54 protein-coding genes (2 of these 54 only partly in view) are annotated in these 56,325 nt (G+C 62.2%); 38 read left to right on the top strand and 16 right to left on the bottom strand.

The features are described from left to right. The 16 genes from ILFOPFJJ_RS15705 to deoA form a co-directional block, all read left to right on the top strand. Positions 1-195, top strand: partial view of a GNAT family N-acetyltransferase gene (locus tag ILFOPFJJ_RS15705; protein WP_246299662.1) — the final stretch only. 876 nt of this gene lie to the left of the window's left edge; the window shows 195 of its 1,071 coding nt (coding positions 877-1,071); its start codon lies beyond the left edge, outside the window; the stop codon is at positions 193-195. Between the two features lie 194 nt (positions 196-389). Further along, complete coding sequence (locus ILFOPFJJ_RS15700; protein ID WP_173511432.1) at positions 390-1,985, top strand: GumC family protein; 1,596 nt, start codon at positions 390-392, stop codon at positions 1,983-1,985. Positions 1,986-1,999: 14 nt separating this feature from the next. Then, on the top strand, positions 2,000-3,331 hold the full coding sequence (locus ILFOPFJJ_RS15695) for an O-antigen ligase family protein (protein ID WP_173511431.1): 1,332 nt from the start codon (positions 2,000-2,002) through the stop codon (positions 3,329-3,331). After that, complete coding sequence (locus tag ILFOPFJJ_RS15690) at positions 3,324-4,085, top strand: polysaccharide deacetylase family protein (RefSeq protein WP_173511430.1); 762 nt, start codon at positions 3,324-3,326, stop codon at positions 4,083-4,085. Before ILFOPFJJ_RS15695 ends, ILFOPFJJ_RS15690 begins: the two co-directional genes overlap by 8 nt. Before the next feature lie 7 nt (positions 4,086-4,092). Further along, positions 4,093-5,337, top strand: a complete 1,245-nt coding sequence (locus ILFOPFJJ_RS15685) for a glycosyltransferase family 4 protein (RefSeq protein WP_173511429.1) — start codon at positions 4,093-4,095, stop codon at positions 5,335-5,337. Positions 5,338-5,721: 384 nt separating this feature from the next. After that, positions 5,722-6,822 (top strand): glycosyltransferase family 4 protein, encoded by a 1,101-nt coding sequence (locus tag ILFOPFJJ_RS15680; RefSeq protein ID WP_246299661.1) that lies wholly within the window; start codon positions 5,722-5,724, stop codon positions 6,820-6,822. A gap of 114 nt (positions 6,823-6,936) precedes the next feature. Beyond that, entirely contained in the window at positions 6,937-7,326 is a 390-nt protein-coding gene (locus ILFOPFJJ_RS15675) for a VanZ family protein (protein WP_173511427.1), read from the top strand. Positions 7,327-7,386: 60 nt separating this feature from the next. Further along, complete coding sequence (locus tag ILFOPFJJ_RS15670; RefSeq protein ID WP_173511426.1) at positions 7,387-8,385, top strand: glycosyltransferase family 2 protein; 999 nt, start codon at positions 7,387-7,389, stop codon at positions 8,383-8,385. Beyond that, the gene (locus ILFOPFJJ_RS15665) at positions 8,382-10,553 is read left to right on the top strand and encodes a glycoside hydrolase (RefSeq protein ID WP_173511425.1); all 2,172 of its coding nucleotides are present in this window, start codon (positions 8,382-8,384) and stop codon (positions 10,551-10,553) included. The genes ILFOPFJJ_RS15670 and ILFOPFJJ_RS15665 overlap by 4 nt, the downstream gene beginning before the upstream one ends. 103 nt (positions 10,554-10,656) lie before the next feature. Beyond that, complete coding sequence (locus ILFOPFJJ_RS15660; RefSeq protein ID WP_173511424.1) at positions 10,657-12,912, top strand: heavy metal translocating P-type ATPase; 2,256 nt, start codon at positions 10,657-10,659, stop codon at positions 12,910-12,912. Between the two features lie 224 nt (positions 12,913-13,136). Then, a complete protein-coding gene (locus tag ILFOPFJJ_RS15655) occupies positions 13,137-14,672 on the top strand; it encodes an ABC transporter ATP-binding protein (RefSeq protein ID WP_173511423.1) in 1,536 nt (511 codons plus the stop codon). Then, positions 14,669-15,802 carry an ABC transporter permease gene (locus ILFOPFJJ_RS15650; protein WP_173511422.1) on the top strand — a complete coding sequence of 378 codons (1,134 nt, stop codon included), beginning with the start codon at positions 14,669-14,671 and terminating at the stop codon, positions 15,800-15,802. Before ILFOPFJJ_RS15655 ends, ILFOPFJJ_RS15650 begins: the two co-directional genes overlap by 4 nt. A 4-nt stretch (positions 15,803-15,806) precedes the next feature. Continuing rightward, positions 15,807-16,778, top strand: coding sequence for an ABC transporter permease (locus ILFOPFJJ_RS15645; protein WP_173511421.1), 972 nt, complete (start codon positions 15,807-15,809; stop codon positions 16,776-16,778). 5 nt (positions 16,779-16,783) lie between these two features. After that, on the top strand, positions 16,784-17,176 hold the full coding sequence (locus tag ILFOPFJJ_RS15640) for a cytidine deaminase (protein WP_173511420.1): 393 nt from the start codon (positions 16,784-16,786) through the stop codon (positions 17,174-17,176). Next, the gene (locus ILFOPFJJ_RS15635; protein ID WP_173511419.1) at positions 17,173-17,970 is read left to right on the top strand and encodes a purine-nucleoside phosphorylase; all 798 of its coding nucleotides are present in this window, start codon (positions 17,173-17,175) and stop codon (positions 17,968-17,970) included. The genes ILFOPFJJ_RS15640 and ILFOPFJJ_RS15635 overlap by 4 nt, the downstream gene beginning before the upstream one ends. Before the next feature lie 8 nt (positions 17,971-17,978). Then, positions 17,979-19,295, top strand: coding sequence for a thymidine phosphorylase (gene deoA, locus ILFOPFJJ_RS15630; protein ID WP_173511539.1), 1,317 nt, complete (start codon positions 17,979-17,981; stop codon positions 19,293-19,295). On the opposite strand, the gene ILFOPFJJ_RS15625 is transcribed toward deoA, so the two are convergent. The 7 genes from ILFOPFJJ_RS15625 to ILFOPFJJ_RS15595 form a co-directional block, all read right to left on the bottom strand. After that, positions 19,288-19,812 carry a retropepsin-like aspartic protease family protein gene (locus tag ILFOPFJJ_RS15625; RefSeq protein ID WP_173511418.1) on the bottom strand — a complete coding sequence of 175 codons (525 nt, stop codon included), beginning with the start codon at positions 19,810-19,812 and terminating at the stop codon, positions 19,288-19,290. The two genes, deoA and ILFOPFJJ_RS15625, sit on opposite strands and share 8 nt — an antisense overlap. A gap of 157 nt (positions 19,813-19,969) precedes the next feature. Continuing rightward, positions 19,970-20,599, bottom strand: coding sequence for a uracil phosphoribosyltransferase (upp, locus tag ILFOPFJJ_RS15620; protein WP_173511417.1), 630 nt, complete (start codon positions 20,597-20,599; stop codon positions 19,970-19,972). A gap of 107 nt (positions 20,600-20,706) precedes the next feature. Continuing rightward, positions 20,707-21,675: an adenosine deaminase gene (locus tag ILFOPFJJ_RS15615; RefSeq protein ID WP_173511416.1), complete on the bottom strand. Its 969-nt coding sequence runs from the start codon at positions 21,673-21,675 to the stop codon at positions 20,707-20,709. Continuing rightward, complete coding sequence (locus ILFOPFJJ_RS15610) at positions 21,672-22,892, bottom strand: phosphopentomutase (RefSeq protein WP_173511415.1); 1,221 nt, start codon at positions 22,890-22,892, stop codon at positions 21,672-21,674. The genes ILFOPFJJ_RS15615 and ILFOPFJJ_RS15610 overlap by 4 nt, the downstream gene beginning before the upstream one ends. A gap of 134 nt (positions 22,893-23,026) precedes the next feature. Continuing rightward, a complete protein-coding gene (locus tag ILFOPFJJ_RS15605) occupies positions 23,027-23,614 on the bottom strand; it encodes a TadE/TadG family type IV pilus assembly protein (RefSeq protein WP_173511414.1) in 588 nt (195 codons plus the stop codon). 7 nt (positions 23,615-23,621) lie between these two features. Continuing rightward, complete coding sequence (locus tag ILFOPFJJ_RS15600; RefSeq protein ID WP_173511413.1) at positions 23,622-24,245, bottom strand: TadE/TadG family type IV pilus assembly protein; 624 nt, start codon at positions 24,243-24,245, stop codon at positions 23,622-23,624. 112 nt (positions 24,246-24,357) lie between these two features. Then, the gene (locus tag ILFOPFJJ_RS15595) at positions 24,358-24,783 is read right to left on the bottom strand and encodes a pilus assembly protein N-terminal domain-containing protein (RefSeq protein WP_376741416.1); all 426 of its coding nucleotides are present in this window, start codon (positions 24,781-24,783) and stop codon (positions 24,358-24,360) included. A 253-nt stretch (positions 24,784-25,036) separates the two neighbouring features. On the opposite strand from ILFOPFJJ_RS15595, the gene ILFOPFJJ_RS15590 reads away from it, so the two are divergent. The 10 genes from ILFOPFJJ_RS15590 to ILFOPFJJ_RS15545 all read left to right on the top strand — a co-directional run bounded on the left by ILFOPFJJ_RS15590 (position 25,037) and on the right by ILFOPFJJ_RS15545 (position 34,350). Continuing rightward, positions 25,037-25,222: a Flp family type IVb pilin gene (locus tag ILFOPFJJ_RS15590; RefSeq protein WP_173511412.1), complete on the top strand. Its 186-nt coding sequence runs from the start codon at positions 25,037-25,039 to the stop codon at positions 25,220-25,222. Positions 25,223-25,255: 33 nt separating this feature from the next. Continuing rightward, positions 25,256-25,441: a Flp family type IVb pilin gene (locus ILFOPFJJ_RS15585; protein WP_173511411.1), complete on the top strand. Its 186-nt coding sequence runs from the start codon at positions 25,256-25,258 to the stop codon at positions 25,439-25,441. A 128-nt stretch (positions 25,442-25,569) separates the two neighbouring features. Next, a complete protein-coding gene (locus ILFOPFJJ_RS15580) occupies positions 25,570-26,103 on the top strand; it encodes an A24 family peptidase (RefSeq protein ID WP_173511410.1) in 534 nt (177 codons plus the stop codon). A gap of 136 nt (positions 26,104-26,239) precedes the next feature. Beyond that, positions 26,240-27,052: a Flp pilus assembly protein CpaB gene (gene cpaB, locus ILFOPFJJ_RS15575; RefSeq protein WP_173511409.1), complete on the top strand. Its 813-nt coding sequence runs from the start codon at positions 26,240-26,242 to the stop codon at positions 27,050-27,052. 19 nt (positions 27,053-27,071) lie between these two features. Continuing rightward, on the top strand, positions 27,072-28,619 hold the full coding sequence (locus ILFOPFJJ_RS15570; protein WP_376741415.1) for a type II and III secretion system protein family protein: 1,548 nt from the start codon (positions 27,072-27,074) through the stop codon (positions 28,617-28,619). A gap of 57 nt (positions 28,620-28,676) precedes the next feature. Next, positions 28,677-29,372, top strand: a complete 696-nt coding sequence (locus tag ILFOPFJJ_RS15565; RefSeq protein WP_246299659.1) for a CpaD family pilus assembly protein — start codon at positions 28,677-28,679, stop codon at positions 29,370-29,372. A gap of 20 nt (positions 29,373-29,392) precedes the next feature. Beyond that, complete coding sequence (locus ILFOPFJJ_RS15560; protein ID WP_173511406.1) at positions 29,393-30,679, top strand: CpaE/TadZ family protein; 1,287 nt, start codon at positions 29,393-29,395, stop codon at positions 30,677-30,679. Between the two features lie 32 nt (positions 30,680-30,711). Then, positions 30,712-32,175 (top strand): TadA family conjugal transfer-associated ATPase, encoded by a 1,464-nt coding sequence (locus ILFOPFJJ_RS15555; RefSeq protein ID WP_173511405.1) that lies wholly within the window; start codon positions 30,712-30,714, stop codon positions 32,173-32,175. Between the two features lie 164 nt (positions 32,176-32,339). Beyond that, positions 32,340-33,350 (top strand): type II secretion system F family protein, encoded by a 1,011-nt coding sequence (locus tag ILFOPFJJ_RS15550; protein ID WP_173511404.1) that lies wholly within the window; start codon positions 32,340-32,342, stop codon positions 33,348-33,350. A gap of 76 nt (positions 33,351-33,426) precedes the next feature. After that, the gene (locus ILFOPFJJ_RS15545; protein WP_210267425.1) at positions 33,427-34,350 is read left to right on the top strand and encodes a type II secretion system F family protein; all 924 of its coding nucleotides are present in this window, start codon (positions 33,427-33,429) and stop codon (positions 34,348-34,350) included. Between the two features lie 216 nt (positions 34,351-34,566). Here the strand turns inward: ILFOPFJJ_RS15545 and ILFOPFJJ_RS15540 are convergent, their stop codons facing one another. Continuing rightward, the gene (locus tag ILFOPFJJ_RS15540; protein WP_173511402.1) at positions 34,567-35,388 is read right to left on the bottom strand and encodes a tetratricopeptide repeat protein; all 822 of its coding nucleotides are present in this window, start codon (positions 35,386-35,388) and stop codon (positions 34,567-34,569) included. Positions 35,389-35,519: 131 nt separating this feature from the next. Between ILFOPFJJ_RS15540 and ILFOPFJJ_RS15535 the strand changes: the two genes are divergently transcribed. The 3 genes from ILFOPFJJ_RS15535 to ILFOPFJJ_RS15525 all read left to right on the top strand — a co-directional run bounded on the left by ILFOPFJJ_RS15535 (position 35,520) and on the right by ILFOPFJJ_RS15525 (position 38,226). Next, positions 35,520-36,911 (top strand): leucyl aminopeptidase family protein, encoded by a 1,392-nt coding sequence (locus tag ILFOPFJJ_RS15535; RefSeq protein ID WP_173511401.1) that lies wholly within the window; start codon positions 35,520-35,522, stop codon positions 36,909-36,911. A gap of 87 nt (positions 36,912-36,998) precedes the next feature. Further along, on the top strand, positions 36,999-37,349 hold the full coding sequence (locus tag ILFOPFJJ_RS15530; protein ID WP_173511400.1) for a MarR family transcriptional regulator: 351 nt from the start codon (positions 36,999-37,001) through the stop codon (positions 37,347-37,349). Positions 37,350-37,371: 22 nt separating this feature from the next. Beyond that, on the top strand, positions 37,372-38,226 hold the full coding sequence (locus tag ILFOPFJJ_RS15525; protein WP_173511399.1) for a C40 family peptidase: 855 nt from the start codon (positions 37,372-37,374) through the stop codon (positions 38,224-38,226). 189 nt (positions 38,227-38,415) lie between these two features. On the opposite strand, the gene ILFOPFJJ_RS15520 is transcribed toward ILFOPFJJ_RS15525, so the two are convergent. From ILFOPFJJ_RS15520 to ILFOPFJJ_RS15500, 5 genes are all read right to left on the bottom strand, one after another. Next, the gene (locus ILFOPFJJ_RS15520; protein ID WP_173511398.1) at positions 38,416-39,375 is read right to left on the bottom strand and encodes a 2-hydroxyacid dehydrogenase; all 960 of its coding nucleotides are present in this window, start codon (positions 39,373-39,375) and stop codon (positions 38,416-38,418) included. Positions 39,376-39,385: 10 nt separating this feature from the next. Beyond that, the gene (locus tag ILFOPFJJ_RS15515; protein ID WP_173511397.1) at positions 39,386-41,014 is read right to left on the bottom strand and encodes an ABC transporter ATP-binding protein; all 1,629 of its coding nucleotides are present in this window, start codon (positions 41,012-41,014) and stop codon (positions 39,386-39,388) included. Positions 41,015-41,022: 8 nt separating this feature from the next. Then, the gene (locus tag ILFOPFJJ_RS15510; RefSeq protein WP_173511396.1) at positions 41,023-42,156 is read right to left on the bottom strand and encodes an ABC transporter permease; all 1,134 of its coding nucleotides are present in this window, start codon (positions 42,154-42,156) and stop codon (positions 41,023-41,025) included. Then, positions 42,156-43,238, bottom strand: a complete 1,083-nt coding sequence (locus ILFOPFJJ_RS15505; protein WP_173511395.1) for a microcin C ABC transporter permease YejB — start codon at positions 43,236-43,238, stop codon at positions 42,156-42,158. The genes ILFOPFJJ_RS15510 and ILFOPFJJ_RS15505 overlap by 1 nt, the downstream gene beginning before the upstream one ends. A 178-nt stretch (positions 43,239-43,416) precedes the next feature. Then, the gene (locus tag ILFOPFJJ_RS15500; RefSeq protein ID WP_173511394.1) at positions 43,417-45,264 is read right to left on the bottom strand and encodes an extracellular solute-binding protein; all 1,848 of its coding nucleotides are present in this window, start codon (positions 45,262-45,264) and stop codon (positions 43,417-43,419) included. Between the two features lie 186 nt (positions 45,265-45,450). Between ILFOPFJJ_RS15500 and mepA the strand changes: the two genes are divergently transcribed. The 6 genes from mepA (at position 45,451) to ILFOPFJJ_RS15470 (ending at position 51,518) form a co-directional block, all read left to right on the top strand. Next, on the top strand, positions 45,451-46,536 hold the full coding sequence (gene mepA / locus ILFOPFJJ_RS15495) for a penicillin-insensitive murein endopeptidase (protein WP_173511393.1): 1,086 nt from the start codon (positions 45,451-45,453) through the stop codon (positions 46,534-46,536). A 115-nt stretch (positions 46,537-46,651) separates the two neighbouring features. Next, positions 46,652-47,032 (top strand): methylglyoxal synthase, encoded by a 381-nt coding sequence (locus ILFOPFJJ_RS15490; protein WP_173511392.1) that lies wholly within the window; start codon positions 46,652-46,654, stop codon positions 47,030-47,032. A gap of 47 nt (positions 47,033-47,079) precedes the next feature. After that, positions 47,080-48,099 (top strand): glucokinase, encoded by a 1,020-nt coding sequence (locus tag ILFOPFJJ_RS15485; RefSeq protein WP_173511391.1) that lies wholly within the window; start codon positions 47,080-47,082, stop codon positions 48,097-48,099. Between the two features lie 112 nt (positions 48,100-48,211). Then, complete coding sequence (locus tag ILFOPFJJ_RS15480; protein WP_173511390.1) at positions 48,212-50,017, top strand: ABC transporter ATP-binding protein; 1,806 nt, start codon at positions 48,212-48,214, stop codon at positions 50,015-50,017. A 19-nt stretch (positions 50,018-50,036) separates the two neighbouring features. Continuing rightward, the gene (gene dapB / locus ILFOPFJJ_RS15475; protein WP_173511389.1) at positions 50,037-50,855 is read left to right on the top strand and encodes a 4-hydroxy-tetrahydrodipicolinate reductase; all 819 of its coding nucleotides are present in this window, start codon (positions 50,037-50,039) and stop codon (positions 50,853-50,855) included. Positions 50,856-50,882: 27 nt separating this feature from the next. Continuing rightward, positions 50,883-51,518 (top strand): 2,3-bisphosphoglycerate-dependent phosphoglycerate mutase, encoded by a 636-nt coding sequence (locus ILFOPFJJ_RS15470; protein WP_173511388.1) that lies wholly within the window; start codon positions 50,883-50,885, stop codon positions 51,516-51,518. Between the two features lie 161 nt (positions 51,519-51,679). On the opposite strand, the gene ILFOPFJJ_RS15465 is transcribed toward ILFOPFJJ_RS15470, so the two are convergent. Both ILFOPFJJ_RS15465 and ILFOPFJJ_RS15460 read right to left on the bottom strand, forming a co-directional pair. After that, positions 51,680-52,552, bottom strand: coding sequence for a methylated-DNA--[protein]-cysteine S-methyltransferase (locus ILFOPFJJ_RS15465; RefSeq protein WP_173511387.1), 873 nt, complete (start codon positions 52,550-52,552; stop codon positions 51,680-51,682). A 132-nt stretch (positions 52,553-52,684) separates the two neighbouring features. After that, positions 52,685-53,182 carry a DUF2244 domain-containing protein gene (locus tag ILFOPFJJ_RS15460; RefSeq protein ID WP_173511386.1) on the bottom strand — a complete coding sequence of 166 codons (498 nt, stop codon included), beginning with the start codon at positions 53,180-53,182 and terminating at the stop codon, positions 52,685-52,687. A gap of 22 nt (positions 53,183-53,204) precedes the next feature. Here ILFOPFJJ_RS15460 and nth point away from each other — a divergent pair, with 22 nt between their 5' ends. Next, on the top strand, positions 53,205-53,981 hold the full coding sequence (gene nth / locus ILFOPFJJ_RS15455) for an endonuclease III (protein WP_173511385.1): 777 nt from the start codon (positions 53,205-53,207) through the stop codon (positions 53,979-53,981). 187 nt (positions 53,982-54,168) lie between these two features. After that, on the top strand, positions 54,169-55,161 hold the full coding sequence (locus ILFOPFJJ_RS15450; RefSeq protein ID WP_173511384.1) for an adenosine kinase: 993 nt from the start codon (positions 54,169-54,171) through the stop codon (positions 55,159-55,161). Between the two features lie 77 nt (positions 55,162-55,238). Here ILFOPFJJ_RS15450 and ILFOPFJJ_RS15445 read toward each other — a convergent pair whose 3' ends face one another. Continuing rightward, complete coding sequence (locus ILFOPFJJ_RS15445) at positions 55,239-55,748, bottom strand: SH3 domain-containing protein (RefSeq protein ID WP_246299657.1); 510 nt, start codon at positions 55,746-55,748, stop codon at positions 55,239-55,241. Positions 55,749-55,974: 226 nt separating this feature from the next. Between ILFOPFJJ_RS15445 and ILFOPFJJ_RS15440 the strand changes: the two genes are divergently transcribed. Next, positions 55,975-56,325, top strand: partial view of a 2-hydroxyacid dehydrogenase gene (locus ILFOPFJJ_RS15440; RefSeq protein WP_173511382.1) — the beginning only. Its footprint extends 654 nt past the window's final position; only the first 351 of its 1,005 coding nucleotides appear in the window; the start codon lies at positions 55,975-55,977; its stop codon lies beyond the right edge, outside the window.

The following is a 56,325-nucleotide window of genomic DNA, read 5'->3' as shown; positions in this document are numbered from 1 at the left end:
GCCGCTGCCGTCGGCATGGCACAGCCCTTCCTGATGAACGCCATATCGCGCCAGCGGTGGCTATCCTTCCGCCATAGGGGCTATTTCTGCATGGTCACGCGTCACGCCGATCTCAAGGAGGCGGTATTGCGCAATGACATCTATATCGGCGGCCTTGCGTCGGAGAGCTGGAGCAGGCTGCTAACGGATTTCTGAAGCAATCCAGGAAAGGTGCGCAGCGGCTTTCCGTCCGGAACTGCGTGGTTTCAAGCTCGAGGAGCCGTGGAAGGTTACCGACCACAAGTAGCACTTAACGGAATATTCACCGTGCGGGCCTAATTCTTAACAATCGATGCGGGGTACGCAGGACGCTCTTTGGTGGCTCCAAGGGCACGCGTGGGGAAAAACGGATGTATCGGCGGAGCGAGCCCGAAGAACAAGGATTACGCCTTGAGACACGCTATCGGCGGCTTCGCTCTGGCGGAGGCTCGCTGCTTGATCTCGTTCCAACACCGGAGGAAGAAGAGGCGACGGTTCTCGAAGAACGCAGGACTTCTTCCCGCGCAGCGGATCTTCCACCGTCGCCGCCGGTCTCGCAGCCGCGCCCGGCGACCGTTGGCGAATGGCTCCCCCGTCTTCAGCTGCTCGGCGAGATCGGCGTCGATGATGTCATCCTGTGGCTGCGTGACGGCGTGCGGTGGATCGTCATCGCCGTGGTCCTTTGCGTCGCTGCCGCTCTTGCCTATGCGCTGACGGCGTCGCCGCGATACACCGTCTATACCGATATCGTCGTCGACCCGTCCAACCTCAACGTCGTCAGCGACGACGTCTTCACGTCGAATCCGCAGCGCGACGCGCAGTTGCTGGAAGTCGAAAGCAAGCTCAGGGTTCTCACGTCGCGGAACGTTTTGGCGCGCGTCATCGACAAGCTGCAGCTGACGAAAGATGCTGAGTTCGTCAGACCGTCCCCGCTGGATTTTCTGAAGAACCTGTTCCTGTCGGATGCCGACCAAGACGCCGACAAGCACCTGGCAGTGATGCGCGCCCTTACGGAGCGGGTCGAGGCACGGCGGGAGGAGCGCTCCTTCGTTGTTGTCATGAAGGTTTGGAGCGAAGAACCGGAGAAGGCCGTCGTCCTCTCGGATGCGATCGTCGACGCCTTTGAAACCGAGCTTTTCCAATCGGCTGCGGAAAGCGCCGGCCGTGTCGCCCAGAACCTGAACGCCCGCCTCGACGAACTGCGCCGCAACGTGACGGCGGCCGAGAAGAAGGTTGAGGATTTCCGGCGCTCGAGTGGATTGCAGTCCAGCAACGGCGAGCTCGTCAGCAACCAGCTTTCCAGCGAGCTCAATACCCAGGTTTTGGCCGCCCAGCAGGGCTTCATCCAGGCGGAAACGCGCTATAAGCAGATGCGCTTGGCCATCGCCCAAAAGCAGACCGCGAGCGCCTCGGTTTTCGAATCCGCCAACATGACCAGCCTGCGGCAGCAGCACAATGCGCTCCAGCAGCAGGTCGGTTCAATGCGGCTCATCTATGGCGACAGGCACCCGCGCCTCGTTTCCGCGCGGTCCGAACAAACCACGCTCGAAGCCGCCATGAACGAGGAAGCCCGCCGCATACTGGAGCGCGCGAAGGCCGACTTCGACCGGGAGCAAGCGGCGCTCGACGCGTTGCGTAACAAGGCACGCGCCGAGAAGTCGAACGTCTTCACCGATAATGAGGCCCAGGTCGAACTGCGAGATCTCGAGCGCGACGCCCGCGCAAAGGCGGCGATTTACGAGACGCATCTGACCCGCGCGCAACAGGTCGCCGAGCGCCAGCAGATCGATGCGACCAATGTCCGTGTCATCTCGCGCGCTATGCCTCCGAACTCCCGAACCTGGCCGCCCCGGACGTTCATCCTCCTGATTGCCGGCGGGATCTTGGGGCTCTTTGTGGGTGTGGCCGCCGCGCTGACCCTTGGCGCATGGAAGTATGTTCGCGGCCCGCGGCCGGCGGCCGGATAAAGGGAGCCGCAGGCATGAGCAGTGCCAGCTACAGCGAGGCCCGGTCTACGGAGAGCCTGATGGCGCCCGCCGGAACCTTTCTGTTTATGGCGATGTTCCTGTTCCTGTGGATCTCCATCGACCCGTTTGTCGACCTCACGGGCGAGGCGATCCTGGACCCTTCGGCTGGCAATTCCAGTCGGCTGAACCAGATTATATCCCTGGCTCTCTTCGCCGGCACGCTTTGCTACGGCGTGCTTCATCCGATGCGGAATACGATCCTGCAGCCGCGCGTCCTTTTGGCTGTCCTGTTCACCTGGTTTCTTCTCGTCTCGGTCATTTCCGCCCATCCGACCCTCGGCATCAAGGGCGTCGTTCTCAGCGTGATGATGGCGGTAAACGCCGGCATCTATCTATTGATGCCGGCCTCGGAACGGCATTTCGCCAAGATGCTCGGGATTGGCACACTTATCATGCTGGCGGTTGCCTATTACGGCATCCTCTTTAAGCCGCTGCTTGCCATCCACCAGGCGTCAGAACTGCGCGAACCGATGAACGCCGGATTGTGGCGGGGTCACTTTCCGCACAAGAACAGCGCCGCCGCCGCGATGGTGATTGGTGCGTTCTTCGGTTTCTTCGTCATGAACACCTGGTCGCGCATCGCCGGCATCGCGATCATTGCACTGTGCTGCGTCTTTCTCGTCCACACCGGTGGAAAGACCTCGACAGCGATGCTTCCCGCGATATTGATCCTCGCGTGGCTTTTCGAGCATGCACCTTTCCTGCGCATTCCGATTGCCGTCGGCGGTGTCGGGCTCTTCAATCTCTTCGCCGTCGGCTCGGCTGTCTTCATCCCGCTCGGTGAGTTCATTAGCGGGCTTGGGATCGATGCGACATTCACGAACCGAGCCGATATATGGCGTTTCGCCTTCTCGGCGCTGGCGGAGCATCCGTTGCTTGGCTATGGCTTCAGGGCCTTCTGGCAGACGGAAGAATTGGTCTACAGCGGCGGTTCGGTGGAGACGTGGGCCGTCGCCGCGGCCAATGGGCACAATTCCTACCTGGACGTCGCATTGATGACCGGATTTCCAGGGCTGATCCTGACCTTGATCTGGGTCATTCTGCTACCGCTTCGCGACATCTCGCGGATCGCTCCGGATCGCGAGCACTCACATCTCACGCGGCTGTTCATTCGCATCTGGCTTTACACGATCTTCCATGCCGGCCTCGAGACGTTGTTCTTCGAAGGCGGAAACCTGATCTGGTTCACGTTCATGTTCGCGCTCTACGGTCTGCATCTGCAATCCTCGGCCGTGTTGACGGTCGATCGGCAACCGGTGAAAAGGAGCACGGTGGCGCATGCCTGAGATCGCACGCAAGATCGACGGGCTGGTCGATCGCTTGGCAAACCGAGTGATCTGGCGCTTCGCCCGGCAACGGCGCAGCCTGGCAACCGAGACACCGCTCGTCTCCTTCACCTTCGACGACGTCCCCGACAGTGCGCTCGATCATGGTGCGGCCATTCTCGAACGGCACGGCGCGCGCGGCACTTTCTACATCGCCGGCGGGCTTGCCGGTCAGGTGGAGCCGGACCGAACGTTGATTTCGCCGGCCGGCTGCGGAGAGCTACTGGGTCGAGGGCACGAAATCGGCTGCCATACCTTTTCGCATCGGAGGATACGCGACATGTCCATGGCCGCTCTCGGTCGGGACCTCGATCGCAACGCGGACTATCTCCAAAATGTCGGCGTCACGCCGGCAGCGGCAAACTTCGCCTTTCCGTACAACGCCGCCTGGCCTTTGGCGCGTACGGAGCTTCGCAGGCGCTATCGCACGTGCCGCGGCGGCGGCGAGGCCATCAATCGTGGACCGGTCGATCCGTTGATGCTCAAGGCGGTCGAGATCCGTCAGCCCGAGCAGCATGCGCGCGCGCTGACCCGGTGGATAGACGACGTTGTCGAACGCCCCGGCTGGCTCGTCTTTTTTACCCATGACATAGCGCCATCTCCGACACCCTACGGCTGCAGCCCCGAAGCCTTCGATCATCTGGTCCGCTACGCGGTCGACAAGGGATGCCAAGTGCTTCCGGTCGATCGGGTGCTGAACCGGATCAACTGGTGAGGCACGCATGAAGGCGTTCGAAAGCACCGGAAAGAGGCTGCTGGCGATCAACAATTACTTCTACCGTCGCGGTGGCGCGGAGACGGTCTTTTTCGACCACATGGCAATGTTCGGAGAGATAGGCTGGGATGTCGTGCCGTTCGCGATGCAGCACGACAGCAACGAAGCGTCGCCGTGGTCGGAATATTTCGTATCCGAGATCGAATACGGCCGGAAAACGGGCTTGCTGCGGAAAGTCTCCCAGGCGGCGAGCGTCATCTATTCCGTCGAGGCTCAACGCAATATCGCCCGGCTGATCGAGCGCGTGCGTCCGTCTGTCGCCCACGCACACAATGTCTATCACCACCTGTCGCCGGCAATCTTCTCGACGCTCAAATCCGCGTGCATTCCGGTGGTGATGACCGTTCACGATCTCAAGCTCGCCTGTCCGTCCTACAAGATGCTCCGTGACGGAAAAGTATGCGAGGATTGCCGCGGCGGGCGAATCTACAACGTCCTGCGCCACCGTTGCGTAAAGGATTCCGCGTCGCTTAGCGCCGTCGTCCTCGCCGAAACCATGCTGCATCGGCTGCTCGGGCTCTATCGCGAAAAGGTGGACCGGCTCGTCGTGCCGAGCCGGTTTTACCTGGAAAAGCTGGTCGAATGGAACTGGCCGCGCGAAAAGATGATCCACATCCCGAACTTCGTCGATGTCGAGGACTATCGCAGCGATTGGCAGGAGGGTGGTTACTTTGTTTTTGCCGGCCGGCTCGCTCCGGAAAAGGGGCTTGCGACACTGATCCGGGCCGTCGCCCGTTCGAAACAACGGCTGATCGTCGCCGGTACCGGGCCCGAAGAAGCGGCTCTGAGGCGGCTTGCGGACGAACTGAATGCGGATGTGACCTTCGCCGGCTATCTTTCAGGGCAGGATCTGCATCGGCTCATCGGCGAGTCCCTCGCGCTCGTGCTCCCCTCCGAATGGTACGAGAACGCTCCGGTCAGCATTCTCGAGACCTACGCGCTGCAGCGTCCGGTCATCGGCGCGGCCATCGGCGGTATTCCGGAGATGGTGAAGGAAGGCGAAACCGGCCTGATGGCGACGTCCGGCGAGGTCGAAGACCTCGCGAGAGTCTTGAACGCCATGGCCGGTCTGACACCTGCCGTTCGCGCGCAAATGGGTGCCGCGGGCCGGGCCTGGATCGCCAGCGAGTTCTCCGCGGCCGCCTATCGCGCCAGGACGCTCGACCTTTACGCAACAGTCGGGGCTGCCTGAAAACCTGGAACAGCTTCCGCGATATCAGAAAGCGGCTGGCTCCGTCTGGGAATCCGTCCTCTGCGTCGCGCAGGCGTTTGATTTTCGAGCATTTCCTTCGGAGTTTACCGAATTTCTTACCGGGATAGTAAGCGCTTGGGATGCATAAGCCGCCGAGGGAAATCCCTGGGGCCGACAACCATGAGCAGAAACTCCGAAGTCTCGCGAAATCGGCTGACGCCGCCGAGCATCCTGCCGCGCCCGCAGGCCGTGGCCGCTGACCAATTTTCGCCGAGCTCGGTGGATGAATTGAGCGTGTCCGGTGGTGGTCTGCGCGGCGCCGCTGTCCCTGAAGAAATCGCCACCAGCCGGCCTCCGAGCAGCGAACGTACGCGCCGGCGCGTGATGATGCTCGGCTTGCGCGGCATCCCGAACGTCCAGGGCGGCGTCGAGAAGCATGTCGAAATGCTCGCGGGCAAGCTCGTGGAGCATGGTTGGGATGCGGAGGTCATCGGACGCCGCCATTATCTTCAGAGGCCGTCGTCGTTTTCCTGGAACGGGATTCGGGTGTTTGCGCTCTGGGCCCCGCGACGGATGGCGTTGGAAGCCTTCGTTCATACATTCGTCGGTGTCTGTTTCGCGGCTTTGCGCCGGCCCGATATCCTGCATATTCACGCCATTGGACCGGCGCTCCTTGTGCCCCTTGCCAGGCTTCTCGGCTTGAAGGTGGTCGTCACCCACCACGGCTACGACTACGATCGGCAGAAATGGGGTGCCTTCGCCAGACTCATGCTGCGACTGGGGGAGTTCATGGGAATGCGCCTCTCTCACGGCCGCATCGCGATCTCGAAGGAAATCGTTCAAGCCATGGGCGAGAGGCAGAAGGCAGCGGTAACCTTCGTTCCAAACGGAGTTGCTGTTTCACCCTTCCGCGGCGCCACCGGCATACTCGAGGAGTTCGGACTGCAGCCGCGGCGATATATTCTCCTTGCTGCGCGGCTTGTCCCGGAGAAGCGCCAGACGGACCTGATCCAGGCATTCGCGAAGCTGGGCAAGGCCGAATACAAACTCGTGCTCGCCGGCGACGCGGAATTCGAGACACCCTACGTTCAGCAGGTGAAGACGATGGCCGCGAACGTCACGGGCGTCGTCTTGGCAGGTTTCCAGACCGGGGACCGGCTGGCGGAACTCTTCGCCAACGCAGCCCTCTTCGTGCTGCCTTCCAGTCATGAGGGCATGCCGATCGCACTCCTGGAGGCAATCGCCCATGGCCTGCCGGTGCTGGCAAGCGACATCGTCGCCAACCGCGAGCTGGAACGTCCTTCCGACGACTATTTTCCGCTGGGGGATATAGACGCCCTCGCAGCGGCGATCGGCAGCAAGATTGCCAATCCTCCTAGCGAGGAGCAGGTGCTTTCCCAGATAAGGCACGCCGAGCTGACCTATAGCTGGACGGGCGTCGCTGCAAAGACGCTGGCGGTCTATGGGGCACTGTTGGTGAAATGAGCCCGGTCCTCTTTCGGACACGGGTGTCGCCGTAACGCTTTGAATGAATGCATATTACTTCTCGGGTCGGCTCCGGTTTGAGGAAAAGCCGGTCACGACGATTTGGACCAAGTCATGAATTTCAAACGCATCGCATCGCTACTCGCATGGCTCCTGTTCGCCGTGATCGCCTATTCGACGCTGTCTCCGATCGGCATGCGCCCGCATATCGGCACATGGGTGCATGTCGAAAGGTTCGGCGCCTTCGGGCTGCTCGGCCTTCTGTTCGCCGGCGCCTATCCGGGACGTTTGCCGCTTGTCGTTGCAATCGTGCTCGCGACGGCGGTTGGATTCGAATTGCTGCAAATGCTGTCCATGGACCGCCATGCGCGCTGGGAAGATTTTGCGGTCAAGCTTGCCGGTGGCGGGTGTGGCGTTGCGGCCGGATGGTTCATGGCGCGGCGCTGGCCGCGCTTCGCGCACCGGCCGCCGCGAATAAACCAAAACTCAAATTATCCGGGCTAGAAACGGTTGCTGTCACGCTCTTGCGTGGTCGCGACACCCTGCCGGCATCTGGGGGCTCCTTTGACAATATCCGTCATCATCAAGACCTTGAATGAAGAAAAGCGGATTGCCGCGACGATCGAAAGCGTCATCACCGCACTGGAGGGCCAGCAGGGCGAGATCATTGTTGCCGATAGCGGATCGTCCGATCGGACCGTGGAGATCGCTTTAAAATATCCGGTCACCATAGCGCAGATCATACCGCCGGCTCTCCCGAGCTGCGGCATCGGCCCGCAACTCGGTTTTCAATATTCCCGATACGACTACATCTGCCTGCTTGACGGCGACATGCTGCTCGATCCCGGTTTTCTCGACGCGGCGATCGGCTTTCTTGCGGACAACCCCTCCGTTGCCGGTGTCACCGGCCACCTGGAGGAGATGCTCGTTTCCAACCTGGAATTCGCACGGCGCGTCAAACGCAACGCGCCCGAGAACCGCATCGGCCCGATCGACCGCATGAATGGAGGCGGCCTTTACCGACGCACCGCCATCGAGAACGTCGGCTATCTTTCGGACCGGAATCTTCACGGCTACGAAGAGTTCGACCTCGGTGTCCGCCTGAGAAGCGCCGGATGGGGCCTCCATCGTCTCGACCGTCGTTTCGTCCAGCATTTCGGTCACACCGTCAATTCCTACCGGCTGCTTGTCCGCCGCTGGAAGAGCAAATACCTCTACGGCATCGGCGAATTGCTGCGCGCTTCCCTCGGCAAGCCTTATTTCATCCAGGTACTGCGGGAATTGCCGGAATTGAAGCTGTGGGCCTTCGTCTATCTCTGGTGGACGTTGTCTCTCGGCCTGATCCTGTTCCTGACCGACAAGAGCATGGCGATTGCCTCAGTCTCAGCCATGCTTGCGGCCGTTGTCCTTCTGGTCAGCCTGAAAAAGCGCGGCCTTGGCATGGGCCTCTATACGGTCGTTGCCTGGTTCTTTCACGCCGCTGCGTTGCCCGTTGGATTGTTCAGGTCGCGGAAGAAGCCGAATGCGCCGATCGAGAGCAGAATCCTCGGCAAACCCGCATGAGCGGCCGCTTACTGCTTTTCGCAGCAGCGATATTTTTCGGCTGTCTGCCCGTCCACGCCTCCGACCAATGGCTGCCGGTCCGGGAAACCTCGCTCGAGGTTCGCGCGGGCAGCCCGCTCGACTTCTCGTCCTTCTTGCCGAACCGGCCCATCGATGCAGGCCATCGGCTGACTACCGGTCCGAAAGGTCAGTTGGCGTTCGCCGAAGCACCGGAAAAGCCGGTCAGGATGCTCTGCGCCTCGCTCGCCTGGAGCCCGGCTTCCGGCGGCTTTCCGGATCACGACGGCGCGGACCGCTACGTCCGGCAACTGGCGCTGCATGGTTACAACATCGCGCGGCTGCACTTCACCGATGCGAGCCTGATGTTCGGCCGCCAGGAGGATTTCGACTTCGATCCGGAGACGCTCGACCGCATCCACTATCTGCTCGCCGCGCTCAAGCGCAACGGCATCCACTGGATCATCGACGGCCTGTCGTCGCCGCGCGGCGCTTACGGCGGCTATGATGATCGCTGGGACGCGAATGGAAATCTGAAGCTCCTGCTTCATCTCGATGAGGAAGCCTTCGTCCATTGGAAAAAGCTACAGGAGAAATTCCTGGCCCGGGTCAATCCCTATACGGGGATTGCGCCGATTCACGATGATGCTCTGGCGCTGGTGATCCTCGCCAATGAGAACGGCATCGAGTTCGACGGTGTCGTGCATGATCGCCCGGGCAAGCCGCCCTATGATCCGGTGCTCGCTGCCCCCTTCAATCGCTGGCTTGCGGAGCGCTACACGTCGACTGAGATGCTCGCGAAAGCCTGGGGCGGTCTCGAGGACGGCGAACGGCTTGAGGCGGGATCGGTGAAATTGCCTTCCGATCGCTATGCCGATAGTCCCCGCATGCGCGATCTCCAGGCCTTCATCGTGGACGTCGAGCGATCATCGGCGGCGCGGATGAGCAAAGCCCTGCGGGACCTCGGATATAGGGGGCTGATCAGCGCCTACAACAACTGGCCGACGGTGCAGACAGCCTTGAGCAGGCGCGACCTCGAGGCCGTGACGATGAATACCTATCACGACTGGGTCGGTGGCTATTCGCCGGGCAGCGCGCTTCTGCAGACAAGCTCGATCGCCGACAGTGCCAGCTATATGCGAATGATCGCCGCCGCGCGCTGGCTCGGAAAGCCCTTCGTCGTCAGCGAATACGATCATCTTTTCTGGAACCGGTATCGTTACGAGGCGGGCCTCATGATGCCGGCCTATGCGGCGCTGCAGGGCTGGGATGTGCTCTGCAGGCACGGCCATGGGCCGATCGCGCTCGCCTACGGCGAACCCTATCCTCACAAGAAGGCGATGCTTCCCTATGCGATTGCGCTCGATCCGGTCGCCCGCGCGGGCGAGACGCTTGCAGCGCTTCTTTATAGACGGGGAGATATCGCGACCTCTGGCATCACGATTCCTTTCGCGGTTCGCGGCGAGGAAGACCTAGGCGAGGACATGCAGGCGCGCGAGCCGGAGCGATTGACCGATCTGGCTCTGGTCGGCCGCATAGGGCTGAAACGCTCGGATCCGTCGCGCCTCGACACCGGCGTTGCACAGCCACGGGCCCAAGTCAGCGCGGACAACATCATCGCTGACCTCCGCGACATCGGCATCCTGCCCGCCGCCAATGGCACGGACGTCGAGCGCGGGCTCTATCAGAGCGACACCGGAGAAATCGTGCTGGATCGCACGGTCGGGCAGCTGCGCGTCTCGACGCCGTCGACCGAAGCCGCTGCATTCTCCTCGCTTCGCGAGCCGGTGGACCTCGGTCTGCTCCGGATAGAGCGGGCGGACGGCAACGGTCTCGTGGCGCTCTCGGCGCTCGACGGGCCCGGCACCCTTGCCGACGCCCGGCGTTTTCTGCTGATCTTTGCGACCGATGCCCAGAACACCGGCATGGTCTTTCGCGACAGCGAGGAAAAGGTCATCGAGGACTTCGGCAGATTGCCCGTCCTGATCCGAAAAGGGGAGGTCGACCTGACGCTGTCGAAAACGGCGGCAAAATGGAAGTTCTCGCCCGTTGGCCTCGACGGCACCGTTCATTCTCCGGTTAAAAGCGGAACGGGGCCGATCTCATTCCGCCTTTCGAACGACACTCCCGACGGGCCGACAACCTATTTTCTCCTGGAACTTGAAGGCTGATCCGCGGACGGCCATCAAAGCGAAATCCCAATGCGCATTTTCTGCCTTGCACCTCTAGTGGCTAGAGGTCGTAGCCTGTTCTCGATTTCGTAAGGAGCAAGGCATGACGGGCAGCGTTCGGGAAAGCAGATATCGCGTCGAAGGCATGGATTGTGCGTCCTGCGCGGCAAAGATCGATACTGCCGTGCGGCGCATCGCCGGCGTGGAAGACGTCAGGGTTTCGGTGACCGCGGGCACCATGACGGTTCGTCACGCGGACGGATACGAAATCGGCCCGGTGATCACGCGCAGGATTGGCGGTCTCGGCTACAGGCTTTCGCCGCTCGCCGGCACGGCCGCCGGCGAGGCGCCCGGTGCCGGCGGTCATTCCTGTTGCGACCACGCGCATGGGCACGATCGCTCCCCGTCGGAGGACAAGCAAGTCCATATCCATTTCGGCCAGGCGCGCCCCGCGGTCACCGGAAACCATGGCCATGATCATGGATCCGCCGCCGGTCCCTGGTGGAGAACCGTCAAGGGCCGGCTCGTGATCGCTTGCGGCCTCTCGCTCTCTGTCGCTTATGGCGCGGGCCAATTTCTTCCCGCAGCCGAGCCCTGGATCTTCACGCTCGCCATGCTTGTAGGCCTGGCGCCGATCGCAAGACGCGCGCTGATGGCGGGGCTTGCCGGCACGCCTTTTTCCATCGAGACGCTGATGACCGTCGCTGCCATCGGAGCCGTTTTCATCGGCGCCACGGAGGAGGCAGCGATGGTCGTTTTCCTCTTCCTGATCGGCGAACTTCTGGAGGGCGTCGCCGCGAGCAAGGCGCGCGCGAGCATTCAGTCGCTGACGGCGCTCGTGCCGAAATCGGCGCTCGTCGAGATTGAAGGGCGGACAATCTCAGTTCCGGCCGGGAGCCTGTCGGTCGGAGCAATGATCCTGGTGCGCCCGGGAGACAGAATTGCCGCTGACGGCGTGATGATCTCCGGCGAAAGCATGGTCGACGAGGCGCCGGTAACGGGTGAAAGCACGCCGGTTCGCAAGGAGGCAGGCGACAGGGTCTTTGCCGGAACGGTCAATGGCGACGGGGCGCTGCGTGTGCGGGTCATCGCCGCTTCTGCCGACAACACCATTGCGCGGGTCATCCGGTTGGTCGAGGAGGCGCAGGAAAGCAAGGCGCCGACGGAGCGCTTCATCGACCGTTTCTCCCGCTATTACACACCGGCAATCGTCATCGTCGCCGCGTTGGTGGCGGTGATGCCGCCGCTCCTCTGGGATGCCGCCTGGGGAGAGTGGATTTACAAGGGGCTTGCGATCCTGCTGATCGGCTGCCCCTGCGCGCTGGTGATCTCTACACCGGCTGCTATCGCTGCGAGCCTTTCGGCGGGTGCGCGCCGCGGTCTGCTGATGAAGGGCGGCGCCGTTCTCGAAGGCATCGGCCGGATCACCGCTGCCGCCTTCGACAAGACCGGCACGCTCACTGAAGGGAAACCGAAGATCACCGATCTCGTCGGCTTTGGGCTGGCGGAGGCGGAGATTCTCCGCCACGCGGCGGCGCTCGAGCAGGGCTCCAGCCATCCGCTGGCGCTGGCTATCCGGACGCGCGCCGATGCGGACGGGCTAGTGCTGCCACCGGTGGCAAGCGCCAAGGCAATTGGCGGCAAGGGGATCGAGGGTTCGGTCGACGGCGTAGGGCTTTTCCTCGGCTCGCCGCAGGCAGCGGATCAACGTGCACCGCTGACCACGGCACAGAAGGAGCGCATCGCCGCCCTTCACGACCAAGGAAAGACCGTTTCCGTACTGGTTGTCGATGGTCGGATCGCCGGCGCCCTGGCGATGCGCGACGAGCCGCGCGCCGATGCGGCGACGGGATTGAAGGCGCTGAGCGATGCCGGCATCCGCGTCGTAATGCTGACGGGCGACAATCATCGCACGGCCGAGGCGATCGCTCGTCCGTTCGGCATGGAGGTCCACGCCGGACTGCTGCCGGAGGACAAGCAGCGCATCATTCGTCGGTTGAAAGCCGAGGGTCTTCATGTGGCCAAGATCGGTGACGGTATCAATGACGCTCCGGCGCTGGCGGCAGCCGATGTCGGCATTGCCATGGGCGGTGGAACGGATGTTGCCCTCGAAACCGCCGACGCTGCCTCATTGCATGCGCGTGTTTCCGACATCGCCGCCATGGTCAGGCTTTCACAGGCGACGATGCGCAATATCTATCAGAATATCGGCATGGCGCTTGGCCTGAAGACCGTCTTCCTTGCAACAACCATCGCCGGCGTTACGGGTCTCTGGCCGGCGATCCTGGCGGATACGGGCGCCACCGTCCTGGTCACGATGAACGCTTTGCGGCTTTTGCGACCGTCCGGTTCCGCCTGAAGAAATCGAGCCTGCTGACGTTTGGCGCCGGAAAATCGCCCGATCTGGCTGTGTATATTCCCGCTGGACTCTCACCAGCGATCCGGGGAGAGTATAAGGAGATCGCGATTGAGGGCTTTCGCGCCCGAAAATCGATGATAAACCTATACCAAATGGTAAAAAAATTGCCGGCACGGTTTGTAGAGAAAACCGAAGCGGGCAAGATTGGGGATCGCAGGGCCAATATGGATAATATTGCCATCGAATTGCGTGGGATCGACAAGAGTTTCGGCCCCGTCCACGCCAATAAGAATATCAACCTCAAGGTTCGCAAGGGCACCATCCACGGCATCATCGGTGAGAACGGCGCCGGCAAATCGACCTTGATGTCGATCCTCTACGGCTTCTATCAGGCCGATAGTGGTGAGATCATCGTCGACGGGCGGCCGGTTACGATCCGCGACCCGAATGCGGCAATCGCCGCCGGCATCGGCATGGTGCACCAACATTTCATGCTGGTCGAGAACTTCACCGTGCTCGAAAACGTCATGCTCGGCGCCGAAGACAGCCAGATCCTCAACAAGGGCATCGCGAAGGCACGCGTCGAGCTCAGGCGGCTCGAGAAGGAATATGCGCTTGAGGTCAATCCCGATGCGCTGATCGAGGAACTGCCGGTCGGTCTCCAGCAGCGCGTTGAAATCCTGAAGGCGCTCTATCGCAAGGCCGACATCCTGATCCTCGACGAGCCGACCGGCGTGCTGACGCCGGCCGAAGCCGATCATCTCTTCCGCATTCTCGAACAGCTGAAGGATCAGGGGAAAACCATCATCCTCATCACGCACAAGCTTCGCGAGATCATGGCGATCACGGACGAGGTTTCCGTGATGCGTCGCGGCGAAATGGTCGCAACCCGCACGACGAGCGAGACGTCGGTGGAAGAACTCGCGGAACTCATGGTGGGTCGCCGCGTGCTGCTGCGCGTCCAGAAGGGGGAGGGCACGCCCGGCGATGTGAAGCTCTCGGTTCAGGGCCTGATGGTCAAGGACAGCCGCGGCGTGACCATGGTTGACAACGTCTCTTTCGACGTCCGGGCGGGCGAGATCGTCGGCATCGCCGGCGTCGCCGGCAATGGCCAGTCGGAACTGCTCGAGGCGATCGCCGGAATCCGCAAGGCAGCGACGGGAACGGTGCTTCTGAACGGCGAGTCCGTCGATGTAACGGGCCATAGGGATCCCGCAGCACTCCGGGCTCGAGGGCTGGCGCATGTGCCGGAGGATCGCCATCATGTCGGGCTCGTGCTGAAATTCGAAGAGAGCGAAAACGCGATCCTCGGCTACCATCATGACCCGCGCTATCTCAACGGCATCTTCCTGAACATCGACGCGATCCGGAAGGATGCTGAGGAAAAGATCGCCAAATACGACATCCGTCCACCGAACGCGCGGCTGAAGACGGCCAATTTTTCCGGCGGCAATCAACAGAAGATCGTGCTTGCGCGGGAAATGGAGCGCGGGCCGGACGTGCTGATCATCGGCCAGCCCACCCGCGGCGTCGACGTCGGCGCCATCGAATTCATTCACAAGCGCATCATCGAGATGCGCGACCAGGGCAAGGCCGTCCTGCTCGTCTCCGTCGAACTCGACGAGATCCGCGCGCTTTCCGACCGTATCCTCGTGATGTTTGCCGGACGTGTCGTCGGTGAACGCAGCCCCGATGCGACCGAAGGCGAACTCGGTCTCTTGATGGCCGGCGTCGAAGGCCGCAAGGAGGCCGCAGAATGAGCACCCCTTACGCAAAGCTCCCGGGCTGGGCCGAATACGGTCTGGTCCCGCTGATCAATCTTGCCGTCGCCTTCGTCGTCGCCGGACTGGTCGTTCTGCTCGTCGGTGAAAATCCGTTCGAGGCCGCCTATCACCTGATCAATGGCGCCTTCGGTCGCGGCGAATATATCGGCTTCACGCTTTACTATGCGACGACCTTCATCTTTACAGGCCTTGCCGTCGCCGTTGCGTTCCACTGCGGGCTCTTCAATATCGGCGGGGAAGGACAGGCCTATGTCGGCGGCATCGGCGTAGCGCTTGCCTGCCTCTGGCTCGACCAGACCATGCCCTGGTACGTGGTCTTCCCGCTCGCGATCATCGGATCGGCTTTCTTCGGCGCGCTCTGGGCGTTCCTGCCCGGATGGCTGCAGGCGAAGCGCGGAAGCCACATCGTCATCACCACCATCATGTTCAACTTCATCGCCTCGAGCCTGATGGTCTATTTGCTGACGCGGGTTTTGAAACCGCTCGGATCGATGGCGCCGCAAACGCGCACCTTCGCCGAAGGCGGCCAACTGCCGAAACTCGACTGGCTGCTGTCCATCTTCGGATTGAACATCGGCACGGCGCCGTTCAACATTTCCTTCCTGCTGGCGCTGGCTGCGGCCTTTGCCGTCTGGGTGCTGATCTGGCGTACGAAGCTCGGCTACGAGATGCGGACCATGGGCCACAGCCCGTCGGCCGCCCGCTATGCCGGCATTCGCGAAAGCCGGATCACCGTCATCGCCATGATGATCTCGGGTGGACTTGCCGGCATGATGGCGCTGAACCCGATCATGGGTGAGCAGTTCCGCATGCAGCTCGATTTCGTCCAGGGCGCAGGCTTTGTCGGCATCGCCGTCGCGCTGATGGGGCGTTCGCATCCGGGCGGGATCATCCCGGCCGCGATCCTTTTCGGCGTGCTCTATCAGGGCGGGGCGGAAATCGCCTTCGAGATGCCGTCGATCTCGCGCGACATGATCGTCATCATCCAGGGCCTCGTCATCCTGTTTGCCGGCGCGCTCGAAAACATGTTCCGGCCTGCGATCACGCGCGCCTTTGCCATGCAGGGCCGGCGCGCGGCGGCCGTGGCGCAGACCAAGGGAGCTTGATGCCATGGATTTCTTCCACGTCCTCGTCGTGCTTCTGGAATCGACGATCCGCGTTTCCGTTCCGCTGGTCTTTGCTGCGCTCGCCGGGCTCTTCACCGAGCGGGCCGGCGTCTTCGATATCGGCCTCGAAGGCAAGATGCTGGGTGCCGCTTTCGCCGCCGGCGCCGTCGCCGCCGTGACCCAGTCGGTCTGGGTCGGCCTCATCGCCGCGATCCTCGTTTCGATACTGCTGTCGCTCGTCCACGGCTATGCCTCGATCACCCAGCGCGGCAACCAGATCGTCTCGGGTGTTGCGATCAACTTTATCGTCGCCGGCTCCACCGTCATCCTTGGCGAAGCCTGGTTCCGTCAGGGCGGCCGCACACCGGCACTGGCCGAAGGCGCAAGGTTCCAGATCGTCAATTTCCCCGGCGCCGACGCGATCCGCGAGGTGCCGATCCTCGGGCCGATCTATGCGGACCTGCTTTCCGGACACTTCCTGCTCACTTACCTTGCCTTCGCCATGGTGCCGATAAGCTGGTGGATCCTCTATCGCACCCGCTTCGGCCTGAGGCTGCGCGCCGTCGGCGAGAACCCGGGCGCCGTCGACACCGCCGGTATCTCGGTGATCTGGCTGCGCTATCGCGCGGTCATCTGCTGCGGCATTCTCTGCGGCTTTGCCGGCGCTTATCTTTCGCTGGCGATGACGGCGGGCTTCGTCAAAGGCATGACGGCGGGCAAGGGTTATATTGCGCTTGCCGCCCTCATCTTCGCCAAATGGCGGCCGAAGAATGTCATGCTTGCCTGCCTGCTCTTCGGCTTCCTAGATGCCCTCGCCATACGCTTGCAGGGCACGCCGCTGCCGCTCGTCGGCCAGGTTCCGGTGCAACTGATGCAGGCTCTGCCATATATTCTGACGGTCATCCTGCTTGCCGGCTTCATCGGCAAGGCCATTCCGCCCAAGGCGGGTGGCGTACCATACGTGAAGGAGCGCTAACCAAGATGGAGAACGATCTGTTCGTCGCCGCGCGTGACGCCATGGCCAAGGCGCATGCGCCCTATTCCAAGTTCCCGGTGGGCGCCGCCATTCGCGCGGAGGACGGCAAGATCTATACCGGCGCGAATATCGAAAACCTGTCGTTCCCGGAAGGCTGGTGCGCCGAGACGACAGCGATCAGCCACATGGTCATGGCCGGTCAGCGCAAGATCATGGAAGTTGCGGTTATCGCCGAGAAGCTTGCGCTCTGCCCGCCTTGCGGCGGCTGTCGCCAGCGGCTGGCGGAGTTCTCCGGCGCAAGCACGCGCATCTATCTCTGCGACGAGACGGGCGTGAAGAAAACCCTGGCGCTTTCCGATCTTCTTCCGCACAGCTTCGAGACAGAGATCCTCGGATGAGTGACGCCGCGGAATTCCTGAAGACCAAACTTGGCGGGCTTTCCCCGCGCTACGGAATTGTGCTCGGCTCCGGGCTGGGTGCCCTGGTCGAGGCAGTGACGGAACCGATCCGCGTGCCCTATGCGGAGATCCCGGGTTTTCCCTTGAGCAGCGTTTCCGGCCATGCCGGCGAACTTGTGGCGGGCAAGCTTGGCGGCGTGCCCGTCGCGATGCTCTCCGGCCGCATGCATTATTACGAGCGCGGCGACGCCAATGTGATGCGCGTGCCGATCGAGATACTGAAGCAGCTCGGCGTCGAAAGTCTCATCCTGACCAATTCGGCCGGATCGCTGCGGGAAGACATGCCGCCGGGTTCGGTAATGCGCATCGCCGATCATATCGGCTTTTCCGGCCCGAACCCGCTGATCGGCGTCGAAACTGACGATCGTTTCGTCGGCATGACGAATGCCTACGATGCGGCGCTTGCCGAACGGATGCAAAAGGCTGCGGCCCGGCTCGGCATTCCGCTGCAGAGCGGCGTCTACATGTGGTTCTCGGGTCCGAGCTTCGAGACGCCGGCCGAGATCAGGATGGCGCGCATTCTCGGGGCAGATGCGGTCGGCATGTCCACGGTTCCCGAGGTCATCCTCGCGCGCTTTTTCGGATTGCGGGTTGCCGCTGCCTCCGTCATCACCAACTTCGGTGCGGGCATGACCGGCGCCGAGCTCAGCCATCACGAGACGAAGGATATGGCGCCTGTCGGCGGCAAGCGGCTGGCGGCAATCCTGAAAGAGATGATCGCGAGCGAAGCCTGAATGGCGGTCTGACCATGCTCCCACAGGAAGTGATCCGACAGAAGAGGGACGGCGGCCAACTCGATGCAGCCGAGATCGTCGGCTTCGTCAAAGGCATTGCCGACGGTTCCATCTCGGAAGGCCAGGTCGCCGCCTTCGCGATGGCCGTTTGGTTTTCCGGCATGAGCCGCGACGAATGCGTGGCATTGACGCTGGCGATGCGCGATTCCGGCGACACGCTCAGCTGGAGTGCCATGGAGCGCCCGATCGTCGACAAGCATTCGACGGGCGGCGTCGGCGACAATGTTTCGCTGATGCTGGCGCCGATCGTTGCCGCCTGCGGTGCCGCGGTGCCGATGATTTCCGGGAGAGGCCTCGGTCATACCGGCGGCACGCTGGACAAGCTCGAAGCCATTCCGGGTTACGACATCCAGCCTGCCCCGGCGCTTTTTCGCAAAGTGGTCGATGAGGTCGGTTGCGCGATTATCGGCCAGACGACGAACCTTGCACCGGCCGATAAACGCCTCTACGCCATTCGCGACGTGACGGCGACCGTCGATTCGGTGCCGCTGATCACCGCCTCCATCCTCTCGAAGAAGCTTGCAGCCGGGCTCCAATCGCTCGTGCTCGACGTGAAGTTCGGCAACGGTTCGTTCCTGACCGACCCGGACGAGACGGAGATCCTTGCGCGCTCGCTCGTGGAGGTTGCCAACGGAGCCGGCGTCCGCACGTCGGCGCTGATCACCGACATGAACGAGCCGCTCGCGGATGCCGCCGGTAACGCGCTCGAAATCGACAACTGCCTTGCCTATCTGCGTGGCGAGAAGAAAGGCACGCGCCTTGACGCCGTGGTCATGGCCTTTGCGGCGGAAATGCTTGTCGCCGGCGGACTGGCGGCCGATTCGAAGCAAGGGGAAGCGATGGCGCGCCAGGCCGTTGAAGGGGGTGCCGCGACAGAGCGTTTCGGCCGCATGGTCCATCGCCTCGGAGGGCCGGCCGATTTTGTCGACCGGCCGCGGGCCTATCTGCAAAAAGCGCCGGTCGTGGTGGCCGTGGAGGCGAGCCGGGATGGCTATCTTGCGGCTTGCGAGACGCGCGAACTGGGCATGGCGGTCATTGCACTCGGCGGTGGGCGGACCCGTCCCGACGACAGGATCGACCATAGCGTCGGTCTCTCCGGTTTGCGCCCGCTCGGAACGAAGATGAGCAAGGGCGAGCCGATCGCATTCGTTCATGCCACGGATCGGGACACGGCCGAAGACATCAGGAAAAAGGTGGCTGCGCTCTATACGATCGAGGACCAGAGGTCGGATCCGCGTCCGGTCATCGTCGCCCGCATCACCTGACGAGATACAGGGCGCCGTTCTCGGCACGGTAGGACGATAGCCGGCTCAAGAAACTCATGCCGACGAGCATGCCGGAAAGTGCCTTGTCGGGCAGGACCATGGCGTCGACACCCTTGAGCGCGATGCCTCCGATCTCGACGCGATCGAGACGGACATAGGCCGCCTCGACAATGCCGTTGGCGGTCTGCGCTCGCGCATTGAACGCGAGACTGCCGACGGAAATGCCGAAGCGACGCGCGGCTGACACGTTGATCGCGATCGTGCTCGCGCCTGTATCGACAAGACCCCTCTCCGAGCGCCCATTGATGCGAAACGTGCCGAAGAAATGACCGGCGGCATCCGCTTCGAGAACGATGCTTTTGCCGCTCGCATATTTAGCGGCGGTAACGGGCGCGGCACGCGGAACGCCCTGCGTCGTTGTCTCGTTCTGCCGTTCGAGGTAGCTGGAGGCGAGATCGGGAACGACGAGCGCGACGAGGGCGAGGCCGCCGGCGATGGCAAGCAGACGTGTGATCATTGCGCAGGCTCCCGCTATTCGTGCGGACCCGCGTTCTTGCGCACGCAAGGACCACACGCGATCTATCTGAACAGCCGATCGCTAACGGGACGCAAAAAAGCCGCCGGGAAAGCCGGCGGCCGCGCATATGCCTGATGATGTGGTTAAGAAAAGGAAATTATTTGGTGCCGTACATACGATCACCGGCGTCACCCAGGCCGGGCATGATGTAGCCCTTTTCGTTGAGGTGGCTGTCGATCGAGGCGGTAAAGATCGGCACATCGGGATGCACGCCTTGAAAATTGCGGATGCCTTCCGGTGCCGCAAGCAGGCAGAGGAAGCGGATGTTCCTAGCACCGCGCTCCTTTAGCTTGTCGATCGCCGCAATCGAGGAATTGCCGGTCGCAAGCATCGGGTCGACGACGATGACCAGACGCTCCGAGAGGCTTTCCGGCGCCTTGAAATAATACTCCACCGGCTGCAGCGTCTCGTGGTCGCGGTAGACGCCGATATGTGCGACGCGCGCCGAAGGCACCAGCTCGAGCATGCCTTCGAGCAGGCCGTTGCCGGCGCGCAGGATCGAGGCAAAGACAAGCTTCTTGCCCTCGAGAACGGGCGCATCGACCTCCTGCAGAGGCGTCTCGATCCGCTCCAATGTGAGTTCGAGGTCGCGCGTCACCTCGTAGCAGAGCAGCGTCGAGATCTCGCGAAGCAACCGGCGGAAGCCTGCAGTCGACGTTTCCTTCTTACGCATGATGGTCAGCTTGTGCTGCACAAGCGGATGATCGATCACTGTAACGCCGTCCATGGCTCACCTTCCCGCAAATTTCGATATCCGCCCTCTTTTCCATGGAAAGGGGCGAAGCTGCAAGGGTGTTGCAGCGCCCGGTCCAATCTTACCCCCGCAGGGGCGTGTCAGATCGCGGCCAGAAGCCTCTGCCTTGTCGCCTCGTCGACGAAGGCAGCCCCTATCGCGGTTCTCGTCATCCCGTTTATCTCACTGTCCTCGAAACCCATGACATGCGAGGCGATCTCGTATTCCTGCGCCAGCGACGTGTGGAAGAAGGGCGGATCGTCGGAGTTGAGCGTGACGCGCACGCCGGCCGCGTACAAGGCCTTGAGCGGATGCGAGGCGAAGTCGGGGAAGACTTGCAGCGAAATATTGGAGCCGGGGCAGACTTCCAGAACGACGCCCTCGTCCGCGAGCCGTTTTACGAGATCCGCGTCCTCGATCGCCCGCACACCATGGCTGATCCGCGATGGCCGCACATGGTTCAGGGCGTCGCGCACGCTGAAGGCGCCGGAGAGTTCGCCGGCGTGTATCGTAAGCCCGAGGTCCGCGTCGCGGACGATATCGAAGGCGCGGGAAAATTCGGCTACGCTGTGCATCCGTTCTTCGCCCGCCAGGTTGAAGCCGGTGACAAGCGGATGGCGCAGCCTGGCCGCATATTCCGCGGTTCTGATGACTGCCTCCGGTCCGAGGTGGCGGATGCCGGTGATCAACATGCGTGATTCAATGCCGGTCTTCGCCTTCGCCGCGTCCATGCCGGCGGCAAGACCTTCGATGTAAGCGTCGGCGCCGAGGCCGACCGTATTGCCGTGATCCGGCGAAACGATGATCTCGCTGTAGATCGTGCCCGCTTCGGCGAGCTCCGTCAGATAGGCCTCGGCAAGAAGCGCATAGTCTCCTTCAGTCCGAAACAACGACGCGACGCTGTCGTAGCACTTCAGGAAACTGGTGAAATCGTCCCAGACATAGGCCTTGTCGCGGATGATGGCGCTGGTGTCGATCCCGTATTTCCTGGCTTGTCGCAACGCGAGTTCCGGCGGCGCCGCGCCCTCAATGTGGCAATGCAGTTCGGCCTTTTTCAGATGAAGGGTCAAATGAGGCTTCTCCCGTGGGGACCGGGGGCGATACCGAGATGTCTGGCGACCGTCTCGCCGATATGCGCGAAAGTGTCGGCGACGCCAAAGGAGCGGCTGCGCAAGGACGGGCCGAACATCAGCACCGGCACGCGTTCGCGCGTGTGGTCAGTCCCCCGCCAAGTCGGGTCGCAGCCGTGATCGGCGGTCAGGATGACGATATCACCGGGTTTGAGGCGCCGGTCGAGGTCCGGCAGGCGCTGATCGAAGGCTTCAAGCGCCGCGGCATAGCCCGGCACGTCGCGGCGATGACCGTAGAGCATGTCGAAATCGACGAAATTGGTGAAAACGAGATCGCCGTCCTCAGCCTCTTCGATCGCCGCGAGGCTCGCGTCGAAGAGCGCCATGTTTCCATTGGCCTTGGTGAGCTTCGTCACGCCCTGATGGGCGAAGATATCGCCGATCTTGCCGACGGCATGCACGCCGCGCCCGGCCTCTTTCAGTCGGTCGAGAACCGTCGGTTCCGGCGGCAACACCGAGTAGTCGCGGCGGTTGCCGGTGCGGGTGAAATTCTGCGGATCGTCGCCGACGAACGGGCGGGCAATGACGCGGCCGATATTGTAGTCGTCGACGAGCCGGCGGACCACCTGGCAGAGCTCCAGCAGGCGATCGAGCCCGAAGCTCTGTTCATGCGCGGCGATCTGGAAGACGGAATCGGAGGAGGTGTAGCAGATCGGTTTTCCGCTCCGCATATGCTCCTCGCCATGTCGGGCGATGATGTCGGTGCCGGATGCATGACAATTGCCGAGGATGCCGGGGATATTGCCCTCGCTGCAGATCGCCTCGACGAGCTCGGCGGGAAACGCATCTCCCTCAGAAGGGAAATAGCCCCAGTCGAACATTACCGGCGTCCCGGCAATCTCCCAATGGCCGGACGGGGTGTCCTTGCCGCGCGAGGTTTCGCTGGCGGCGCCGTAGACGCCGTAGACCCGCTCCGGCAGCGGCATGCCGGCCGGCAGACGCCCGGTAGCGAGCTTCGCTGCGTGCATCAGCCCGAGGGCGGACATGTTCGGCAGTTGCAGCGGCCCTTCGCGCAAACCCGCGCGATCGCCCGCGCCGGCAGCGCAAAATTCTGCGATATGGCCGAGCGTGTCAGCCCCGAGATCACCAAAGGCCTCCGCATCCGGCGCATTGCCGATGCCGAACGAGTCGAGGACGAAGAGGAATGCACGCGCCATGGAACACCCGGTTATCCGGACGCGTCGTGAAGAACCGCGATCCGGTGCTGCCTGCTGTGCGAGAGCGATCCCGCGCAATCCGGGAGGAATAGCGCGGCAAGGCGCGCATTGCAATTGAAGGAGTTAGTACGCCGTCAGCAGTCCGTGCACTTGATCGTCTCGCCAAAGCGCTGGCGATAGTAGGACGTCTTGGAAAGGTCGATCGTCTTCAACGTGCTGTTTTCGAGCCCCGGCGCAAAGAGCAGGAGATCATGCGGGACGACGAGTTCCGTACGCACCACGAAGGCGTTCACGGCGTCGAGTTCGGCGGGGACGGTGGCGATGGAGTCGACGGCATAGGGCGTTGCGCCGTTCTGGTCGCGTGACCATACGACCTTTCCGCTGGTCGTGCCGGTGACCTGTATGCCCGTGATCTTCAGCGTGTAGCCCGTGCTGTTGTACGGCGCCATGATGCTCAGCGCGACATTCTTCATGTTGTCCAGCAGGGTTTTATTGACGTCCGTCTGCTGCGAGACCATGTCCGAGACGGCGCTCGATGCGCGCGCAACCTTGCGGGCCACGGTGAAGCCGAGAGAGATCTCGAAGGATCCGATATAGAGCATGATCAGCAAGGGCGCGACGATCGCAAACTCCACGCCGCCGACACCGCGCCGGTCGCGAATGAGCGCCGACAGCGATGCCGAGACGCGCCGGGCAAACGAAAATCCAAGCAAGCGTCTCATGGCATCCTCAGTAATTTTCGTTGCGGAACGTGGCGGTTGCGACCATCAGGAAGTCCCGAGGCATGCTGCTGCCGGCGGGGCGCAGGTCCGTGACGTAGGGCCGGACCAGATCGGTAATGACCTCCCATCGGTAGTAGGCGCGCACCATCGTAAAAGCGCCGGCGCCTCCCGGCGCAAATTTGAAGCCGCTGGTGTCGAGATCGGAGGATGAGGAAGAACCGATCCTTGGAACCGCGGGCGGAAACTGCGTGAGGTCGGTGATGTTGCGGACATCGATGTAGAGCTTGTCTCGCTCCGCCGCCTCGGTCGCCGAGCAGGGCATGAGGATAGCGATCTCCTCGCAAAAAGCCTGGCGGAATTCCGTCTCCGTCATGTAACCGGGCTTGCTGCTGTCCTCGAAGGTGATCTCACCGGTGCGGATTTTTCGCGCCAGCGTATCCGTCGCGTTGGCGAGCAGTTGTTCGCCGGCAAAGGCGACGAAGGTTTCGATCGACGCGAAGACGATCACGAAGAAAGGGAGGGCCAGCAGCGCGAACTCGATCGCCGTGGCGCCCTTCCGGTCGCCGCAAAAGCGGCGAAACAGGCCGCGGGGCGCGCGGTTCCGCAAAGATGTCTTTCGCTCAGTCGCCATTGCGCCGTTCCGTCATGCAACGTCCGATCGGCGAAAAATAAAGCGGGATTGTTGAAATTTCGTTTGCGACAACCGGAAGAATTTTAGCGATCTTGAATTCTTTTCCGTCGCGCTAGTTTGTGCTTGCCGCCGATGCCTGGCGTTCGGCATGACGCTCGCAATTGGGCGTGCAGGAAAGGACCGTACGCGAGGTCTGCTTGTAGACACGCACCGTATTGCCTTCGTCGATCGACACCAGAATACGTTCGTCGACAATGGCATTTCCATCCTGGTCGAGAATGACGAGATTGGTCGTCCCGAAGTTGCGCCCCGTCAGCACGATCGTCTTTGCGTCCGCGACCGTGGCATCGGCAACTTCGGAGTTACCGATGATTACCTTGCTCACCGGTCGGTCGAGCTTCAGCACGCGCGCGTGATCCATATAGACGCGCATCATGTTGTCCTCAGCGCGCGCCGCGACCGGCGCGATGACCATGAGGAGGGCAGCGCCTGCAAATGTGAGCGTAACGATCCGCTTCAGCGGTAGGGACGTGTTCATGGCGCTTCCTGATGACGCTATCCGGCGCATCTTCGCTTCTTTTGGTGAATGAAACGTTACGCAGATGCGGGGCAATTTAAGGCGTCCCCTTCTTGAGCATTTACCCAAGAAAACGGGATGGCAGCTTAACTTCACGATAACCGGTTTCCTTAAGCCGATGGCAATTAGCCCCCGCTAATTTCAGGGCATCCGATCAACGGCAAACAGTTGGCGGAAGTGCTGAACAACAAACACGTGAAGTAGGAGAATCACCATGAAGACGATTTTCGCACGCCTGCTGAAGGACGAATCCGGTGCGACGGCTATTGAATACGGCCTGATCGCAGCCCTGATCTCCGTCGCCCTGATCGCCGGCGCCGGCACGCTGGGCAACACCCTCAACACGACCTTCGACAAGCTCGGCACCAAGCTTTCGACGAGCACCACCGGCAAGCTCTAATCAGCGGCCTTTTCATAAACAGGGAGAATCATCATGAAGACGATTTTCGCGCGCCTGCTGAGGGACGAGTCCGGCGCAACGGCCATCGAATACGGCCTGATTGCAGCCCTTATCTCTGTAGCCCTGATCGCCGGCGCCACGTCGCTCGGCACCTCGCTCGACAATACGTTCACCGGGCTGGGCACCAAGATCTCGACGAGCACCTCGGGCAAGCTTTAATCCCGGCTTCGACGGATTCGAGAACGGAGCCGCCCCGACAAGGGCGGCTCTTCGTTTCCGGAATGCTCGTTGCAAAATGAAGAGCAACGGACTTCTGCGACAACCGGGAAATTTCAGGCGTTTCACCAATGGTCGAGGAGCTAGGAAACGTGACCGAGGCTGCAGTTTTTGTAATCTTCCCGCTTTGCCTGGCCTTCGCCGCGGTTTCGGACCTTTTCACGATGACGATTCCCAACCGCGTATCCGCGGTGCTGCTGGGCGCCTTCATCGTTGTCGCGCCACTTGCGGGATTTGACCTCGTCGGGATCGGCCTGCACCTTGCTGCGGCAGCAGCGGTATTTACTGTATGTTTCTGCCTCTTCGCGACGAATGTCATGGGGGGAGGCGATGCCAAGCTTTTAACCGCGAGCGCCGTCTGGTTCGGCCTCGACGCCTCGCTCGCCACGTTTCTTCTTTATGTATCCATTTTTGGTGGCGCGTTGACGCTCGTCGTTCTGTTTCTGCGCAAGCAGGAGAACACGATCCTGGCAACCGGCCTGCCGGTTCCGCACCTGCTTTTCACCGTCAAGAAGATTCCCTACGGCATCGCCATCGCCCTCGGCGGCTTTGCGGCCTACCCTTCATCGCCGCTGATGCGGGCCATGTTCGCGCAGTTGGCGTGAGGGTATGGCTTTCCGTCAGTTAAACCGGCCCTCGCAAGCATTCGTTAACCACGTCCGTATCCGGCTCGTTAACCATAATTACACCAATTCCTGATCAATCTCACCAAGGGGCATTTCTTGGGGCTTGGGGACGATCATGAAACCGGTGCGCATCATCATTCTGGCGGTGGCCGTGACCTCGGCTGCTATGGCCGGGCTGCTTGCGATGAAGCTGACCCGTGGTCCCGCGCCGCAGATGGCAGAACCCCTCATCGAGCAGGCGCCGACCGTCAACGTTCTCGTTGCCAGCAAAAGCCTGCCGGTCGGCTCGCGGCTCGCAGCCGACTCGATCCATTGGATGGCCTGGCCGAAGGATGGCATCGTCGATGGACTGATTACGGAAGAAAACCGCCCGGGTGCGGTCGAAAATCTTTCCGGTGCCGTCGTGCGCCTGCCGATCTTTACCGGTGAGCCGGTCCGCCAGGAAAAAATCGCCGACTCGTCGAGCCGCATCATGTCGTCGCTGCTGCCCGCCGGCAAACGGGCCGTCGCGACGGAAATCACCGTTGCCACAGGCGCCGGCGGCTTCATCCTGCCGAACGACCGCGTCGACGTCATCATGGTCCGCAAATCCGAAGGCGACGACATCTACCTGACCGAGACCGTGCTGAGCAATGTCCGCGTGCTGGCGATCGATCAGCAGGTGGAGGAGAATGAAGACGGTTCGAAATCGGTCGTCGGCACGACCGCCACACTCGAACTGACGCCGGATCAATCCAAGGTCATGACCGTTGCGCAGCAGATGGCCGAGCGCATTTCGCTGGCGCTTCGCAGCGTCGCCGATGCGCAGGAAGCCGATACGAACGCTGCGGACTACCTTTTGAGCGGCGACGGGCAGCCGAGCATTCAGGTCATCAAGTCAGGCTCCATCGTCAAGAGCGATGCTGCCGTCGTCCAGAACCAGAAATGAAGATCGATTGGGGCGCAAGGTGAAGCGGAACGGAAACATATTTCGGACGTCGATCGCAGCCGGTCTGTCGTTCTGCCTGACGTTCTCTGGCCTGGCGCTGCCGGTGGTGCCCGCGGCCGAGGCGGCCGCGTCGTCGGTCGTAAGAATCGCAACCAGCGGTCCGGGCGTCAAGAAAACGATCAGTCTCGGCCTCAACAAGGCCGTTGTCGTTGATCTCCCGATGGATGCCCATGACATTCTGGTGGCTGATCCGTCGCTTGCCGACGCCGTCACCCGCACCTCGCGGCGCATCTACCTGTTCGGCAAGGCGGTCGGTCAGACGAATATTTTCGTCTTTGGACCGAATGGCGAGGAGATCGTCAGTCTCGAGGTCGCGGTCGAGCGCGATGTCGCTGGCCTCGAAACGAACCTGCGGCGCTTCATTCCCGATGCGGACATCAAGGTCGAAATCATCTCCGACAACGTCGTCCTCACCGGTACCGTGCGCACGCCGCTCGACTCCACCAAGGCCGTCGACCTCGCGCGTGCCTTCCTGAAAGGCGGCGAGGCGACGACCCGCAACATCACCGCCCAAGGCAACAACGGCGATGCCGATATTTTCGCCGAGGACCGTCAGACCTCGCAGATCGTCAATCTGCTGACGATCGAGGGCGAGGACCAGGTAACCTTGAAGGTCACCGTTGCCGAGGTCAGTCGGCAGGTGCTGAAGCAACTCGGATTCAATACCGCCGGAGCCGGCAGTTGGGGCTCGATTGACTTCCGCAATCCAGCTAATCTCGGCAATGCCATCGGCATCGACCCGACGGCCACCATTGGCAAGACGATCGGCAGTACCATCATTGAAACCTACGTCAACGCGATGGAACAAGCGGGCGTCATGCGCACGCTGGCCGAGCCGAGCCTGACGGCAATTTCCGGTCAAGAGGCCAAATTCTACGTCGGCGGCGACTTCCGTCTTGCCAGTGGCCAAGAGACCTCAAGGGAAATAAACGAGGACACCGGAAGGCCAATGACGACCGTCGAGCGCGAGGTCACGGACGTCGAGTACGGCATCCGGTTGAACTTCAAGCCCGTTGTTCTCGGTCCCGGTCGCATAAGCCTCGCGGTTGAGACGGAAGTATCCGAACCGACCTTTGAGGGTGCGTTTGTAAGTGGCGACAAGCTCACCGACATTCCGGGTCAAACCTTCCTCGGCATTCGCCGCCGCGAAGCCTCGACCAGTGTCGAACTGCCGTCGGGCGGGTCGATCGTCATAGCCGGCCTCGTCCAGGATAACATCCGTCAAGCGATGTCGGGCCTGCCTGCCGCGTCGAAGATCCCGATTCTAGGGACTCTGTTTAGAAGCAAGGATTTCGTGCGCAACGAGACGGAACTCGTGATCATCGCCACACCCTATCTGGTACGTCCGGTCGCCCGCTCAGCACTCTCGCGTCCCGACGACAACTTCAACCCGGCCAACGATCTCGAGAGCTTCTTCCTCGGCCGCGTCAACCGGATCTATGGACGCCCGGAAGTGGCGGCACCCGTCGGTCGTTATCACGGCAATGTCGGCTTCATCTACAAATAGGTCGGGGTCATGAAAAACCGAAGCGCAGCGCAGAACAGTCCTGAAAGGCAGACCTGGATGTCCCTCGACCGAAGCCGTTTTCTCGCCCGCTCAACGTCTGCGGTAACGCTGGCCATCGTTGTCGGGCTGCTTGCAAGCTGCGGCACGAAGGACAAGCTCGCGACCGGTGCAATCCCGGACGATTATCGCACACGGCATCCGATCGTCATTGCCGAGGCGGAGCGGACGATCGATATTCCCGTCGCCTCGGGCGACACGCGGCTGCCGCAGGGGACACGCGACGTCATCCGCGGATTTGCTGCCGAGTACCGCCACGCTTCGACCGGCGTCATCCAGATCATGCTGCCGCGGGGATCGGCCAACAGCCATGCCGCCCACGCCGTCAGTAAGGATATACGCCGTCAGTTGGCGGCGGTCGGCGTGCCGGCGAAACGGATAATCGAAACCAGCTACGAAGCCGGGGCAACGGGCGACGCGGCACCGATCCGCCTGAGCTACGTCGCGATTGCAGCGCAGACCGCTCCCTGCGGCGAGTGGCCCGAGGATCTGACGCTCAATACACTGCAAAACCGCAACTACTACAATTTCGGCTGCGCCACGCAATCCAATCTCGCCGCCCAGATCGCCAATCCGACGGATCTCATCGGTCCGCGCCAGATGTCGCCGATCGACGCTGAGCAGCGTGGCGAAGTGATCAATACGTGGCGCGGCACGGAGACGGATAACGGCGGCACGACGGTCATCTTCAATTGATGGACCCCCAGGGAAAAGCGATGAGCGCCATTGAATACAATATCGACAGCGGCGGAGCGGCCGACCTTTCCGTCGACGCCGCGCGCCCGAGCGATCTCGATCAGTTGAGGCCGCTGCCGCGCATTTCGATTCACGCGTTTTGCGAGAGCGACGCCGTGCAGCGCCTCATGGAGCGCTGCGGTCAGGATCGCCGCATGGCCAAGGTCAGCCTTCGGATCACGGGCGGCAGCATTGCCGCTGCCGCCAACATGTTCGCCAGCGTATCGACCCCGAACCTGATCATCCTCGAAACCAGCACGGAGCCGCGCTCGCTGCTTGCAGAACTCGCGCCGCTGGCGGAAGTCTGCGATCCGAGCACCAAGGTCGTCATCATCGGCCGCTACAACGACATTGCCCTCTACCGTGACCTGATCCGCAACGGCATTTCCGAATACATGGTCGCTCCGGTGTCGATGGCGGATGTCCTGACGGCGGTTTCGGCGATCTTCGTCGATCCGGACGCCGAGCCTCTGGGTCGGAGCCTTGCCTTCATCGGCGCGAAGGGCGGTTGCGGCTCGTCGGTGATCGCCCATAATTGCGCCTGGGGCATTTCCAATCTGTTTTCGACGGAGACCATTCTCGCCGACCTCGACCTGCCCTACGGCACAGCGAACATCGATTTCGACCAGGACCCGCCGCAGGGCATTTCGGAAGCGGTCTTTGCGCCGGACAGGCTGGACGAGGTCTTCCTCGACCGTCTTCTGACGAAATGTTCCGAGCATTTGTCGCTGCTCGCAGCACCCTCGATGCTCGATCGCGCTTATGATTTCGAAGCCGGCGCCTTCCACCCGATCCTCGAAATTCTCCAGCGGAGCGCGCCCGTTTCTGTCCTCGACGTGCCGCATGTCTGGTCCGACTGGACCCGTTCGGTTCTGGCCGAGGCCGACGAGGTGGTGGTGACGGCCGTTCCGGATCTGGCCAGCCTCAGAAACACGAAGAACCTCTTCGACGCGCTGAAGAAAATTCGCCCGAACGACAGGGCGCCGCACCTCATCCTGAACCAGGTGGGCATGCCCAAGCGGCCGGAAATCGCGCCCAACGAGTTCTGCGAGTCGCTCGAGCTGGAGGCGGCCGCCATTATCCCGTTCGATGCGGTACTCTTCGGCAACGCCTCCAACAGCGGACGCATGATCGCAGAAATCGACAGGAAGTCTCCCGCCGCCGAAACCTTCTCGCAGCTCGCGCATCTGCTGACCGGGCGCGCGACCATCAAGAAGGCGCGCAAGGGGGGGCTCGGCAAGGCGCTCGCCCGGCTCCGCGGGCGGTAGGCGTCGTCCAATGAAGCAACCGGATTGAAGTGATGTTTGGCAAACGCGGAAATGAAGGTTTTGGCAAGACTGGCGCGATGAGCCCTATGGTTCCGCCCATGCCGGCCGCACAGCCGACTGCTGCGGAGCGACCGGTGGCACCCGTTCTTGCCGAACCCGTTGTCGCCCCGGTCCGTCCGCAACCCGCGGCTCCGCCGGCACGCCGCCGCGCGCCCCGGGCCGAGGACTATTACGACACCAAATCGCAGGTCTTTTCCGCGCTGATCGACACGATCGATCTCTCGCAGCTCTCCAAGCTCGACACCGAAAGCGCGCGCGAGGAAATTCGCGATATCGTCAACGATATCATCACCATTAAAAACTTCGCGATGTCGATCGCGGAGCAGGAGGAACTGCTCGACGACATTTGCAATGACGTGCTTGGATACGGGCCGCTGGAGCCGCTGCTTGCGCGTGACGATATCGCCGACATCATGGTCAATGGCGCCGGCCAGACATTCATCGAAGTCGGCGGCAAGGTGCAGGAATCGGAAATCCGCTTTCGCGACAACGCGCAACTGTTGTCCATCTGCCAGCGCATCGTCAGCCAGGTGGGCCGGCGCGTCGATGAATCGAGCCCGATCTGCGACGCCCGCCTGCCCGATGGATCGCGCGTGAACGTCATCGCCCCCCCTCTGGCGATCGACGGCACGGCGCTCACGATCCGCAAGTTCAAGAAAGACAAGCTGACGCTGGAACAATTGGTGCGTTTCGGATCGATCACGCCGGAGGGCGCCGTGCTCCTGCAGATCATCGGCCGCGTCCGCTGCAACATCGTCATTTCCGGTGGTACGGGTTCGGGCAAGACGACGCTGCTCAACTGCCTCACCCGCTATATCGACAGCGACGAACGAGTCATCACCTGCGAGGATTCGGCCGAACTGCAACTGCAGCAACCGCATGTGGTTCGCCTCGAAACCCGCCCGCCGAACATCGAGGGCGAGGGCGAGATCACCATGCGCGATCTCATCAAGAACTGCCTGCGCATGCGCCCCGAACGCATCATCGTCGGCGAAGTGCGCGGCCCGGAGGTTTTCGACCTGTTGCAGGCGATGAACACCGGTCACGACGGCTCGATGGGCACGATCCACGCCAACACGCCGCGCGAATGCCTGAGCCGCATGGAATCGATGATCGCCATGGGCGGTTACACGCTGCCGGCGAAGACCGTTCGGGAAATCATCGCGGGCTCCGTCGATGTCATCATCCAGGCGTCGCGCCTGCGCGACGGCTCCCGCCGGATCACGCATGTTACCGAAGTGGTCGGCATGGAAGGCGACGTGATCATCACGCAGGACCTGATGCGTTACGAGATCGACGGCGAGGATGCCAATGGCAGGATCATCGGCCGGCATATTTCGACCGGTATCGGGCGGCCGCATTTCTGGGACCGCGCGCGGTATTTCAACGAGGACAAGCGGCTCGCCGCGACGCTCGACGCGATGGAAAAGAACTAGAGCAATTCCAGGAAGAGTGTGTAACGGTCTTCCGTCCGGAATTGCGTAGTTTCAAAGAGTTAGATCGTTTCCCAGTTTCAATGAAACGGTGAAATGAACTGGAGCGGGACAGGCGAAGGCGCGAACGACTTCGTGCCCGCCGAAGCAAAGGAACAGGTTCGACGATGTTCGGCATAGACATCACCGTTCTGGCACTGGCCGGCCTCGTCGCGGTTGCGGCGGCGGCGCTCGCCTACGGTGTGCTGTTCTCGCGCATCGAGAACGAGAAGAAGGCGGAAGGTCGCTTCCGCCGGGTCAGCGCCGCCGAAACGGACCGGACCAAGATCAAGGCGGCGCGCGATCGCGTCAACGAAATGTCGAAGCGGCGCAAGTCGGTTCAGGACTCCTTGAAGGAACTCGAAAAGAAGCAGCAGGAAAAATCCGCGAAGGCTGCGCCATCTATGAAGACTCGGCTGGCGCAGGCGAACCTATCGATATCGGTGACGCAGTTTTATCTTTTCAGCGCTCTCTTCGGCGTCTTCGCCTTCCTGCTCGCATTCATTTCCGGCACCGGGCCGCTTGTTGCCGTAGGCATCGCGTTGATCGCGGCGGCCGGCCTGCCGCGCTGGATTATCGGCTTCATGATCAAACGGCGCTGCAAGAAATTCCTTGAGGAATTTCCGAATGCGCTCGATGTCATGGTCCGTTCGATCAAGTCCGGCCTTCCCCTCAACGACGCGCTGCGGCTGATCGCCAGCGACGGGCAGGAGCCGGTCAAGACGGAATTCCGTCGTGTGGTCGATTCCCAGCAGGTCGGCCTCACCGTGCCGGAAGCCTGTGCCCGGATGACGCAGGGCATTCCTCTGCCCGAAGTGAATTTCTTCGCCATCGTGATCGGCATCCAGGCACAGGCAGGCGGCAACCTCTCGGAAGCGCTCGGCAATCTCTCCAAGGTGTTGCGCGAGCGCAAGAAGATGAAGGCGAAGGTCAACGCGCTCTCCATGGAAGCAAAGGCATCCGCCTGCATTATCGGTGCGCTGCCCTTCATCGTCGCGACGCTCGTTTATCTCACGTCGCCCGACTACATGATAATTCTCTTCACCGACCCGCGCGGCCACCTCATCATGGGTGCTTCAGCCGTCTGGATGAGCATCGGCATCTGGATGATGCGCAACATGATCAATTTCGACATTTGAGGTTGGAGCGCTAGCGGTGGATGCCTGGGTTAAAACACTGACCGATCCGAACATCATCATCGCCGTCCTGGTCTCGATGGCGGTGCTGGCGACGTTCTATTCGCTCGCCATCCCGTTCTTCGAACGGGGCGATCTGACGAAGCGGATGAAATCGGTGGCGACAGAACGCGAACTCATTCGCGCCCGCGAGCGCGCGCGCCTGAATGCGGAAGCAGCTAGTGGCAGAGGAAGTCTCCGGACGCAGAACAACACCTCGGTGCGCCAGATCGTCGAGCGGCTGAACCTGAAAAAGGCGCTCGTCGACGACAACACCGTCAATCGTTTGAAAACAGCAGGCTATCGTTCGCAGAACGCGCTCAATACCTTCCTTTTTGCCCGGTTCTGCCTGCCGTTTCTGTTTCTTATCGTCGCGGTCGTCTATATTTTCGTCCTGGGCAATTTTGCCGACAAGCCGCTCATGATCAGGCTGCTGTTCGCGGTGGGCTTCGCTTATCTCGGCTTCTATGCGCCGAATATCTTCATCGTCAATGCGATCTCCAAACGCCAACATTCGATCCGCCGCGCCTGGCCCGATGCGCTGGACCTGCTGCTGATCTGCGTCGAATCGGGGGTCTCCATGGAACTTGCCATGCGCCGCGTGGCCGACGAGATCGCGGCGCAGTCCCCACCGCTGGCGGAGGAGTTGGTGCTGACGACGGCGGAGCTTTCATTCCTGCCGGACCGGCGCGTCGCGCTCGAAAACCTCGGCCTGCGCACCGGCATCGACGACGTGAAGTCGGTGACCCAGGCCCTGATCCAGGCCGATCGCTACGGCACGCCGGTGGCTCAGGCCCTGCGCGTGCTGGCCCAGGAAAGCCGCGATCAGCGCATGAATGCGGCGGAAAAAAAGGCGGCCGCGCTGCCGCCGAAACTCACCGTGCCGATGATTCTTTTCTTCCTGCCGGTCCTCGTCGCCGTCATTCTCGGCCCGGCAGGGATACAGGTCGCGGACAAATTTTAGAAAGTCCGCGTTGCAAGGGGTCAGTGCGGCGCTCCAGATCTTGCTTGTCGTCGATGTAAACGCTGCCTGCTCGCGGAGGCTCGCATTGGCCGTCCATCCGGCCGGGCGTGACCTGTTTTTCGAGTTCTTGCGACATTGCGCATGGATCGTCGGGTCAAGCCCGAGGATGACGGCAGAATGGGGGCATCGGGGGCCGGGCTGGAAGAAAATCCGGCGTTAGTTGGTGTCTGCGTCGTCGGCTTTGGCAAGCTGCTTCCAGGCTCCCTGCTGTGACAGCATGGACCTGAGATAGGTGACGTTCGCTTCCGCCTGCTCCGCGGTCAATTCCTGGCGGGCGATGGCTTCGGCTTCCTGGAAGCGTCCCTGGAGGCCGACGGCGAGGGCGAGGTTCTGCCGGACGCTGCTGTCGGCGCCGGGCTGATCGGCGGCCGATTTGAGATAGGTTTCGGCGGTCCTGAGATCCTTCGTCAGCAGGTAGGACATGCCGAGATTGGAGAGCACGGACGGTTCGTTGGGGCGCAGGTCCAGGGCCTCGCGGTATCTGAGACGCGCTTCCGACGACCGGCCGAGCTGGTCGAGAACCGCGCCCTCCGCGGATTTCAGCTTCCAGTCCGGACGGTCCGGCGTTTGCGCCCGGCTGATCGTCGTCAATGCCTGCTCGAGCTGGCCGGCCGCGGCCTGCGCCTTGCCGTAGGCACCCAGAACCTCGCGATCCGAGGGATGGTTGATCGCCACCTGTTGCATCACGGCGAGCGCCTGTTCGTTGCGGCCGGTCATGCGCAACAGATTGGCGTAGTTGAGACCCGCCTCGCGATCCCTGGGGTTGCGCTCATAGGCCTGCCCGATACTCTCCGCAGCCTGCGACAGTTCCGTTGCGTTCATCGATTGTACCGGTTTCGAGAGCGTCGGGATCGAGCCGGTGGTGAGCTCCTTCTTTTGCTGGCCGGCGCAGCCGGCCAGCGACAGCGCGACAAGCACCACGGCGGTACTCTGAACCAGACGAGGGAGTACGGGCGAGCAAATGGCTTGAGCAGTCATGAGTGGTGTCCCCAGCATGCGTTCGCACCGGAACTCCCAACATCAGCGGCGCAACTTTCACTCCAGCAATAATCTGTTAACCCTAACGGAGCGTTAATCGCGCGATCCGTTTCTGTCAGTCGAGGATTTCCATGGCTCCCTATCAGTTCATCGAGCGGCCGTCGCCGTTCAACACCAGCACCGGTAAGACGCTGCCGATCTTCGCGGTCACGCCGGCGCACATCGAAACGGGGAGCATCGATCCGATCGCGCTCGACTGGGCGAAGAAGGCGGGTTTCAAGGCGGAATCTGGTGCCGTTCTCCTCATTCCGTCATCCGACGGCCATCTCGGCGGCGCGCTGTTCGGCCTCGGCGCCAATCCTTCAGAGGCGCCGTTCCTCACCGGAAAGCTCGCCCGCGCATTGCCTGCCGGCAAGTGGCATATCGAAACGGCGCCGTTGACCGCCAATCGGCTGGCGCTCGGCTACGGTCTCGGTTCCTACCGTTTCGAGCGCTACAAATCCGCCAAGGCGGAGGCGCCGACGCTGCTCATCCCGGCCGATGCGGATGCGACCGACATCAAGAGGCAGCTCGCCGGCGTCTTTCTCGCGCGCGACCTCATCAACACGCCGACCAACGACATGGGGCCGGAAGCGCTGGAGGCGGCCTTCCGGGCGCTCGCCGGCCATTACAAGGCCGATGTCTCGGTGATATCGGGCGAGGCTCTTCTGGCGCAGAATTTTCCGCTGGTCCACACGGTCGGTCGTGCCAGCGCCGAGGCGCCCCGGCTTCTCGAGATGCGGTGGGGCAAGAAGGGCCACCGGCGAGTGACGCTGGTCGGCAAGGGCGTCTGCTTCGACACCGGCGGTCTCGACATCAAGCCGGCGTCTTCGATGCTCCTGATGAAGAAGGACATGGGCGGTGCCGCCAACGTCATGGGCCTGGCGCTGATGATCATGGACGCCAAGCTGAAGGTCGACCTGCGCGTCATCGTTCCGGTGGTCGAGAACTCGATTTCGTCGAACGCCTTCCGGCCGGGTGATATCTACCGGAGCCGGAAAGGACTCACGGTGCAGATCGACAACACCGACGCCGAGGGCAGGCTCATTCTCGCGGATGCGCTCGCCTATGCCGATGAGGATCAGGCCGATCTCATCATCGACATGGCGACGCTGACCGGGGCCGCCCGGGTCGCGCTTGGCCCGGACCTCCCGCCGTTCTTTACCGACGACAGCGAGCTTGCCCATGATCTCGCCGACGCAAGCCTCAGCGTCGACGATCCGATGTGGCGGCTGCCACTCCATATGGGTTACGACAAGGATGTCTCCGCGCGGATCGCCGACCTCACCAATGCGCCCGCGGGCGGCATGGCCGGCGCGATTACGGCGGCGCTCTTCCTCAAGCGCTTCGTCACCAACGCGAAGAGGTGGGTGCATTTCGACATTTTCGGCTGGGCTCAGGCCGAGCGCCCGCATTCTCCCATCGGCGGCGAAGCGCAGGCGATCCGGGCGCTCTATCACCACATAGGCAAGATCGCTAAATAGAGCCTACACGGCGGGTCTGCGTAAAAGAAACGCTTGCGTAACGATCGCCTGCTATCCGTACAGGCATTCGTTACGCGGGAGTTTTCATTGCCGGTCGAGCTTACGCCCTCGCAAGCCTTGGGGCTCTGGCATTCGGTGACGCTTGAGCAGGTCCGGGTCGATAGCCGCGACCTGACGCTGCGCCAGATGGCGATCCTCTTGCAGATCTATCTCGTTCCGCCGCCGCATACGGTGCGAGGCCTCGCGGCGACGCTCGGGGTGACGAAGCCGGTGATCACCCGCGCGCTCGACACCATGGGCGCGCTCGGGTTGGTCGATCGGGTGCGCGATGAAAGGGACCGGCGCAATGTTGTCATCAAACGCACCGTCGAAGGCGCGCTATATCTTGAAAAGTTCGGCGATCTGATCATCAATCAGGGTCGAAGACTGCCCCTGTAAAACTGCCCTTGTGAGTTAGCCCATGTCGCAATTGCCTGACCGCCGCCTCAATGCCTATCGCGATGATCTCGCGGAGGCGCGCCTGCGCGGGGTTGTCGAAGCGCCGCGCTATGTCGAAGGAACGCCTGCTACCGTTTCCGTTTCCGTCGCGCCGCTGCGGGCAAGGCCCGACGTTAAATGCGGGACAGACACCGAATTGCTCTACGGGGAGACCGCGCGTGTGCTGGACGTTGCGGGCGGCTGGGCATGGGTCAAGGCCGATCTCGATGGCTATGTCGGCTATGTGCCTGAGGACGCGCTGGCCTCTTCCGAAAAGCCGGCGACCCACATCGTCGCGGTGCCGCGAACATTTGTCTATCACGGCGCCGACCTGCGCTTGTCCCAAGCCTTCGCTCTGTCCATGGGGAGCCGACTCACTGTCGTCGGTGACACCGAAACCCGTGGCACGCGCTATTTCCTGTTGGACGGCGGATTGGCTGTTATCGCCAATCACTGCGTCCCGGCCGGCGAGGTACTCGCCGGCGACTATGTCAGCGTCGCGACGCGCTTCCTCGAAACCCCCTATCTCTGGGGCGGCCGGTCCGGTTTCGGCATCGACTGCTCCGGCCTCGTGCAGCTTGCGATGCAGATGGTGGGAGACAATGCGCCACGCGACTCCGACATGCAGGCGAGTGGCCTTGGTGAGGTCATCAGCCGCGAGGAGCTTCGGCGCGGAGACCTCGTCTTCTGGAAGGGCCACGTGGCGATCATGGAGGACGAGCGCACGCTGGTCCACGCCAACGGCCATACCATGACGGTTGCGCGCGAAGGGCTCGATGATGCGATCCGCCGCATCGGCTGGCTCTACGACCAGCCGACCGGCTATCGCCGGCCTTAGAGCGGGCGTTTTTTCCTGGCGCCGTTGGCATCATGGTCTGCAGATTTGCCCCTGACTCTAACCCTCTCCCCGCACGCCGGGAAAGGGGACTGAGGCGTTGCGGCACCTTTCCTTCTCCCCGCTTGCGGGGAGAAGGTGGCCGGCAGGCCGGATGAGGGGCAAACCGCAGCGGTAGATCCGATCAAAGTTTTAATAGCCGGCTAATCTATCGACGATGTGCTCGAGCGGCATGCCGCTTTCGAAGCGGGCGATCTGCTGTTCGACATGGGCAAAGAGCGCCTTGACGTCGGACGAGGCGGCGACATGGGGCGTCACATAGACGTTGGGCATGGTCCAGAAGCGGCTGTCCGGGGAGAGGGGTTCCTCCTCGAAGACGTCGAGCGAGGCCGCCGCAAGCACGCTAGCGTCGAGGCATTCCAGGATGTCCGCTTCCACCTGGCTGCCGCCGCGTCCGGCGTTAATGAACACCGGCGCCCCGAACGGCCCTTCGCGGCTAAGCTTTGCGAACAGGTCGGCGTTGAAGATACCTTTGGTTTCCGGTGTCAGCGGCAGCAGGCCGACGAGAAAGTCCGTGCGCGCCAGGAAGGCGTCGAGGTCGGTGGCGCCATAGGTTTCGATGCCCTCGATCGTCCGCCTAGTGCGCGACCAGCCGATCACATTGAAGCCCATGACCGCGAGCTTGCGGGCGGCATCCTGGCCGAGCACGCCCATGCCCATGATGCCGACGGTGACGCCGGCAGCCTCCGGCTGGCTGAGGTCTCGCCATTCGCGCTTCTGGGCCAAGGCCTCGTAGGCGCGGTGCTGGCGCAGATGCAGCAGGCACTGCATCACCACCCATTCGCTCATGCGTGTGGTCAGCGTCCGGTCGACGAAGCGAACCAACGGCACGTCGGGCAGCCCCGGCAGCGTCAGGACGTGGTCGACGCCCGCACCGCCAGAGAACACCACCTTCAGGTCGGGGGCGCGCGAAAAGAGATCGGGCGCCGATTTCCAGACCACCGCATAGTCGATGCCGGAGAGATCGCGGCCGCGCTGTGCCGGATCCGCGCGATTGATCACTTCGCGATCCGGAAAAGCGCCACGGAGAGCGGCCTCCACTTCCTCCGGAATGAATTTCAGGTCGACGATGACGGGACTCTTGGCAGACATTCTCAGAACTCTATTGACGGATGGCGGAGAGATTGACGGCTTCGAGATTGAAGGCGGCGGCCATCAAAGCCTTGGTATAGTCCTCGCCCGGCGCCTCGAAGATGCGCTCGGCCGGCCCCTGTTCGACCACCTTGCCGAGACGCATGACGATCATCTCGTTGGCAAGCGCCCGCACGACCTTGAGATCGTGGCTGATGAACAGATAGGCGAGATTGTGCTTGCGCTGTAGGTCGCGGAGCAGGTCGACGACCTGAGCCTGCACGCTCATGTCGAGCGCCGAGGTCGGCTCGTCGAGCATGACGAATTGCGGTTTCAGCACCATCGCGCGGGCAATCGCAACGCGCTGCCGCTGGCCGCCGGAGAATTCGTGCGGATAGCGCCAGCGGGTCGCCGGATCGAGCCCGACCTCCTGAAGGGCGGCGGCGACACGCGCGTCGCGTTCTTCGGCGGAGAGGGCGCTTTCGTGGATCTTCAGCCCTTCGCCGATGATGTCGGCGATCGACATGCGCGGGCTGAGCGAGCCGTAGGGATCCTGGAAGACCACCTGCATTCTGTTTCTGAGCGGCTTCATCTCGCGGAAGCTGTACGCCTCGATGTCTTTGCCGACGAAGGCGATGCGACCCTTCGAGGAGATGAGGCGTGTCAGTGCGAGACCCAGCGTCGTCTTGCCTGACCCGGACTCGCCGACGACGCCGAGCGTCTGGCCGGCCCGGAGCGTCAGGTCGACGCCGTCCACTGCTTTGACGTGATCGACGACACGGCGCATGAAGCCCGCCTTGATCGGGAACCAGACCTTCACGTCCCTGGCCTCTATGACGATCGGCTTCGAGGTATCGGAAGGCGGCGGCTCGCCCTTGGGCTCGGAGGCGAGCAGATGGCGGGTATAGGCGTGCTGCGGGTTGGCGAATATTTCCGCCGTAGGGCCGGTCTCGACGATCGTGCCCTTGGTCATGACGCAGACTCGATCGGCGATCTTCCGGACGATCCCGAGGTCATGGGTGATGAAGAGCATGGACATGCCGTGCTCGTCCTTGAGCGACTTCAGAAGTTCCAGGATCTGCGCCTGCACGGTCACGTCGAGCGCCGTCGTCGGCTCGTCGGCGATCAGGAGTTCCGGCCGGTTGGCGAGCGCCATGGCGATCATGACGCGCTGGCGCTGGCCGCCGGAAAGCTGGTGCGGATAGGCGCCGAGGCGCTTTTCCGCTTCGCGGATGCCCACCTGGTTCAGGAGCTCCAGCGTTTTCGCCCGCGCCGCAGCGCCCTCGATGCCCTGATGAAGATCGAGGATCTCGCCGATCTGCTGCTCGATCGTATGCAACGGGTTCAGCGACGTCATCGGTTCCTGGAAGATCATCGTGATGTCGTTGCCGCGGACATGCCTGAGCTCGGCATCGCTTGCCTTCAGGAGATCCTTGCCGTTGAAGAAGATCTCGCCGCTCGGGTGGCTCGCGGCCGGATAGGGCAGCAGCTTCAGGATCGAATTCGCCGATACGGATTTGCCCGAACCGGACTCGCCGACGAGCGCGACCGTCTCGCCGCGCTTGATGTCGAAGGAAATGTGGTCGACCGCGACCGACGTTGCGCCGCCCTGATGGAAGGCGACGGAGAGATCGCGAACGGAAAGAAGGGTCTCTGGCATCGTCGCGCTCACCTGAATGTCTTTCTTGGGTCGAAGGCATCGCGCGTCGCTTCGCCGACGAAGATCAGCAGCGAAAGCATGACCGACATGGCGCAGAAGGCCGTCAGCCCCAGCCATGGCGCCTGGAGGTTGGACTTGCCCTGGGCGATCATCTCGCCAAGCGAGGGCGAACCCGGCGGCATGCCGAAACCGAGAAAGTCGAGCGACGTCAGCGTGGTGATCGAACCGGAGAGAATGAACGGCAGGAACGTGAGTGTCGCGACCATCGCGTTCGGCAGCAGGTGACGGTACATGATGGTGCCGTTGCCGACGCCGAGGGCGCGCGCGGCGTTCACATATTCGAAGTTTCGGGCTCTCAGGAACTCCGCCCGGACTACGCCCACGAAGCCGACCCAGGAAAAAAGCAGCATGATGCCGAGCAGGATGAAGAAACCGGGCGGCAGGATGGCGGCGATGATGAGCAGGATGTAGAGCACCGGCATCGATGACCAGATTTCGATAAAGCGCTGCAAAAGCAGGTCGGTCCAGCCGCCGAAATAACCCTGGACAGCGCCGGCCGAAACCCCGATCACGGCGGAGGCGATCGTGAGCAGGAGGCCGAAGAGGACCGAGATACGGAAACCGTAGATCATCCGCGCCATCACGTCGCGCGCCTGGTCGTCGGTGCCGAGCCAGTTGAGGTTGCCGAGTGTGCAGCCCGGGTCGGAGGCGCCTTGCGGGTAGGCGGAGCAGCGCTCCTCCTTGCTCATCAGCCAGAAAGGCGGCGTCGGCGCCGAATGGGGAATGTTCGAGTTGACCGTCTGGTAGGAATAGCGGATCGGCGGCCAGATCATCCAGCCATTGGCCTCGATCTCGTCACGGATGAAATCCGAGCGGTAGTCCGTTTCGGCAAGAAATCCGCCGAACTTCTCCTCAGGATAGTTGACCAGAACCGGGAAGAGAGTCTCACCCTTGTATGAGGCGACGAGCGGCTTGTCGTTGGCGATGAACTCGGCGCAAAGGCTGAGGCCGAAAAGGATCAAGAAGATCCAGAGCGACCAGTAGCCGCGGCGGTTCGCCTTGAAATTCTGCCAGCGCCGCCGTCCGATCGGCGTCAGCCACCCCTTTTCCGGTGCGCCGGAATATGTCGCTACGGTGCTCATCAGACGTCCCTCCGCTCGAAATCGATGCGGGGGTCGACCCAGGTATAGATCAGATCGGAGATCAGACTGACGAAGAGGCCCATCAGCGAGAAGATGTAGAGCGTCGCGAAGACGATCGGATAGTCGCGTTTCACGACGGCGTCGTAGCCGAGCCGGCCCAGCCCATCGAGGGAGAAGATGTACTCGATCAACAGCGAACCGGTGAAGAAGGCGGAGATGAAGGCGCCGGGAAAGCCGGCGATGATGATCAGCATGGCGTTTCGGAAGACGTGGCCGTAAAGCACCTGCCGCTCCGCCAACCCCTTCGCGCGCGCCGTGGTCACATACTGCTTCTTGATCTCGTCGATGAAGGAGTTCTTGGTGAGTAGCGTCGTCGTTGCGAAGGCCGAAAGCAAGAGCGTGATCAGCGGCAACGTCATGTGCCAGAAGTAATCGAGGATCTTCTGCCACCAGGGGAGCTCATAGAAATTGTCCGAGACGAGACCGCGTAGAGGGAACCAGTCGAAGAAGGATCCGCCTGCGAAAACCACGATCAACAGGATGCCGAACAGGAAGCCCGGTACGGCATAGCCGATAATGATGATGCCGGACGTCCAGACATCGAAGGTGGAACCGTCGGTGACGGCCTTCCTGATGCCGAGCGGGATCGAAATCGCGTAGGAAAAGATGAGGATCCAGACGCCGAGCGAGATGGAGACCGGCATTTTGTCGATGATGAGGTCGACAACAGACGTGTTGCGGAAGAAGCTCTCGCCGAAATCGAAGCGGGCATAGTTCCACATCATTGTCAGGAAGCGCTCGAGCGGCGGCTTGTCGAAGCCGAACTGCTTCTCGAGCTTTGCGATGAATTCGGGATCGAGGCCTTGTGCTCCGCGATATCGGCCGCCCTCGTCGCCGCCGCTCTGGAGCAGATCGCCGCCGCCACCGCTGAGGCGGTCCGAACCGGCAGCGTTCGTTAGCTCCGAAATCACCTGTTCCACCGGTCCGCCCGGCGCGAATTGCACGACGGCGAAGGATATTGCCATGATGCCGACGATCGTCGGGATCATCAGCAGAAGCCGACGCAGGATGTAGGCACCCATCAGGCGAACCTCGGCATCGTGTTGCCGCCGATCGCGTGGATCCGCGGGGCTCTCGCTTGCCGTCTATTTCGTCTCAATACGTGATACTCCTTGCCGTGCGCCGCGCCGGGGCGTTCCCCGCATTTAAGTGATTCGTTTTTTGCATTTGGAATCGAGAGCCACCTCGAGCGCAAGCGTTTCATTGCTTGGCGGCGGCCGTCCACCACCATATATCGGGGAAGCCGATCGCGTATTTCGGCAGTTCCGCCGGCCTGTCGATCGTGTCGCGATAGGCGATATTCGCCGCACGCGGGTAATAGAGCGGCACGACGTAATGGTGAGCGAGCAGCACCCGGTCGAGTGCCTTGGTGGCGGCGACGAGCGTTTCGCGGTCCTTGGCGAAGATGACGCGGTTGATCAAGGCATCGACGCCCGGATCGGCGATGCCGGCGTAGTTTCTCGAACCCTGACGCGCGGCTGACGTCGATCCCCAGAAGTCCTCCTGCTCGTTTCCGGGGCTCAAGGTCTGCCCCCAGACCTCCCAGGTCATGTCGTAGTCGAACGCCCGCTCGCGGTTTGTGTATTGCGAGGGGTCGACGGTGCGCACGCTCGCCTCTATGCCGATCCGCTTGAGATTTTGGGCGTAGGGCAGGACCACCCGTTCCAGCATCGGGCTGCTCAGCAGGATCTCGAAGGAAAAGGGCCGTCCGGTCGCCACATTCACCATGCGGTTGCCCTTGAGCTCGAAACCCGCCTCCTTCAGGAGCGCGATCGCCCTGCGCAGGTTGTCGCGGGCATTCTGCGGCGTGCCGCCGACGGGGTTCGCATAGGGCGTCGTGAAGACCTCCTGCGGGATCTTGTCCTTGACCTCGTTCAGGATCTCGAGCTCCAGACCCTGAGGCAGGCCGGTGGAAGCGAGTTCCGTCAGGAAGAAATAGCTGTCCACCCGCGTGTACTGGTTGAAGAAGACGGTACGGTTCAGTTCCTCGAAGTCGAGGGCATAGTTGAGGGCCTCGCGCACGCGCTCGTCATCGAAAGGCTTGCGGCGCATGTTCGGCACGAGCGCCTGCATCACGCCGGTCGCCCTGAACGGCACCTGCTCGCGTTTTATGTGTCCCTCCTTGACCGCCGGAAAGTCGTAACCGGTTGCCCACCGGCGCGCTTGCGTCTCGCGCCAGAAATCGACGTCACCGGCGCGGAAGGCCTCGAACTCGACGCCGCTGTCGCCGAAGAAGGTGTAGGTGATGGAGCCGAAATTGTTCTGCCCGACATTGACGTTGAGGTCTGTTCCCCAATAATCGTCTCGGCGTTCGTAACGGATCGTCGATCCGGCCGAAAACGAGGCGATTCGATAGGGACCCGAGCCGATCACCGGCTCGAGCGTCGTGCGTGTGATGTCGCGCGGCTTGCCGTCCGGACCGGGCGCTTCCCACCAGTGCTTCGGGACAATCAGAAGCTGGCCGAGAATGTGCGGCAGCTCGCGATTGTTTTTTTCGTCGAAGCGGAACGTGACCTCCCGCTCGCCCGTCTTTTCGGCTGCGACGACATGCTTGTAGTAGCTCTGGTAAAGCGGATTGAGCTCCTTGCCCTTCTCGAAACTGAAGGCAACGTCTTCAGGCGTCACGGGCTTGCCGTCCGACCATTTCGCTTCTTTCCTCAGGCGAAACGTGGCGGACGAAACGTCATCCGGAAACGAAACGCTTTCGGCAAGCAGGCCATAGGCTGTCGAAATTTCATCATCCGCCGGTTTCATCAGCGTGTCGAAGACGAGCGAAAGGCCAACGGCCGCCTCGCCCTTTTCGAGGAGCGGATTGAACGTATCGAAGGTTCCCGTCTGCGAAAGACGGACGTCGCCGCCTTTCGGCGCGTCAGGGTTCACATAGTCGAAGCGTTGGAAGCCCGGTGGATATTTGAGCTCGCCGACGAGTGAAAGACCATGGTGCCAAGTGGGCTGTTCCTGGGCGCGCGCGCCAAGCGGTAGGAGCAGAGGTATTGCCAGAAGCGCGGTCGCCAGTTTCGTCTTCACAATACCGCTCAATTCCAGCATCCAGTTGCTTCCCCTTGTCGTTCGATGATCTTTCGAAGCAGAATAGGCGAATTCAGGGCAATTGACAGGACCTGCCCAAAATCAGGCGAAATTTTTGAGTCACATCCGGGTGATTCCGCAAATTCAGGATAGGAGTGATGGCAGACCGCGTGAGATACCGGCGCTGCCGCCGATCGGGGGATTGGAATGGGATTTGAAATAGCGGCTGCCTTTCGACGCTGCGGTTCGGCAACGCTGGGCTTGATCTTGGGGGCGAGCCTTCTGGCCACCGACGCCGCTTCGGCTGACGGAACGCCTGCGAAGGAACTCTTCGGCGCCAAGGCATTGCCGGCGGTGATGGCGCCGACCTCTTACGGCTTTTATTCCAAGGGCTGCCTTGCGGGTGGCGTTGCGATCCCGACGGACGGGCCGACATGGCAGGCAATGCGTCTGTCGCGCAATCGACGCTGGGGTCACCCGGACATGATCGCGCTGGTTGAGCGCTTCTCGCACGATGCAGCCGAGAAGATCGGCTGGCCGGGCCTCTTGCTTGGGGACATATCGCAGCCACGCGGCGGCCCGATGACCTCTGGCCACGCATCACACCAGATCGGCCTCGACGCTGACATCTGGCTGACGCCGATGCCGCAGAGGACGCTGACCTATGAGGAACGCGAATCGATTTCCGCGACCTCGATGCTGCAGAAGAATAAGTTCCTGACCGTCGATCCGTCCATATGGACGCCCAGTCACGCGCGGCTGATCATGATGGCTGCAAGCTATCCCCAGGTAGAGCGCGTCTTCGTCAATCCGGCGATCAAGAAGAAGCTCTGCGACACTTGGAAGGGCGATCGTTCGGCACTCGGCAAGATCCGGCCGATCTACGGTCATGACTATCATTTCCACATTCGTATCAAGTGCCCCGAGGGTTCGGTCGGCTGCAAGGGCCAGGCGCGCGTGCCGGTGGGTGACGGCTGCGACAAGTCGCTCGCCTGGTGGTTCACCGACGAGCCCTGGGCAAAGCCGACGAAGAAGCCGGAAAAACCCGTGAAGCCGAAATTCGCGAAGCTTTCCGATCTGCCGAAGGCTTGCGCCCTTGTGCTCGACGGTCCACCTCCGGCCTCCGAGCAGGAAGCGACCTACGGCACAGCCTACCGCGCGGCGGCCGCCGCTCCCGCTCCCGCCGCTGCCGTTCCCGCCGCTGCGACGAGTATCGAAGCCGTCATCGGCGCCGCAGCCGCGGCGCCTTTGGAAAACATTCCGGTTCCGTTGCCGCGCCCAGCGTTGCAATAGCGGTCCGGGCGGAGCGCCTCTCATGGGGCCGGCCGGCCCTGCCTGCCTTTCCAACTGCACGATGCTCATGTATAGGGCTTTCAAATCGATTTAAAATTGACGCTGGAGAGGCTGCATGGCCGGTCGGAAATGTCTTGCCCTGATTGCGCATGATCAGAAGAAGGATGATCTCGCCGCCTTCGTCAAGGCAAACGAGGCGGTGCTATCCAAGTGGAAGATCGTCGCCACCGGGACGACCGGTGGCCGCGTTCTGGACGCGTGTCCCGGGCTCGATATCACCCGCCTCAAAAGCGGACCGCTCGGCGGCGACCAGCAGATCGGCGCGATGATCGCTACCGGCGACGTGGACTTCCTGATCTTTTTCGTCGATCCGCTCACGGCCATGCCGCATGATGTCGACGTCAAGGCGCTGATGCGCCTGGCGATCGTCTACGACATCCCGATGGCGCTCAACCGCGCCACGGCCGAAGAGTTGATTGCCTTCAGGCGCAACTGATACACAGTTTCAAAGATTCCAAGACAGCGATCAGGACGGATTTTGCGATGCTCAGTGCGAGTGACCACGGCTTTCCCTTTCCGATATTGATCGGCGACATCGGTGGAACGAATGCCCGCTTCGCGCTGCTGGTCGATACCTATCCCGAACCGAAGCAGCTGCCGCCGATCAAGACGGGCGATTTCGCGACGATCGAGGAGGCGATGCAGAAGAGCATCCTCGACAAGACGTCCCTTCAGCCGCGCTCGGCGATACTGGCTGTCGCAGGGCCGATCAAGGGTGACGAAATTCCGCTGACGAACGCCGGTTGGGTGATTCGGCCGAAGGATATGCTGGCGAGCCTTGGCCTGGACGACGTTCTGATCATCAACGATTTCGAGGCACAGGCGCTCGCGGTCGCAACACCCGCCGACGAGGATCTCGTTCAGATCGGCGGCGGTAGTATCCGTCCGTCCACCTCGCGCGTCGTGCTTGGTCCGGGAACGGGGCTCGGCGTCGCCGGCCTGGTTTTCGCGCAGCACACCTGGATCCCCGTGCCCGGCGAAGGCGGCCACGTCGATATCGGCCCGCGTACCGAGCGTGATTTCCGGATCTGGCCGTTCCTGGAGCCGATCGAGGGGCGGATGGCGGGCGAGCAGATTTTGTGCGGGCGCGGCATCATGAACCTTTATCGGGCGGTCTGCGCCGCCAATGGCGAGGAGCCGCTGCTCACCGACCAGGCGGCGGTTACGACCGGCGCGCTTTCAGGCTCCGATCCGACGGCGGTCGAGACCATATCGCTCTTCAGCACCTATCTTGGCCGCGTCGCCGGCGACATGGCGCTGATCTTCATGGCGCGTGGCGGCGTGTTCCTGGCGGGTGGCATCTCGCAGAAGATATTGCCTGCTTTGATGCGGCCGGAGTTTCGCGCAGCCTTCGAGGACAAGGCGCCGCATTCGGCACTGATGCGAACGATCCCGACTTTCGCCGTCGTCCATCCGATGGCGGCGCTTTCCGGTCTCGCCGCCTTCGCGCGCACGCCGAGGGACTTCGGTGTTGCAATGGAGGGACGGCGCTGGACAAGCTGACCGGCCGGATGTTCGCAAAGACTCGCCAAAACGGCATCAAAGCACTATAGAGCCCCGGACGGGCGATGCCGGTACACGGAACGCCGCAGCGAGCTCAGGGAAGACGGGCTTATTGGACGCCAAGAATAGAAAACAGCGTACAGTCGATTCCGATACGATCACCGGAATCCTGAGGCGCGTCATTGCCGAGAACGGCCGCGACCATATCCGAGGCTATGCTTTTGCCATCGCCTGCCTGATGGTCGTGGCGGCGACGACGGGCTTTACGGCCTGGATCATGGAAACCGTGATCAACGAGGCCTTCGCCAACAGGCGCGCCGATATCGTGCTGTGGATCTGCGCCGCGATCTTCGCGGCCTTCGTCCTGCGGGGTCTTGCGACCTACGGGCAGGCGGTCGCGCTCTCGAAGATCGGCAACAATATCGTCGCCCGCTATCAGCGGCGGCTTTACGCACATCTGATGGCGCTCAGCGTCGGCTATTTCCACGATATGCGCTCGGCGCAGCTTGCCGCCAAGGTCAGCCAGAACGTCAGTGGCATCCGCGACGTCCTCAATATGACGGTCACCTCGATCGCCCGCGACTTTCTGACCTTGGTCGGGCTTGTCGCCGTCATGTTCAGCAAGGACTGGCTGCTCTCGCTGATCGTCTTCTTCGTCGCGCCGCCGCTGCTTCTCGGCCTGCGTTATGTCTCGAAGCGGCTGCGCCTGGCGACGCGCGAGGCCGTCGAGGTCAACAGCCGCGTCCTCGGCGCCATGCAGGAAACGATTCAGGGCATTTCCATCGTCAAGGCCTTCACGATGGAGAACGAGCTGCGCCGCAAGGTCGAATCGATCATCGACCGGGCGGAGAACCGGGCAAACCGGATCGCACGTCTCAGTGAACGAACCGCGCCGATGACGGAAACCTTCGCCGGTTTTGCGATCTCGTCCGTGCTTGCCTATTCGGCTTTCCGCACGATCTACGGCAATGTCCCGCCGGGCGCGTTCTTCGCCTTCGTCACAGCGCTGCTAATGGCCTATGACCCGGCGCGGCGTCTGGCGCGCCTGCAGGTGTCGCTCGAGCGCGCGACCGTCAACGCGCGCATGATCTACGAGATTCTCGATACCGTTCCGCATCAGCGCGATCGTCCCGATGCAACCGAAATCAAATTCGGCGAAGCGACGATCGAACTGCGCGACGTGCGTTTCGCCTATGCCAGCGGAGACGAGATCCTGAAGGGGGTCAGCTTCCTTGCCGAGGGCGGCAAGACGACGGCACTGGTCGGCCCGTCGGGTGCCGGCAAGTCGACGATCATCAGCCTTATCCCGCGGTTCTACGATCCGAAGTCGGGACAGATCCTGATCGACGGGCAGGACATTGCGGGCGTCACCAAGCAGTCGCTGCGCAATGGCCTTGCCTATGTCTCGCAGCAACCGTACCTCTTCGAGGGCTCGATCCGCGACAATATCCGCTATGGCCGGCCGGAGGCCACGGACGCGGAAATCGAGGAAGCGGCACGGCTCGCCTACGCCCATGACTTCATCCTGGCGCAGCCGCAAGGCTACGATACGGCGGTCGGCGAGAATGGCGTGACGCTATCCGGCGGCCAGCGCCAGCGGCTGTCGATTGCCCGCGCACTTGTGCGCAATGCGCCGATCCTCCTTCTCGACGAAGCGACTTCGGCGCTCGACACCGAGTCTGAAGCCGCGGTGCAGAAGGCGCTCGACCGCGCGATGAGCGGCCGCACGGTCATCGTCATCGCGCACCGGCTTTCGACCGTCGTCAACGCCGACAAGATCATCGTCATGAAGGATGGCGCGGTCGTCGAGGAAGGCACGCATGAAGAGCTTGCACAGCGTCCGGACGGTCTCTACGCTCGCCTGCACAATCTCCAGGGCAGCGCCTCGGACATGACGGCCGAAGCCGCAATCCTATAGAAGCCAAGGGAATTCGACGATGAGCGAAACGGATATGAAGCTCGTGGTGGTCGGCGCGGCCGGCCGGATGGGGCAGACACTGATCCGGATCGTTCATGGCATGGCCGGCGTGCGTCTCCACGCTGCGGTGGAGCGGCCGGGCTCGCCGTTCGTTGGCCGCGATGCCGGCGAACTCGCCGGGCTCGGACCGATCGATGTCGCCATCACGGACAAGCCGCTCGAGGCCTTCGTCGAGGCGGAAGGCGTTCTCGATTTCACCTCGCCGGCGGGTACGGTTGAATTTGCCGGGCTGGCGGCGCAAGCGCGCATCGTCCATGTCATCGGCACGACCGGCTGCTCGGCGGACGACGAGGCAAAGATTCGCGCGGCCGCACGGCATGCGCGCGTCATCAAGTCGGGCAACATGAGCCTGGGCGTCAATCTTCTCGGCGTGCTGGTGCAGCAGGCGGCGCGAGCGCTCAAGGCGGCGGACTGGGACATCGAAATTCTGGAAATGCACCACAAACACAAGGTCGATGCCCCGTCGGGCACGGCGCTCTTGCTTGGTGAGGCGGCGGCCAAGGGCCGCGGTATCGAGCTTGTGGATCATTCGGTGCGGGTGAGGGACGGCCACACCGGAGCACGCCCGGAAGGGGCGATCGGTTTTGCCACTTTGCGCGGCGGCTCCGTCGTCGGCGAACATTCCGTCATTCTCGCGGGCGAGGGCGAGCAGGTCACTCTTTCCCACAGCGCCACGGATCGCTCGATCTTCGCGCGTGGTGCCGTCACGGCGGCCCTTTGGGGGCGCAACCAGAAGCCCGGCTTCTATTCCATGCTCGATGTTCTCGGGCTCAACTGATACTCAAATCTTTCAAGAGGAAATGAAATGAGCGGCACCCTCGTTCTCGTTCGGCATGGCCAGAGCGATTGGAACCTGAAGAACCTGTTCACCGGCTGGCGTGATCCGGACCTGACCGAGCTCGGCGTCGAGGAAGCGAAAGCGGGCGGCAAGGCGCTCGCCGAGTATGGCATCAAGTTCGACATCGCCTTCACTTCTTCCCTTATCCGTGCCCAGCGCACGTGCCAGTTCGTTCTCGACGCCGTGGAGCAGTCCTCGCTTGAAACCATTCGCGACCAAGCCCTGAATGAGCGCGACTACGGCGATCTTTCCGGCCTCAACAAGGACGATGCGCGCGCCAAGTGGGGAGAGGAGCAAGTGCACATCTGGCGTCGTTCCTACGACGTCCCGCCGCCAGGCGGGGAAAGTCTGCGCGACACCGGCGCGCGCGTCTGGCCCTATTATCTAACCGACATTCTGCCGCGCGTGCTTTCGGGCCAGAAGGTGCTGATCGCCGCGCACGGCAATTCGCTGCGCTCGCTCGTCATGGTGCTCGACAAGTTGACCAAGGAACAGATCCTCAAGCTCAACCTCGCGACCGGCGTGCCGATGGTCTACAAGCTGAACGCGGATTCCACGGTTGCATCGAAGGAAGTGCTGGGCGACATGTCGGGCGCGCACTGAACCGGTTGGTTAGGAAGGGGGCGAGATGCCCCTCACCCTAGCCCTCTCCCCGCAAGCGGGGAGAGGGGACTGAGAAGAGGCCGCGAGTCTCCTTCGCCCCGCTAGCGGGGAGAAGGTGGCCGGCAGGCCGGATGAGGGGCGATCCGCAGCCGATCAAGGTATTACGCCTTGCCCGCTTCCCAGCCGAGGATCGCGCGCTTGCGCGTCAGGCCCCAGTGATAGCCGGTGAGATCGCCGCTCTTGCCGAGCGCGCGGTGGCAGGGCACGACGAATGAAATCGGGTTGCGTCCGACGGCAGCGCCGACGGCGCGCGACGCGGTCGGCTGGCCGATTTCGTCGGCGATCTTCGAATAGGTGGTCGCCTTTCCGAGCGGGATGTTCAACAGCGCCTGCCACACCCGAATCTGGAAATCGGAACCGATCAGGAAGATGCGCAACGGCTCCTCCGCGCACCAGCGCTCCGGATCGAAGATGCGGGCGGCATAGCGCGCCGTCGCCGCACTGTCCTCGACATAGATCGCCTTCGGCCACCGGCGAGCCATGTCGTCGAAACTCGAACGCTCCTCGCCGGGATCGGCAAAAGCAAGCCCGGCAAGCCCACGCTCGGTGACCATGACGAGCGCGGTTCCGAAGGGAGAGGGATGGAAGCCGTAACGAATGGTAAGCCCGTCGCCGCGAGCCTTCCATTCGCCGGGTGACATCGCCTCATGCGTGACGAAGAGGTCGTGCAGGCGGCTGGGACCGGACAGACCCACTTCGATGCTGGTCTCCAGCAACGGCATGTCCTCCTGCCGCAGCAACCGCTTGGCGTGATCGAGCGTCACCGCCTGGAGAAAGGCCTTGGGCGAAAGCCCCGCCCAGCGGGTGAAGGTCTTCTGCAATTGCGTCGGCGATTGGCCGAGGCGGCGGGCGACCGTTTCAAGCGATGGCTGATCGCGGTAATCCTCCGTCAGCATCTCGATCACGCGGCTGACCGTGTCGTAGTCGGTGCCTTCGGGAGTGATGTCGGTGGGAATGGATGTAACAACGTTCATGATCATCTCCTGTCAGGCTACAGGTAATCATGTGGCGGGCAGATAACCACCCGATTCTTGTGAGCATCGCGCAGAGCAATTCCAGGAAACGTGTACAGCGGTTTTCCGCCCGGAATTGCTTCGTTTCAAACGTTACCGCCGGCGGACGGTTGCGAGTGCGCGGGCAAACGCCAGTGCGAAGGTCTCGCGGTCGTCGCGGTTGAGAAAGGAGCCGATATCGGTCTGGCGGCCACCGCCGATGATCCACATCGAAACGATGCCGATCTCCTGGTGCCGTTTGATGCTGAACCGTGTCCAGAAGGGATTGAAGCGATGCTCGGTCATTCTCCCCGATGGCGCAAACTTCCTGACCGACACGTCGGTACGCGAGACGCTGACTTCCTCCCGGGCGCGTGCGGAATGATAGTTGAGCCAGAAGGCACCGATGAGCAGCACGAAGTCGAGGCCGAAAAAGAAGACGATCGGCCATGCGCCGATGACCAGGAACACGAATATGTGCAGGAGGCTCATTGCGCCGGCGATCATCAGGAGGATCGTGAACCCCTTGAGCCCGAGCGAACGGTGCGGCGTAAGCTCGGCCGCGAAGATCGGCAGCTCATTGTTGGAGGTCTCGACGTTGCCTTCGGTCATGACCAATGACTATAGATGCAGCATGAAAAACGTGAAGCTGAAATCGCCGAAACAACCGTCAAAATTGAACGCAGCGACAGCCGGCCGGGCCGGGGCGCGGCAACGCAGCGCCTACAGCGCCGCCGAGGTCGAGGAGATCTTCCGCCGCTTCTCGGTGCAGCGCCCTGAGCCGAGGGGCGAGCTCGAACACGTCAATCCGTTCACGCTCGTCGTGGCGGTCGCGCTTTCGGCCCAGGCGACGGACGCCGGCGTCAACAAGGCGACACGCGCGCTCTTTGCCGTCGCCGATACACCGCAAAAGATGCTGGTGCTCGGTGAGGAAAAGCTGCGGGACTACATCAAGACGATCGGGCTATACCGTAACAAGGCCAAAAACGTCATAGCGCTCTCGGAAAAGCTGATCGCCGATTTCGGCGGCGAAGTGCCCCGCACGCGCGAAGAACTGATGACCCTTCCAGGCGTCGGGCGCAAGACCGCCAACGTGGTGCTGTCGATGGCTTTCGGTCAGCCGACGATTGCGGTCGATACCCACATCTTCCGGATCGCCAATCGTATTCTATTGGCCCCAGGCAGGACGCCGGATGAAGTGGAAGCGCATCTCCTGCGCGTCATCCCGGAGAACTATCTATACCACGCCCATCATTGGCTGATCCTGCACGGCCGATACGTTTGCAAGGCACGCCGGCCGGAATGCGAGCGTTGCGTCATTGCCGACCTCTGCAAGTCTCCGGAGAAAAGCAGCGATATCCCGGCCCCTTTGGTCGAACTGCCGCCGCAGGTCGTGCCGGTCGCCGGTTGATACCTCGCCGATTAATGCTCCGTCGGCTGAGGACGCCCATTCCAGCGGCTGCTTCCGAACTCCGAGGCCGAGGATCCAGACCGGATCTATGCCGAGGTGATCGCGTCTTTTTCGCCTTCTCACTTCCAAATGGTCGGAAAACCGGTATTAACGGAGACCGGTCATTTCAGGAAACCGGACGGAGTTCATGACAAAATACGATGTGCTGACGATCGGCAACGCGATCGTCGATATCATTGCGCGCTGCGATGACAGCTTTCTCGCGGATAACGGTATCATCAAGGGCGCGATGAACCTCATCGATGCGGATCGGGCCGAACTGCTCTATTCGCGGATGGGCCCGGCGGTTGAGGCCTCAGGTGGCAGTGCCGGCAATACGGCGGCCGGTGTCGCGAGCCTTGGCGGGCGGGCGGCCTATTTCGGCAAGATCGCCAGTGATCAGCTCGGCGAGATATTCACGCACGATATCCGGGCGCAAGGCGTTTATTTCGAGACCAAGCCGCTCGAAAGCCTGCCGCCGACCGCCCGTTCGATGATCTTCGTGACGGAAGACGGCGAGCGGTCGATGAACACCTATCTCGGCGCCTGCGTCGAACTCGGCCCCGAAGATGTCGAGGAGGATGTCGTCGCGCAATCCAAGGTCACCTACTTCGAGGGCTATCTGTGGGACCCGCCGCGCGCCAAGGATGCGATCCGTGCGGCAGCTCGCATCGCCCACGCGAACGGCCGTGAAATGGCCATGACGCTCTCGGACAGTTTCTGTGTCCATCGCTATCGCGGCGAGTTCCTCGACCTGATGCGCTCCGGCACCGTCGACATCGTCTTTGCCAACAGGCAGGAAGCGCTGGCGCTCTACGAGACCGAGGACTTCGATGCTGCGCTCAACGCGCTCGCGAAGGATTGCAAGCTTGCGGCCGTGACGCTCAGCGAAGAGGGCTCTGTCGTCGTTCGTGGCGACGAGCGCGTGCGCGTCAGGGCGAACGCCATCGAGCAGGTCGTCGACACGACCGGTGCCGGCGATCTCTATGCGGCCGGGTTCCTTCACGGCTACACGTCGGGGCGCTCGCTCGAGATCTGCAGCAAGCTCGGCAATCTCGCCGCCGGCATCGTGATCGGCCAGATCGGTCCGCGTCCGATGATATCGCTTGCCACAGCCGCCAAGGAAGCGGGCCTCGTCTGAGGCTGCCTCCGCATCGCGCCGACCATCGGGCGTCCAACGGTGGCGGCAAATTTTGAATTGAATGAAGCCAGGCGGACCTATTTAAAGGCTTCGCCCGGATAGGCCCCCCAGATCTCGCTTTGTGCGATCCAGCCTTCGACGCCTTGCGTCTCGGCGTGGCACCATTCGCCATTGCATTCGCCGATCTGCAGGACCACGCCCGGTTCCATCCGGGCGACGATCGAGGCCGTGCTTTGAGGATCGCGCCGGAGGTTGACGAAGATGCCCTCGCCCTTGCCGCGCATCCACGGTGCGGCAAGTGCAGTGCGGTCGCCGGAAAGAAGCGCCTGGTTCACCCAGCCTTCCGTCCCGTCCGCGTCGCGGATGCGGCGCCAGTTGTCATATTCCTGGATAATTTCCACCGGCACGCCTGATTTGAGGTAGCGGAAGGCCACCGCGTAGTCGAGGCTTGGTCCGATTCGTAAGTTGACGCTCTTCGCCTTCAGGCTGACGAACCGCGGCAGCGGCAGGCCGCTCGCACCTTTCGCTGCCTGGGCAAAGGCGCCGGAGGTCATCACGGCCGTCCCGATGCAGGCGGCTACCAACATGGTCGAGAACCTGGAAACGACATGACGCATGACGAAGCTCATTTTTCGATAGCAGCGAAGCCTTGCAGGCGCACTTCGATCTGGCCCGTCGGCTCGGGGTGCAAATCCGGTGTTAGGCAGTGACTTTCAATTGTCTTCCCCACCGGGTCTGGTAGAAATTGCGACTACAGGGAGAAACTATCACCCAACTTGGTTAAGGACCCGTGAACGAGGGCCGCGCATAACAATGACAAGCAAGAAGAAGCCAACGGTCTACATCACCCGGAAGCTGCCGGATGTCGTCGAAACCCGCATGCGCGAACTCTTCGACGCAGAGCTGAATGTCGACGACACGCCGCGCACCCAGCCGGAGCTGGTTGCCGCGGTCAAGCGCGTCGATGTGCTGGTGCCGACGGTGACGGACCGGATCGACGCGGCGCTGATCGAGCAGGCGGGACCGCAGTTGAGGTTGATTGCCGCCTTCTCGAATGGTGTTGACAATATCGACGTCGACGCGGCCGCTCGGAGGGGCATTACCGTCACCAACACGCCGAACGTGCTTACCGAAGATACGGCGGACATGACGATGGCGCTCATC

This window comes from Sinorhizobium psoraleae (genome assembly GCF_013283645.1).
Classification (GTDB): Bacteria; Pseudomonadota; Alphaproteobacteria; order Rhizobiales; family Rhizobiaceae; genus Sinorhizobium; species Sinorhizobium psoraleae.
Note: the sequence above shows the minus strand (reverse complement) of the source record. Positions and strands in the feature narration are given on the sequence as shown.

Excerpts from the sequence above, each read along its gene's own strand:
- ILFOPFJJ_RS15700 (WP_173511432.1), top strand. The coding sequence starts at position 390 with ATGTATCGGCGGAGCGAGCCCGAAGAACAAGGATTACGCCTTGAGACA.
- ILFOPFJJ_RS15695 (WP_173511431.1), top strand. The coding sequence starts at position 2,000 with ATGAGCAGTGCCAGCTACAGCGAGGCCCGGTCTACGGAGAGCCTGATG.
- ILFOPFJJ_RS15690 (WP_173511430.1), top strand. The coding sequence starts at position 3,324 with ATGCCTGAGATCGCACGCAAGATCGACGGGCTGGTCGATCGCTTGGCA.
- ILFOPFJJ_RS15685 (WP_173511429.1), top strand. The coding sequence starts at position 4,093 with ATGAAGGCGTTCGAAAGCACCGGAAAGAGGCTGCTGGCGATCAACAAT.
- ILFOPFJJ_RS15680 (WP_246299661.1), top strand. The coding sequence starts at position 5,722 with ATGATGCTCGGCTTGCGCGGCATCCCGAACGTCCAGGGCGGCGTCGAG.
- ILFOPFJJ_RS15675 (WP_173511427.1), top strand. The coding sequence starts at position 6,937 with ATGAATTTCAAACGCATCGCATCGCTACTCGCATGGCTCCTGTTCGCC.
- ILFOPFJJ_RS15665 (WP_173511425.1), top strand. The coding sequence starts at position 8,382 with ATGAGCGGCCGCTTACTGCTTTTCGCAGCAGCGATATTTTTCGGCTGT.
- ILFOPFJJ_RS15660 (WP_173511424.1), top strand. The coding sequence starts at position 10,657 with ATGACGGGCAGCGTTCGGGAAAGCAGATATCGCGTCGAAGGCATGGAT.
- ILFOPFJJ_RS15655 (WP_173511423.1), top strand. The coding sequence starts at position 13,137 with ATGGATAATATTGCCATCGAATTGCGTGGGATCGACAAGAGTTTCGGC.
- ILFOPFJJ_RS15650 (WP_173511422.1), top strand. The coding sequence starts at position 14,669 with ATGAGCACCCCTTACGCAAAGCTCCCGGGCTGGGCCGAATACGGTCTG.
- ILFOPFJJ_RS15645 (WP_173511421.1), top strand. The coding sequence starts at position 15,807 with ATGGATTTCTTCCACGTCCTCGTCGTGCTTCTGGAATCGACGATCCGC.
- ILFOPFJJ_RS15640 (WP_173511420.1), top strand. The coding sequence starts at position 16,784 with ATGGAGAACGATCTGTTCGTCGCCGCGCGTGACGCCATGGCCAAGGCG.
- ILFOPFJJ_RS15635 (WP_173511419.1), top strand. The coding sequence starts at position 17,173 with ATGAGTGACGCCGCGGAATTCCTGAAGACCAAACTTGGCGGGCTTTCC.
- ILFOPFJJ_RS15625 (WP_173511418.1), bottom strand. The coding sequence starts at position 19,812 with ATGATCACACGTCTGCTTGCCATCGCCGGCGGCCTCGCCCTCGTCGCG.
- upp (WP_173511417.1), bottom strand. The coding sequence starts at position 20,599 with ATGGACGGCGTTACAGTGATCGATCATCCGCTTGTGCAGCACAAGCTG.
- ILFOPFJJ_RS15610 (WP_173511415.1), bottom strand. The coding sequence starts at position 22,892 with ATGGCGCGTGCATTCCTCTTCGTCCTCGACTCGTTCGGCATCGGCAAT.
- ILFOPFJJ_RS15605 (WP_173511414.1), bottom strand. The coding sequence starts at position 23,614 with ATGAGACGCTTGCTTGGATTTTCGTTTGCCCGGCGCGTCTCGGCATCG.
- ILFOPFJJ_RS15600 (WP_173511413.1), bottom strand. The coding sequence starts at position 24,245 with ATGGCGACTGAGCGAAAGACATCTTTGCGGAACCGCGCGCCCCGCGGC.
- ILFOPFJJ_RS15595 (WP_376741416.1), bottom strand. The coding sequence starts at position 24,783 with ATGAACACGTCCCTACCGCTGAAGCGGATCGTTACGCTCACATTTGCA.
- ILFOPFJJ_RS15590 (WP_173511412.1), top strand. The coding sequence starts at position 25,037 with ATGAAGACGATTTTCGCACGCCTGCTGAAGGACGAATCCGGTGCGACG.
- ILFOPFJJ_RS15585 (WP_173511411.1), top strand. The coding sequence starts at position 25,256 with ATGAAGACGATTTTCGCGCGCCTGCTGAGGGACGAGTCCGGCGCAACG.
- ILFOPFJJ_RS15580 (WP_173511410.1), top strand. The coding sequence starts at position 25,570 with ATGGTCGAGGAGCTAGGAAACGTGACCGAGGCTGCAGTTTTTGTAATC.
- cpaB (WP_173511409.1), top strand. The coding sequence starts at position 26,240 with ATGAAACCGGTGCGCATCATCATTCTGGCGGTGGCCGTGACCTCGGCT.
- ILFOPFJJ_RS15565 (WP_246299659.1), top strand. The coding sequence starts at position 28,677 with ATGTCCCTCGACCGAAGCCGTTTTCTCGCCCGCTCAACGTCTGCGGTA.
- ILFOPFJJ_RS15560 (WP_173511406.1), top strand. The coding sequence starts at position 29,393 with ATGAGCGCCATTGAATACAATATCGACAGCGGCGGAGCGGCCGACCTT.
- ILFOPFJJ_RS15555 (WP_173511405.1), top strand. The coding sequence starts at position 30,712 with ATGTTTGGCAAACGCGGAAATGAAGGTTTTGGCAAGACTGGCGCGATG.
- ILFOPFJJ_RS15550 (WP_173511404.1), top strand. The coding sequence starts at position 32,340 with ATGTTCGGCATAGACATCACCGTTCTGGCACTGGCCGGCCTCGTCGCG.
- ILFOPFJJ_RS15545 (WP_210267425.1), top strand. The coding sequence starts at position 33,427 with ATGGCGGTGCTGGCGACGTTCTATTCGCTCGCCATCCCGTTCTTCGAA.
- ILFOPFJJ_RS15540 (WP_173511402.1), bottom strand. The coding sequence starts at position 35,388 with ATGACTGCTCAAGCCATTTGCTCGCCCGTACTCCCTCGTCTGGTTCAG.
- ILFOPFJJ_RS15535 (WP_173511401.1), top strand. The coding sequence starts at position 35,520 with ATGGCTCCCTATCAGTTCATCGAGCGGCCGTCGCCGTTCAACACCAGC.
- ILFOPFJJ_RS15525 (WP_173511399.1), top strand. The coding sequence starts at position 37,372 with ATGTCGCAATTGCCTGACCGCCGCCTCAATGCCTATCGCGATGATCTC.
- ILFOPFJJ_RS15520 (WP_173511398.1), bottom strand. The coding sequence starts at position 39,375 with ATGTCTGCCAAGAGTCCCGTCATCGTCGACCTGAAATTCATTCCGGAG.
- ILFOPFJJ_RS15515 (WP_173511397.1), bottom strand. The coding sequence starts at position 41,014 with ATGCCAGAGACCCTTCTTTCCGTTCGCGATCTCTCCGTCGCCTTCCAT.
- ILFOPFJJ_RS15510 (WP_173511396.1), bottom strand. The coding sequence starts at position 42,156 with ATGAGCACCGTAGCGACATATTCCGGCGCACCGGAAAAGGGGTGGCTG.
- ILFOPFJJ_RS15505 (WP_173511395.1), bottom strand. The coding sequence starts at position 43,238 with ATGGGTGCCTACATCCTGCGTCGGCTTCTGCTGATGATCCCGACGATC.
- ILFOPFJJ_RS15500 (WP_173511394.1), bottom strand. The coding sequence starts at position 45,264 with ATGCTGGAATTGAGCGGTATTGTGAAGACGAAACTGGCGACCGCGCTT.
- mepA (WP_173511393.1), top strand. The coding sequence starts at position 45,451 with ATGGGATTTGAAATAGCGGCTGCCTTTCGACGCTGCGGTTCGGCAACG.
- ILFOPFJJ_RS15490 (WP_173511392.1), top strand. The coding sequence starts at position 46,652 with ATGGCCGGTCGGAAATGTCTTGCCCTGATTGCGCATGATCAGAAGAAG.
- ILFOPFJJ_RS15485 (WP_173511391.1), top strand. The coding sequence starts at position 47,080 with ATGCTCAGTGCGAGTGACCACGGCTTTCCCTTTCCGATATTGATCGGC.
- dapB (WP_173511389.1), top strand. The coding sequence starts at position 50,037 with ATGAGCGAAACGGATATGAAGCTCGTGGTGGTCGGCGCGGCCGGCCGG.
- ILFOPFJJ_RS15470 (WP_173511388.1), top strand. The coding sequence starts at position 50,883 with ATGAGCGGCACCCTCGTTCTCGTTCGGCATGGCCAGAGCGATTGGAAC.
- ILFOPFJJ_RS15465 (WP_173511387.1), bottom strand. The coding sequence starts at position 52,552 with ATGAACGTTGTTACATCCATTCCCACCGACATCACTCCCGAAGGCACC.
- ILFOPFJJ_RS15460 (WP_173511386.1), bottom strand. The coding sequence starts at position 53,182 with ATGACCGAAGGCAACGTCGAGACCTCCAACAATGAGCTGCCGATCTTC.
- nth (WP_173511385.1), top strand. The coding sequence starts at position 53,205 with ATGAAAAACGTGAAGCTGAAATCGCCGAAACAACCGTCAAAATTGAAC.
- ILFOPFJJ_RS15450 (WP_173511384.1), top strand. The coding sequence starts at position 54,169 with ATGACAAAATACGATGTGCTGACGATCGGCAACGCGATCGTCGATATC.
- ILFOPFJJ_RS15445 (WP_246299657.1), bottom strand. The coding sequence starts at position 55,748 with ATGTTGGTAGCCGCCTGCATCGGGACGGCCGTGATGACCTCCGGCGCC.